Raw genomic sequence first — 55,901 nt, forward strand, 5'->3', positions numbered from 1 at the left:
ACGGCGACACGATCGCTCATGGTGAGCGCTTCGCGCTGGTCGTGCGTCACGTTGACGATGGTCGCGCCCAGTTGCCGATGCAGCCTGCGCAGCTCGATCTGCATGGTCTCGCGCAGCTGCTTGTCGAGCGCGGAGAGCGGCTCGTCCATCAGAATGAGTTGCGGCTGGAACACAATGGCGCGCGCCAGTGCGACGCGCTGCTTCTGCCCGCCCGAAAGCTGATGCACGCTGCGGCCTTCATAGCCCTTGAGCTCGACCATGGCGAGCGCTTCGCCAACACGCCTCGCCCATGTCGCCTTCGGCTCGCGCCGCGCGCGCAGCGAAAACGCCACGTTTTCCCCCACCGTCATGTGCGGAAACAGCGCGTAGTTCTGAAACACGATGCCGATATTGCGCTTGTGCGGCGGCGCAAATGTAATGTCTCGCTCGCCGACCCATACGCTGCCCGAACTCGGCTGGACGAAGCCGCCCAGAATGCCGAGCAACGTCGTTTTGCCCGATCCCGACGGGCCCAGCAGCGAGACGAATTCACCCGGTGCGATATCGAGCGAGACGTCGTCGAGTGCTGTCACAGCGCCATAGCGCCTGGTAGCACCCCTGATTGACACTCCGGTTTTGGCACGCGCATCCATGGTGGGGCTCTCACGGTCAAAGCATCAGTTGAAAAAAATATAAGGCGCGTTCTTTTTGGCGGCAATTCCAAAATTGTTGGATGAGGCATAACATCAGGTCATGCCAAACCTTCGCAGGAAATTGCCGAGCGCCAACGCGCTGTTCGTGTTCGAAGCGGCCGCACGATGCGGAAACTTCACGCGCGCGGCGCAGGAGCTTTATGTGAGTCAGCCTGCCGTGAGCCGCATGCTGGCGCGCATGGAAGACCACATTGGTGTGAAGTTATTCGAACGTGTGCGCGGCGGCATCGAGCTGACCGAAAACGGCAAGATTCTCTACTCCAGGATTTCCGAAGGCTTCAGCGGCATCGAGAGCGCGATACGCGAAATCGAAGTGCGTGCGACCGGTGTGGAAACCGTCACGCTGTCGGTTTCGACCGGCTTCACCACGCACTGGCTGATGCCGCGCATGAGCCGCCTGCATCAGGCGTTTCCTTCGGTTGACCTGCGGTTTCAATTGATACCGGGGCGCATTGGCGGCCCGCTCGTCGACGTCGATCTCGGCATGCGCTTCGTGCATGACGAAGAGATCGACGAAAACGCCGTGCTGCTGATGCCGGAAACGCTGCTGCCGGTATGCGACGCGCGGTATCACGAGCACGCGCTGAGCGATGCGGGCCGCGAGCATGGCGACACGGTCATCATCATGGACGACGAGGAGCGCGGCTGGCACGAGCGCTTTCAGGCCTTCGCCTCGAAGCGGCGGCATGCGCAGAGCATGTTGAGCTTCAACGACTACGCGATCGTGGTGCAGGCCGCGCTGCTCGGCCAGGGGATCGCGCTCGGCTGGCTCACTGTGACGTCGCACTGGCTCGCGCAAGGCGCGCTCGTGCCGGCCGAACAGGAGCTGCTCGTGACGAGCCGGCGCTGCTGCCTGCTCACGCCGCCCAACCGGCCGCTCAGGCCCATCGTCGCCCATGTGCGCGACTGGCTCGTCGAGGAAACGCGCAGCGACATGCGTGTGGTCGAGAGCAAGTACCCAGGGCTCGGCTTGCGCGATGCCCTCAGGCAAACGGGCGTCGTGCTGGATTAGTCGCTGTGCCGCAGCGCAGCGCCCCTCGCAGGACCTTTGCGGGAGGGAGCAGCCCATCCGGACCGAGCGCCCGCTTGATGCGGCGCATCAGTTCGATCCCGGCTTCGCTGCGCGTGCAGGGCAACGCCAGTTTATTCGTGAGGCCGATGCGGTGCTTGGCGGAGATCGTTCCGCCGAGGCGGCGGGTGCTACCTGATCCCGATTCCGGCCAGGAGAATCCGGGCACAGCGAGCGCGCAGCGGTATCGGGTGCGCCTGCGAGATTCATTCAGCTCGCGCCCGCCTCGCTCTCATCCTGCGCGAGCAACTGGCTGTCGGGCAACCGGAAAGGCACGGCACTGTCCGGATTGTTGGCCTCCACCAGCCGGATCAACTGCAACATGAACACATCGCGCTCGGCGGGTGACAGGTGCTCGATCGTGCGATCGTGCGCGCGCTGCACGGCGCTCGCCATCTTCCTGACCAGACGCTTGCCCGCAGGTGTCAGCCTGACGAGCCGCAGTCGTTTGTCGTGTTCGACCTGTGTGCGGCTCACGAGCCCCCGCGCGTTCAAACGCGGAATGACTTCAGCGACGCTCGAACGCTCCAGCCCGACTTCGATGGCGAGCGAATTCTGATCCATCTCCCCGAGCGATTCGAGCGCGGTAAGCAGGCTGTACTGCACCGGCGTGATATTGAACTCGCTCGTTTCCTGCGCGAACAGGAATGTATGAATCTGATGCATGCGGCGTATCAGAAAACCCGGCCGCGAAAACAGCGGAGAACGTGCCTGCCGCTCGGCTAGCTCTGCGCGGACGCTTTGAATGTCAATGGAATCGATGACGGTGGTTCGCATGAAGTCGGCTCAAAAGAAAATGGTTGAATTTCGAACGCCCTGATGTGCATTCTAGGCCGTAACCACCGCACCCCGCAAATACGCGGTACACCAACGAATCACCATAAAAAGGCATCGCGCCTGCGCTTGGTGCACGCGCGCGCCGGCACTCGCCGAATCGGTGCGAACCGGGCGATCGAAGCTCCGCAGCATGGCGCACATCGGCCCATGTCTGCGACCATAAGTCACTGATCCGAAGAAGAAAATACGACGGCGGAAAGCCGCGCGGAAAAACCGGCACACTATTTGCGGTACACCACGCATCTTCCCACTCGGCTATCGAACCGTCCATGTCCCAAGTTCTGCTCAAAGGGGGCCGCGTCATCGACCCCGCCCGGAAAATCGACGCCCCGCTCGACGTTCTGGTGGAAGACGGCTTGATCGCCGCCATCGGCCCCGACCTCGCGAACGAGGTGCCTCAGGCGCAACGGATCGATTGCAGCGGCAAGCTGGTGCTGCCCGGGCTCATCGACACGCACGGCCACATCTATCAGTACGTGACCGGCCGCTTTGGCCTGAACGCGGATCAGTGCGGCGTGCAGTCGGGCGTGACGACGATCATCGATCAGGGCGGACCGAGCTGCATCACGATTCCGGGCTTTCGGCACTACATAGCGGAGCGGTCGGCCACGCGCGTGCTCGCCTTCATCTCCGCGTATCTTGTCGGCGGCCTCGAAGGGCACTACTACCCCGACCTGTATCGCCCCGATTGTCTCGATGCCGAAGCGACCATCAAGTCCATCCAGGCAAATGCCGATCTCGTGAAAGGCATCAAGGCGCATGCCGAAATCGGCGGCTTCGCGCGCTGGGGGCTCGACGTGATGAAGATCGCCGCGCAGATCGGCCGTGGCGCGCAGTTGCCCCTGTACATTCACTTCGGGCAGTTGTGGCCGAAACCCCACAGCGGCGGCCTGCCGGTCGCACCCGACTCGATCTTCGATCAGGTGGTTCAGACGCTCAAGCCGGGCGACATCCTCGCGCATCCGTTCAGCCGCCATCCGGGCGGTTTCGTTGAGGAGAACGGACAGCTGCATCCGCTCGTACACGAAGCGATCGCGCGAGGGCTGAAGATCGACGTAGGCCACGGCTCGCATTTCAGTTTCAGGACGGCGCGCATCGTGCTCGATGCCGGCGTGATGCCCGACACGCTCGGCGCCGATATGCACGGCTACAACACCCATGTCCCCGCCCCTGCCGGCACGCCGGAGAGCCATCCCGACGAGGAACACGCGTTCCTCGGCCGCACGCAGTTCAGTCTCGTCAGCGCGATGACCAGCATGCTCGCGCTCGGAGTGCCTCTGCAACACGTCGTCGCGATGGCGACCTGCAATGCGGCGAAGATGGTCGGTATGGAAGACCGGATCGGCTCGCTGGAAGTGGGACGCGGCGCGGACATCAGCGTGCTGGAAGACCGCCGCGGCCGCTGGGTGCTGGAAGACAACGAGGGCACCCAGATCATCACCGACCGCATGCTGTCGCCGCTGTTCTGCCTGAGAGACGGCGAGCGGCACGACGCCGTCTCGCCCACACTGCCGCTCGCACGCGCGGCCTGACCACGCGAGGCGAAAACGATGATCAAACGGCCTCACACCCACGGCGGCGACAAGGGTCCGCAAGGTATCGGCGCATCGCTCAGGCGCAAGGAAGACGAGCGCTTCATGCACGGGCGCGGCGGGTACGTTCCCAACATCCGCATGGTCGGCATGCTCGACGTGGCGTTCGTGCGCAGCCCGGTCGCGCATGGTCATATCGTCGGCATCGAGAAGCCGGAGCCTTTCGCGCATGCGGTGTATACGCTGGCCGATCTGGAGGGCGTGAAGCCCATCGTCGCCAGTTCGGGCCTGCCCGGCTTCAAGCGCTCCGAGCAGCCCGTGCTCGCGAGCGGCAAGGTGCGCCAGGTCGGCGAGCCCGTCGCAATGTGCGTGGCCGCCACGCGCGCGCAAGCCGAAGATATCGCCGCGCAAGTGTTCCTCGACTTCGAGGAACTGCCCGCTGTCGTCGACATGCTCGCTGCGCGCCGCGAAGACTCCGCCCTCGTGCACGAGCATTGGGGCGACAACGTGTTTCTCGAAACCTTCGTCGATGCGAACCCCGACGTCGATCTCGACGCCATTCGGCGCGATGCGCCCATTCGCGTGCATCGCAGGCTGCGCACGGCGCGCCAAAGCATGGCGCCGATGGAGGGGCGCGGCGTCGTCGCCCATTGGGACCGCCGCCTGTCACAGCTCATCGTCCATACATCCGCGCAAATGCCGCACATCACGCGCACCGGTCTCGCGGAATGTCTCGGTCTCGACGAGGGACAAGTGCGCGTGATCGCGCCCGATGTCGGCGGCGGCTTCGGCTACAAGGGCATTCTGCTGCCCGAGGAAGTATGTTGCGGCTGGCTCGCGATGCATCTGGAAAAGCCGGTGCGCTGGATCGAAGACCGCCGCGAACAGCTCACCGCCAACGCGAACTGCCGCGAGCACGACTACGACATCACCGGCTACGCGGATCGCGACGGCCGCCTGCTTGCGGTGGAGTGCGAAGCCCATGTGGATTCGGGGGCGTACTCGTCGTATCCGTTCTCCGCGTGCCTGGAGGCGGCGCAGGTCGGCAGCATTCTGCCGGGGCCGTACAAGATGGACCGTTTCCGCTGCCGGACCTGGTCGGTCGCGACCAACAAGCCGCCGATCCTCCCGTATCGCGGCGTGGCGAGAACGGGCGTGTGCTATGCGATCGAAACCGTCATGGATGCGATTGCGCTCGAGGCCGGCATCGAGCCTTACGAGGTGCGGCTGCGCAATCTCGTCCAGCCGCACGAGATGCCCTACGACAACATCACCAAGAAGCACTTCGACAGCGGCGATTATCCCGAGGCGGTGCGCCGCGCGATGGCCGCGATCGATCTGCCCGCAGTGCGCGCGCGTCAGCAGCGCGGCGAGCCGGACGGCCGGCGCATCGGCTTCGGCATGTCGGTCTTCTGCGAACAGGGCGCGCATGGCACGTCGGTGTACCACGGCTGGGGCATCCCGATGGTGCCGGGCTATGAGCCCGCAGTGATCCGCCTCACACCCGACGGCGTGCTCGAAGTGCGCGCGGGCGTGCATTCACACGGCCAAAGCATGGAGACCACCCTCGCGCAGATTGCCCACGAAGTGCTTGGCATCGACACGGACCGCGTACGCGTCGTGCTCGGCGATACGGGCGTCACGCCGTACTCGACCGGCACATGGGGCTCGCGCTCGATCGTGATGGCAGGCGGCGCGGTGGGCCGCGCCTCGAAGGAGCTCAGGGAGCGCCTCCTGAAGATCGGCGCTCACCTGCTCCAGGAACCGTTGGACGATGTACGCTGGGAAAGCGGCGCGGTCGTCGGCAAGCAGGATTCGCGCACGCTGGCGCAGCTCGCGCGCACCTGGTATCTCGCGCCGCAATTGCTGCCGCCCGACGTCGATCCGCGCGGCCTCGAAGTCTCGACGTCGTATCAGGCGAAGCGCGATTCGGGTACGTTCAGCTACGCATGTCATGCGGTGATCGTCGCCGTCGATCCGGTGCTCGGCCAAACCGAAATTCTGGACTACGTCATTGTCGAAGACGGCGGCGTGCTCATCAATCCCATGGTCGTCGACGGCCAGGTCTATGGGGGCGCGGCCCAAGGCATCGGCACCGCGCTTTACGAAGCGATGCCCTATAGCGAAGACGGCCAGCCGCTCGCCTCGACGCTCGCCGACTATCTCTTGCCTGGCGCGACCGAGGTGCCCTCCATCCGCATCGAGCACATGGAAACGCCGGCGCCCTATACCGAGTTCGGGCAAAAAGGCATTGGCGAAAGCGGTGCAATCGGGCCGCCTGCGGCGCTGGCCAACGCCGTCAACGATGCGCTGCGCGGGCTGGGCGTGCGCATCGATCAATTGCCGGTCACGCCGCGCCTGATCGTCGAAGCGCTCGCCAGGCAGCGCGAGCAGCAGGCCAACTCACTCAAGGAACGCCCCGCATGAAAGCCGCGCCCTACGACTACGCGAAGCCGCTCGCCTGCGACGAGGCGATTGCGCTTATCGGCCCGGCCGACGGCAATGGGAAATTCGTGGCCGGAAGCCAGTCACTCGGCCCGATGATGAACCTGCGCCTCGCGCAGCCGGAAAAGCTCGTCGATCTGCGCGGCATCGAGGCGCTGCGTGCGTGCCGCATCGAAAACGAGGTCGTCACACTCGGCGCGTGCATTACGCATGCGCAAATCGAGGACGGCAAGATCGACACCGGCACGCGCGGGTTCATGGAGCATGTCGCGCGCGGCATCGCCTATCGCGCAGTGCGCAATCGCGGCACGCTCGGCGGCAGTCTCGTGCACGCCGACCCGGCAGCCGACTGGATCAACTCGATGTGCGCGCTCGACGCGCAATGCCTGGTGAGCGGTCCGGGCGGCGCACGCACGATCGGCAACGGCGAGTGGATGTCGGGCGCATTCACGACCGCGCTCGAAGCCGACGAGATCTTGACCGCCGTGCGCTTCACGCGCTTTTCATCAACGGCACGCTGGAGCTACTACAAGGTCAACCGCAAGCCGGGTGAGTTCGCGCAAGCCATCGCCGTGTTCATCGACGACGCGGTGCGCGGCGTGTGCCGCGCCGTGATCGGCGCGCTCGACACGCCGCCTTATGCGATCGCCGACGCGCGCGAATTGCTCGCCGCCGATCCGTCCGCAGCGTGCTTCGATGCTCATCTGGAAGCGGCGGGCGTCGAAGCGGGCAGCTACGAACATGAGGTCCATCGCGCTGCGCTCGTACGAGCGGCGGCGGGCATCCGCAATCAGAAAGGGAGCGCGTCATGAGCGACGCCTACATCAAGACGATCGAACTCGTCGTCAATCAGGCGGCGGTCGCGGACAGCGTCGAGCCGCGCACGAGCCTCGCTGACTTCCTGCGCGAGCAGCGCATGCTGTGCGGCACCAACATCGGCTGCGAACAAGGCGTTTGCGGCGCATGCACGATCGACGTGGACGGCGTGCCGACTCGCTCCTGCATCACCCCCGCGATCAGTTGCGCAGGCAGCGCGGTGCGCACCATCGAAGGCTTCGACGACGACGCCACCATGAACGAGCTGCGCGCCGCCTTTAGCGCCGAACACGCGCTGCAATGCGGCTACTGCACGCCGGGCATGCTGATGAGCGCGCGCGACATCGTCACCCGCCTGCCCGACGCCGACGACGCCCGCGTGCGCCTCGAACTCTCCGGCAACCTGTGCCGCTGCACCGGCTATGTGGGTATCGTGCGCGCCATTCGCCGCGTGCTCGACGCGCGCCGCGCGAGCGCGGCGGCCCCGCTTGCGGCGGTCGCCGCTACGGCTTGAAGCATCGAATACGGAATCTTTCGCCATGGAAATCGAACAAGGCTTCACCGTGCCCTACCCGTGCGACGCCGTCTGGGCGCGCTTTCACGATACGCCCGGCATCGTCGAGTGCCTGCCTGGCGCATCGCTCACCGCGCCGGTCGAGAACGGCCTGCTCAAGCTGGCGATGACCGTCAAGCTCGGGCCGATCGTCGCCTCGTTCGCGGGCGACGGCGAGATGACGCTCGACGACGCCGGGCATCGCGGCAGCATTACCGGCACGGGCCTGGACCGCAAGAGTTCCTCGCGCGTGAAGGGCGTGGCGTCGTTCGCGCTCGCTCAGGCGAGCGCGGGTGAAACGCGCGTCGATGTGAAGGTGGACTACGCGATCAGCGGCAGTCTCGCGCAGTTCTCGCGCGGCGGCATCGTGAAGGAACTGGCCACGCGTATGACCGAAGCGTTCGCGGCGAACCTCAAGGCGAAACTCGACGAGGCAGGCGCAGCGCAGATCGGCGTGGATGCGCCTGCCGAGGCGGTGCCCGTCGAGCTCGAAGGCGTTGCAGCGCAGCCGGTTGCGCGCACAACCGAAGTTCCCGCACAACCCACACAAGCCGCGCAGGATGCCCCCGCCGCACCGCGCGCCGCTGCCACGCGCGCCCGGCCGGCAAACGCGCCGCTCGATGTCGGCCAGTTGTTCTGGAAGCTGCTTTGGTCGCGCTTGCGCGGACTCTTCAGTTTCGCGAGCCGCTGACGATGCGCGCCGGCGACGCCAACGTGCGCGCGCTGCGCCACGTGCATGCGGTGCGCCCGCAATGGCGCGGCGTCGTTGCCGCGCGCGACGCGGTGCGTTTGCCGGAATTCACGCTGCTGCACGCCGGGCCGCCTTTCGAAGACGCACACAGGCCTTCCGCAGTGGTGCGTTCATCTGCAGTCCTGTGCTGCCTCTACGAAGGCTGGGCGAAAGACGAAGCGCACGCCGAACGTCTCATCGCGCAAGGCGAGGTGCGCCTTGAAAGCGCCCAGTCGTATGGCGTGGTCACGCCGCTCGCCGCCGTGATCTCGCCGCGCACGAGCCTCGTCGAAGTGGCCGATGCGCGGGTCTGCGCGGCACGCTCGTGGTCGTTGCTCGGCAGCGGCGCGGGCCCGCAGATTCGCTTCGGCAGCCGCGACCCGCGAATCCTCGAACGCATGACGTGGCGCGACGACGTGCTCGCGCCGGTGCTGGATCAAGGCCTCGCGCACGGTCCGCTCGACCTGTTCCCACTCGCGCAAGCCGGTCTCGACAGCGGCGACGACCTGCATGCGCGCACAACCGGTGCGACCGCCGCGCTGCGCGCGTTGCTGGCATCGCGTTTGAATCACGCCGAGGTCGATGCGATGCTCGCGCAAACGCCCCTCTTCTTCCTGACGCCCTGGATGGCCGCTTGCGCGCTGATGCTATCGGCGGCGGCGCAGGCGGGCGAGCCGGCATCGACGCTGGTGGTGGCGCTCGCGGGCAACGGCGAGCGCGTGGGCATCCGGCTCGCGGGCGCGCCCTCGCGCTGGATCACCGCCGATGCGCGCGCGCCGGAAGGCCCGCGCATCGATCCCGACCAGGCGGCAGCGGCAGCGCCGCTCACGGGCGACAGCGGCGTGATCGACGCGGCCGGGTTCGGTGCGCAGGCGCTCGGCCATGCCCCCGAGCCTGCCCTGGCCTTCGAAACCTGGTTTCCAGCGGCCGCGCACGATCGCCAATCGCGCATCCACACGGCGCCTCACCCCGTGTTCAGCCGGTTGCCCGGCGTGCTCGACGCCGCGCGCGTCGTTCGCGAAGACATCGCGGCGCGCGCGGCGATTGCGATGATCGCCGCGGACGGACGCTCGGGCTTGCTGGGCCGAGGCATCTACACCGCGCCCCCCGAACTCTTCGCGCGCGCCTTGAACAGCCTCCACGGTGAAACCGCATGAGCACGGAGCCAGTCAACGATCCCGCAACGCGCGCCGCCGTCGAAGCCGCATTCGACGCCTACGAGCGGGCGCTCACGACCAACGACATTCCCGTTCTCGACACGCTGTTCTGGAACAGTCCGCATACGCTGCGCTACGGCGCGACGGAAAACCTGCAGGGCTACGAAGCGATCCGCGCCTTTCGCGCGCAGCGGCCGGGCAAGGGCTTGACGCGCACGATCATCGATCGGTCGGTGACGACCTTCGGCACGCAATTCGCCGTGGCGAACATCACGTTTGCGCGCGCCGGCGAATCGCGTATCGGCCGACAGTCGCAGACGTGGGCGTGCATCGACGGCCAGTGGCGTGTCGTCGCCGCGCATGTCAGCTGGATGGATCCGTCATGACCCGCAACGATCTTCTCCAGCCAGGCCTGCACGGCGCATTCGTTGCCGATGGCTTCGACGCCCTGCCCGCCGGCGCATTGCCCGCGCGCACGGGCGACAAGCTCGCGGGGAAGCGCCTCGCAGTGAAAGACGTGTTCGATATCGCGGGGCTGCGCACGGGCAGCGGCAATCCCGCGTGGCGCGAAGCCCAGCCGGTCGCGGCGCGCACCGCGCTCGCCGTGTGCGCGTTGCTCGAAGAAGGCGCGCAGTGGATCGGCAAGACGGTGACCGACGAACTCACCTACAGCCTGGCAGGCGTAAACGCCCACTACGGCACGCCCGTCAATCCCGCCGATCCCACGCGCATTCCGGGTGGATCGTCGTCGGGTTCGGTCGTGGCCGTGGCGGCGGGTCACGCGGACATCGCGCTCGGCACCGATTGCGGCGGCTCGGTGCGCCTGCCCGCGAGCTATTGCGGCGTGTGGGGCATGCGGCCCACGCACGGCCGCATCGCGGCGGACGGCTGTCTCACGCTCGCGCACAGCTTCGACACGATCGGCTGGTTCGCGCGCGATGCACGCACGCTAACGGACCTGTTCGAGGTGCTGGCGCGCAGCGTCGTTGCGCCTGGCGGCGAATCATTCGCACTGCACGTGCCGCGCAATATGCTCGCGTGCCTCGATGCGCAAGTGGCGGCGCGCTTCGAGTCGGCGCTGCGCGCGCCTGGGGGCGCGGTAAAGCAGGTCGCGCCCGGCGAATCGCTTGCCGATTGGGCGCAGGCGTTTCGCGTGCTGCAGGCGGCGGAGATCGCACAACGTTACGGAGCGTGGGCGCGCGAGCATGCCGGGAGCTTCGGCCCCGACGTGGGCGCGCGCTTCGCGACGAGCCTCACGGTGACCTGCGAACAGATCGCCGAAGCACAGCGCGTGCGCGTCGAAGCGATCCGAACGATGGCCGATGCGCTTGCGCACGCAACGTTCTGGCTCGTGCCGACGGTGCCGGGCGTCGCGCCGCGCGCGGACGCTTCGGCGCAAACGGTCGATCACGCGCGAGCGCGCGCGCAGCAGATGCTTTGTGTCGCGGGCCTCGCGGGCCTGCCACAAGTCAGCATGCCGTGGATGCGCTTCGAAGGCGCGCCCGTCGGCCTCTCGATCATCGGTGCGCGTGGCGAGGACGAAGGCGTGTTGCGCGTCGCGCACGCCGTGCACGAAGCCATACGCATGGCCGATCGGTGAATTTCCGGCCAGGTCGATCCTGGCGTCCACATGACGCATGTGTTGTCCCGCTCGAACCCACACCAGAGGAACGTTATGACGAAGCACTTGACGGATGCGCAGGTGGCGCATTTCAAACAGAATGGCTATGTCTTTCCGATGCGGGCGATCAGCGCGCAAGAGGCAACGGCGTATCGCCGCGTTATCGAGCAATACGAGGCCGCCTCCGGCGAGGACGTCAACAAGACCTTGAAGATCAAGGGCCACCTGGCCTTGCCGGCAATCGTCGAACTCGCGCGCCATCCTGCCATTCTCGACGCGGTCGAGGATCTCATCGGGCCGGACATCATGCTGTTCGGCGCGTCGATATTCGCGAAGAACGGCCGCGATCCTCGCTACGTGTCGTGGCATCAGGATTCGACCTACTTCGGGCTCACGCCGCACGAGGAAGTGACCGTCTGGGTCGCGCTCACGCCCGCGAATTCCGTCAACGGCGTGCTGCGCGTGTTACCGGCCTCGCATCGCGGCCCGGATCTGAAGCACGTCGAGACCTATGCGAAGGACAACATGCTGGCGAAGGGCCAAACGCTTGTCGGTATCGACGAGGCGCTCGCCATGGAGATGCCGCTGCAACCCGGCGAGTTTTCGATGCATCACGAGCGGACCGCGCACAGTTCGCTGCCCAACCGCTCGGACGACAGGCGCATCGGCTTTGCATTCTTCTATGTGCCCGCGCATGTGCGCTCGGCTACGGGCCGCCGGCGCGCGACACTCGTACGCGGCACCGACCGCTTCGGTCACTGGGACCCCGACACGCTGCCCGAATACGACTGCGATCCGCGCTCGATGAACGAACTCGCGCAAACGTGGGGCAAATACAAGGACGGTGAAGTGAAGCAGGCCGCCGACATGGCCGCGCCGCAATGATCCAGGCAACGCTCGTCGCCGCGCCCCGGACGCGGCGACGAGCGTGCGCTTCAGGCAGGCATGGGCGCCCCGCTCCAATCGCCGAGGGCCTCGCGCGGCGAACGAAAACGCGCCAGAAACTGCCGCGCGCGAGGCGTCTGCGGCGCACTGAAGAAGCGCTCGGGCGGCGCACTCTCGATCACCTCGCCCGCATCCATGAAGACGACGCGGCTCGCCACCTGTCGCGCGAACTCCATCTCGTGCGTGACGATCACCATGGTCGCGCCTTCCTGCGCGAGCGAGCGCATCACATTCAGCACTTCGCCGACGAGCATCGGGTCGAGCGCGCTGGTCGGCTCGTCGAACAGCAGGATGTCGGGCTTCATCGCCAGCGCCCGCGCAATGCCCACGCGCTGTTTTTGACCGCCCGACAGACGCGAGGGAAACGCATCCATCTTCCCCGCGAGCCCGACGCGCTCCAGCAGACGGCGGGCTTCCTCGCGCACCTCTTCACGCGGACGTCCGAGCACGTGCAGCGGCGCTTCCATGACGTTCTGCAAGACCGTCAAATGCGGCCACAGCGCGAAATGCTGAAACACCATGCCGATGCGCGCGCGCGAGCGCGCAAGCTCGGCGTCGCTCATCTTGATCGACGAGCCTTCGCGCACGCCCATGCGCTGGCTGGACACGTGGACCGTGCCCGCGTCGGGCACTTCGAGCCAGTTCACGCAGCGCAGCAGCGTGGACTTTCCGCAACCCGAAGGCCCGAGCAGACAGACGGTCTCGCCCTTGTGCACGGTGAGCGACACGTCGCGCAGCACGTGGTTCTCGCCGAACGACTTCGAAATGCCGTTGAGCCGCAGCACCGGTTGCGCGTCGGCATGTTCCATAACGGCGGCGCGAATGATGGCGGACGGGACATCGTTCGAAATATTCATGCTCTGCGTTCCTCGGCGAATCTCGACAGCAAGCCGCTGCCGCCTTCGATCACGAGGCAGATGGCCCAGTACAGCAGCACAGCCGTGATGAACGCGGCGAACGGGATGAAATAAGTGGCCTGAATACCGTTCATCTGGTGCGTGAGCTCGTCAACCGCGATTACCGTGAGGAACGCGCTGTCCTTGACGATCTGCACGAGTTGATTGCCGATCATCGGCAAGGCGACTGTAAAGACCTGCGGCAGGATGATGCGCCGGACCAGCCCGAACCCGTGAAAGCCATAGGCCCGCGCGGCTTCGATCATCGGCGTGGGCAAGCCGGCCCAGGCGCCGCGCAACAACTCCGCCATGTAGGCCGTGTTGTAGAGGACCAACGCGACGGCGCCCGCCCACCAGTTCGACATGCGAATGCCTGCCGTCGGGAGGCCGAAATAGATCAGATAGACAAACAACAGGAAAGGCGCGCAGCGCATGGCGTCCACATAGAGCATGGCAAGCCGCGCAATCGCCGGGCGTCTCGACATCAGCGCGGGCGTGAGCAGCGCGCCCAGAACCAGCGACGCGACGGCCGCCACCGCGAGCAGGCCGAGCGTGTCGAACAGGCCCGACAACACGTCCGCGCGCTGTTGCCAGATGATCAGAAAGTTCTCCGTCACGCGCGGGCCTCCAGGGGTTGGCGGCGCTCGATCATACGCTGAGCCTTGATGAGCACGAACACGATCAGCCCGTAAATGACCAGCGCAAAAGCGAAAGGCGGCAGCGGATCATACGTGCGCGCGCCGACACGCAGGGCCGCGCGCGTGATCTCGACGATGCCGATGACCGCCACCGCGGGCGTCGACTTGATCTGCAAGGTCATCTCGTTGACGAGGCCGGGCAGGCTCGCCCGCCAGATCTGCGGCATCACGATGCGGCGAAAGCGCAGGCTGCGCGGCATGGCAAAAGCCAGAGCGGCATCGTATTGATCGCGGGGAAAGTTCATGAGCGCCGCGCGCCAGATTTCGCAGTTGAATGCGGCGGTGCTGATGGTGAGCGCGAGAATCGCGGCGGGTGTGGGGTCGAGCGAGATGCCGAACTGCGGCAGCGCGAAGAAGATCAGCAGCGTGAGCGTCACGGCGGGGCACGAGCGGATGAGACTCACGTAAGCGACCACGAGGCGGTGGAGAAACGGCACGCGCGCCCAGCGGACAAGCGCGAGCGCGAGGCCCAGCGGCACGCCGGCCACGATGCTGGCGACCGAAAGAACCACGGTCGCCAGCGCGCCCTGAGCGATGCTCCAGTAATCGAAGGCGTTCATCGATGCACAATCGCAAAGGCGTTCAGATGTCAGTTGACGGACTGCGGCATGTCTTTGTAGCTCGCGCCGAGCCACTTCTGCTGAAGCTGATACATCTCGCCGCTCTTGCGCAACTCGAGCAGCGCGGAGTCGACCATCTTCAGCACGTCGGTGTTGCCCTTTTTCACGGCCCACGCAATGTAGGTCGGCTTGCCGATTGCCTGCCCGACCGTGAACGCGTCGGGGTGCGTCTTCACGAGCGAGTTCAGGCTGATCTGCGTGTTGGCGACGGCGTCGACGCGGCCGAGGCCGAGGTCCTGATAGGCCTCCGGATACGACTGATATTCGACGATCTGCTTGAGGCCGTTGCCGCCGTGCCTCTTCTTCAGCTGCTCGTCGAAGAGTTTGAGGTCCGCGAGCATGGCGCTGCCCGTTTCCGCGCCGACGACCTTGCCGACGAGGTCGTCCGGCGTCTTGATCGGCGAGCCCTTGCGCGTGGCATAGAACGTGACGGCCTCGCAGGTTGGCGAAGCGAAGTCGAAGGTCTTCTTGCGCTCGTCGGTGACGAGCACGGCCGTGAGCGCCATGTCGTACTTGCCGGTCGTCACGCCCGGGAGGATGCCGGACCACGGCATGACCTGCTGCTTCACGTCGACCCCGATTTTCTTTCGCACCAGCGCGAGCAGTTCGTTGTCGTAGCCGGTGTTCTTGCCGTTATCGACGAACTCGAACGGATTGTAGTCATCCTCGGTCGCGACGCTCAGATAGCCGCGCGCCTTGATTTCCTCGATGCTGGCCCCGTAGCTCGCATGGCTGATGCTGAAGGTGGCGACAAGTGCGAGCGCGCCGGCGCGCAGGAGCATGACCGTGGTGCGCTGTTTCGACTGACCGGGAACGCGGCGGGTGAGACGGACTGGCATGAAGAACCCCTTAGGTGTTGGATGATGACCGTCGAATCGATAATTCGTCCTGGTACTCACGATTCACCCTGGATCATGCAAGTGGTATGCCAACGATCTTGTTTTGTCGCCGGAGCCCCGATGCCATGGCCGCGCAGGCCGATCATCCGAACATGCCGCAAATATGTGGTGCACCACATATGTTTGCCAGGCTTGCTATTCGTGCATTCTCGCACCGATATACGACATGCCCGCCGCCTTCTGAAGGAAGCGCGCGCGCATCGGCTTGAGCACGAACATCGCCAGCACCGCGGTGAGGATGTCCAGCGCGATCGCCACGCTGAACACCGGGACCCAGCTTCCCGCATGCAGATGCAGCAGCGCGGCAAGCGGTCCGCCGAAGATCGAGCCGATGCCCTGCGAAATGTACAGCCAGCCGTAGTTCTCCGTGGCATGGCGCGTGCCGAACGTGTCCGTCAGCGTGGAAGGAAAGAGCGAGAAGATCTCGCCCCAGCCGAAGAAGACCACGCCCGAGAGCAGCACGAACAATACGGCGTTCTCGCGCGTCAGGAGCCACAGCGCCATGGCGACGCCTTCGAGCGCGAAGGCGAAGAACATGGTGTTTTCGCGCCCGAAGCGGTCCGACACCCAGCCGAACAGCGGACGCGTAAGGCCATTGGTGAAGCGGTCGATGGTGAGCGCGAGCGGCAGTGCCGCCATGCCGAACACGACGACCTTCGTGATGCCGAAGTCGGCGGCAAAGGTCGCCATCTGCGAGGTGACCATGAGGCCCGACGTGGACATCATCGTCATCATCGCGAACATGAGCCAGAAAAGCGGCGAGCGCATCATCTGCGAGGGACGCAGGTTCGGCACGCCCGATGCCGCCGGCGCGGGCGCAGACGTCTGCGCCGGCGGGACATCACGCGGCACGCGCAAGCCCTGCGAGGCAAGAAAGCCCACGACGGCGAAGGCGATGCCAAAGATCCACAGGGTGGCGTCGAGGCCGCGCGACGCGAGCGAAGCCGAGATCGGAAAGGTCGTGACGATGGCGCCCATGCCGTAACCCGCCGCCACCGCGCCCGCCGCAAAGCCGCGGCGATCGGGGAACCAGCGCACCATGAGGCCGACCACGCCAACGTAGACGATGCCCGTGCCCAGCCCGCCGACGAGACCGTACGTGAGATACAGCATCGACGTGCTCGTGACCATTGATGCCAGCACCCAGCTCAGGCCCGACATCACCGTGCCGAGCGAGATCAGCAGGCGCGGTCCGAAGCGGTCGATCAGCTTGCCCTGAAACGGCGAAAAGAACGTCTGCAGGATGATGAGCAACGAGAACGTCACCTGCAATTCGGGCAGCGGTACGCCGAGCTTCGCCGACAACGGTTTGGTCAGGAGCGTCCACACATATTGCGGGCTGGAAATCGCCATCATGCAGAGCAGGCCCAGACCAAGCTGAAGCCAGCGATTGTGCGCGGCCACGGCGGGCGCATTGGCGGCCGCATGGTCTTGCAGCGTCTGGATGCGTGTGTTCATATGCATTCCCCGTTTTGATACGGAATTAAAAGGACGAAAATCTCCCTCCAGTCCGGCGCAATGCCGGACCGGATGGTGAGACAGCTTCAGTTGCGTGCTGCGGGTGCTGCTGCGCCCGTGTGCGCTACCAGCCTGCGGCGGCGCCGTCGCTGCGCGGATCGTGGCCGGCTTCGAACAATCCGTCTGGATAACGAACGATTGCCCCGGCGTGGCCCATCGCTTCGTCGTAGGCGGCGAGCACTTCCACGTCGTGGCCGAGCGCGCGCAATGCGTCGACGGTCTGCGCGGGGAAGCGCGCTTCGAGCTTCAACGAATCGGTGGACTGGCCCCAGGTGCGGCCGAGCAGCCAGCGCGGCGCGTCGATCGCGGCCTGCGGATTCCAGCCGAAGTTCGCGATGCGCGAGAACACCGCGCTTTGCGACTGGGGCTGGCCGTCGCCGCCCATGTTGCCGTAGACCATCGTGCGCCCGTCGGCGAACTGGGCGAGCGCCGGATTGAGCGTGTGGAAAGGACGGCGGCCCGGCATGAGCGGATTGAGCGACGACGCGTCGAGCGAAAAACTACAGCCGCGGTTCTGCCAGTTGATGCCCGAGTTCGGCAGCACGATGCCGCTGCCGAACTCGTGATAGATGCTCTGGATGAAGCTGACGGCCACGCCGTCGCGATCGATCACGCCCATCCAGACCGTGTCGCCGGGGCCGCGGCCCTGCCCCCACGGCGCGGCGCGCGACATCGACACCTGCCGTGCCAGCGCGTCGAGCGCGGCAGGTTCGAGTTGTGCGACCGCGTCGATGCGCATGTGGTCGGGATCGGTCACATGCGCGTCGCGCACCTTGAAGGCGAGCTTGGTCGCTTCAACGCACGCGTGCACGAACTCGGGGCCGAGCGGATCCATGCCGTCTGCCAGCACGCGATCCAGCACGCCGAGAATCAGCAGCGACACGAGACCCTGCGTGGGCGGCGGCATGTTGTACACGGTGCCGAGCGTGTGCTTGAGCGCAAGCGGCGTGCGTTCGCGGGCGCGGTGGCGCTCGAGGTCTTCCAGCGTGACGAGCGTTTCCAGCGACGCCAGGTCGCTTGCGATGCTGCGTGCGAGATCGCCGCGATAGAAGTCGTCGAGTCCGGCGTCGGCGAGTTGTTGCAGCGTCGCGGCAAGACGCGCGTTGCAGAAGCGCTCGCCGGTTTGCGGCGCGCGCGAGTCGGGCATGAAGGTCTGCGCGAAGCCGGGCACGCCTTGCAGTTCGCCGCCTTTGCCCGCGACGCAGTCGGCGTGGCTGCGTGTGACCGGAACGCCGTGCCTCGCGTAGTGAATGGCGTCTTCGAGCAGGCGTGCGACGGGCATCCGCCCGCCGAGCGCGTCTTGCGAGAAGCGCTGCGCGAAGTCCCACCCGGAGACCGTGCCCGCGACCGTGTTGGCCGCGAGCGGGCCGCGCGCCGGAACCGCGGCGAGACCGAGCGAGCGATACGTGTCGATGTCCGCACGCATCGCCGCCGCGCCGCACGCCTCGATGCCGATGGGTGCGTGGCCCGGGCGCGAGATCAGCCAGAAGCCGTCCCCGCCGATGCTGTTCATGTGCGGATAGACCACCGCGATGGTCGCAGCGGCGGCGATCATCGCTTCGACCGCGTTGCCGCCTTCGCGCAGGACGGCGAGCGCGCTTTGCGACGCAAGCGCATGCGGCGCGACCGCCATGCCGCGCGAACCGCGTGTGGGGTTGAGTGTGCTGGCCGCGCCGTGCGCGTTTGCTGCGGAGACTTCCAGAGGCATTGACGTTTCCTTGTATACAACGAAATTCGTCAAAGCCAGATCCGTGCCAGTACCTCGTAAAAACCCTGGTAAGGCTTGCTGGGCAAGGTTTTCAGCGCCACGGCACGCGACGTGCTGCGGCGGCGTGCCATGCCGTCAGATGGTGCGCCGAGGCCGCGCCGGTGCCGCAACCGTGGCTTTGCGCCCCGGCTCGGTGCGTGCCGCGATCAACCGCTGCATGGTGAGACCGTTCACGCTGGCCTGGCTGCCGCCGATGTGACGCGAGACGAGTTCGACGCTCAACGCGCTGTCGCCACGGCGAATGGCGTCGAGAATGGCCGCATGCTCCTCGTAGGTTTCGGCAATGCCGTCGCCGTGCACGAGATCGAGGCGGCGCACGACGCGGATGCGGTCGGTCACGCGCCGCATCGTCGAGGTCAGTTCGTCGTTGCCCGCGGCCTCGACCAGCGCGTGATGCAGCGCTTCGTCGAGTTCGACGAGCTTGCGGCCATCGGTAATGCGCTGCGTGCGGCCGACCTTCCAGACGCGATCGAGCGCATCGAGCAGAAGATGGAGCCCCGCTTGCGGCGCTTCGCCGTTGCAGAGCTTGCGCACCGCGAAGGTTTCGATCATCTGGCGCATTTCGTAAAGGTCGTCGAAGCGCTTGTTGTCGATCGGCACGACTTCCCAGCCGCCGCGCACGTAGCCCTGCATCAGGCCATCGCTTTGCAGGCGCTGCAATGCTTCGCGCGCGGGCGTGCGGGAAACCGCGAAGCGCTCCGCGATGGCGCCTTCCGTGAGCCGGTCGCCCGGCAGGAGGTGCATGTCGAAGATTTCGTCGCGCAGCGTGTAGTAGACGCGATCCGCCCGCGAAAGCGCGGCGTCCGGCGCAATCGCGAGGCTTTGTTCCAGCGTCATGTTCGGCTTGATGTCGGGCATGGTCGGAAAGCTTATCAAAGGAGCCCGCGCGACGGAAAAGAATCGCGATCGCGAATTCGCCCCACAATCCGGCCACATTTGGTGCACCCGGGCACCACGCCGAAGCAAGCGCGCATCAACGCAGTGAATTGATTTTGGCACGTTAAAGTTGCCGTAACCTGTTGCCGTTACGCAAGAGTCAAGTGCGCTCCGGCGTGAGCCGCTTGCTCTCAGTCGCGCCGTTTGTTCGGTCATGAAGATGGCGCAATTTCCGGTGTCGTTTTGGCGCGTCCGATGAAACACAATCCGTTTCTTCGCTTGCTCGGGCGCTTGCGTGTCGGGCGCAAGCTGCTGCTGATCTATCTGCTCGATCTGAGTGCGGTGGTGTATATCAGCGGCATCCTGATTCACGAAAAATATATTTCAATCGACTTCTCACAGAAAGAGATCATCGGCAATGCGTATCTCGGCACGTTGCGAGACGTGTTGATCGACGTCGCCCAAAGCGGCGCCGACGGTCATGTCGACACACAGCAGGTCGCCCGCCTGACGTCCGCGCTCGCGAGCGCCGAAGCGCAATATGGCGCGAACCTGGAGAGCAGCGAGCTGAACGCACGCGCGCGTGGAGCACTCGGCGCGCTCGCGGCCGCCGCACACGCGGCCTATCCGCCTGCGCCCGAGGTCGTGCGCGCGGCGCTCGACGCTTGCCGCGAGCTCATCACGCGTGTGGGCAATCAGTCCAACCTGATCCTCGACCCCGATCTGGACAGCTACTACTCGATGTCGCTGTCGATCCTGCGCTATCCGGCACTGCTCGACGCCGCGAACGGCATCGGCCAAGGTTTGCGCGAAGGCGGCGTGGGCGCGGACAGTGCGCCCGCGCGCCGCGATCTGAGCACGCGCTATCTCGTGCTCGAAGGCCAGCTCGACGCCGTCGCGCAAGGCTTGCGTTCCGATTTCGCCGAAGCGGCCGCCGCCAACAAGGACGTGAAGCGGGCGCTCGCCGCGCCGGTCGCGAATCTGCTCGACGCGCTAGAGGCATATCGCGAGGCGGCGCGCACGGTGGTCGCGCAGTCCGGCGGCAACGCCACGAGCCGCGCGGCCGCACAGGCCGCGCACGAGGCGCTCGTCGCGCGCGTGGGCGAGGCCTGGCGCGCCACGGGGGCCGAACTCGACACGCTGCTGCATGCGCGCGTACGCGGCCTCTTCTCGCGCATGTGGCTCCATCTGGGCACCGCGCTCTTTCTGTTGTGCGGAATTCTGTCGATGGTCTATCTCGTGGCCCAACAGATCTCGCGGCCGCTGCGCGAGCTTGCGCGCGTGATGGACACCGTGCGCCGCACGGGCGACCACGGCGTGCGCGCCACATGGCGCAGCCAGGACGAGATCGGCCAGCTCGTGCTGGGGTTCAACGACATGCTCGTGCAGCTCGATCGCGAGCGCGACGTGCAGAAGGAACTCGCGGCCACGGCGCGCGCCTCGCAGGCGCAGCATGCGCTCGTCGAAGCGACGCCTGTGCCGATGATGGTCACGGCCGTGCCGGGCCATGAGGTGCTGCACGCGAATCGCCCTGCCCTTTACTGGCTCAATGGCTGCACGTCCGACCCGTGGGCGTTGGGCCTCGATTCCGCGGTGCGCGCGCGTTTTTTCCAGCAGCTTTCCGATCGTGACGCCGTGGACGAGTTCGAAGTGCGCTGGATGGGTAGCGAAGAACCCACATGGGCCATGCTCTCGGCGCGCCACCTCACGTTTCAGGGCCGCGACGCCGTGTTGACCGCCTTTACGCCGATCAACCAGATCAAGCTCATGGAGCAGCGGCTCGAACTATGGGCGAAGGTGTTCGAGGCTTCGTCGGAGGCGATTCTGATTCTCGACGGGAACCGGCGTCTGCTCGCTGCGAACGCCTCGTTCTATCGCGCCACGGGCTATCGCGCCGAAGACGTGTGCGGCACGCTACCCGATTTCGTGCTGGCGTCGCCGAACGGCGAGCCGTTGATGCCGCAACTGACCGCGCTCGTCGACATTTCGAGCGTCTGGAACGGCGAAGCCGTCGTGCGCCGGCGGGCGGGCGGCGACTATCCCGCGTGGCTCATGATCAGCGCCGTGCGCGACAAACGCGCAAGCGTCTCGCACTATATCTGCACGCTCATCGACATCACCGACCGCAAGAAGAGCGAGGCGCGCATCCAGTTTCTCGCCGAACACGACGTGCTCACGGAGTTGCCCAATCGCGCGCTCTTCACGAGGCGCGTCGGTGCGGCCATCGAGGACGTGCGCCAGACAAATGGCCGTGTAGCCGTGCTTTTCATCGACCTCGACCGCTTCAAGGACATCAACGATACGCTCGGCCACCACGCGGGCGACGGACTCTTGCGCTCGGTGTCGCGGCGTCTGCTGCAATCCGTGCGAGCGGGCGACACCGTGAGCCGGCTCGGCGGCGACGAATTCACGGTGCTGCTCTCGGGCGTAGGCGGCAGCGCCGACGTGGCACGGCTCATCGACGAACGGCTGCTGCCGCTCATGCGCGAGCCCCACTCGATCGGCGGCATGACCCTGCAGGTCGCGTGCAGCATCGGCATCGCCATGTATCCCGACGACGGCGCGACGATCGAAGCGCTGATGCAAAACGCCGACGCCGCCATGTATCGTGCGAAGTCGAGCGGCCGCAATCTCGTGAAGTTCTTCTCGCCCGACATGGCCGAAAACACGCGGCATCGCCTCGAACTGGAAGCGCGCTTGCGCACGGCGGTCGAGCGCAATGAACTGTGGCTTGCGTACCAGCCTTGCGTGGATGCATCGACGGGAGAACTGATGAGCGTCGAGGCTTTGTTGCGTTGGCAACATCCCGATCTTGGCCTCGTCCAGCCGTCGGAGTTCATTCCCATCGCCGAGGAAACGCGGCTAATCCTGCCGATCGGCGCGTGGGTGATCGAGGAGGCGTGCCGCCAGATCGCGCGCTGGCGCGAAGCCGGTTTGCCCGACATGCGCGTATCGATCAATCTCTCGGCCATCCAGTTGCGCGACGACGAACGGCTCGTCACTCATCTGCGCGATACGCTCGAGGCGCATGGCGTGGAACCGGGCCGGCTCGAGCTCGAAATCACGGAGACCGTGCTGATGGAAAGCGTCGGTCATTATCTCGACGCTATCAAGAAGATCCGCGCGCTGGGCGTCAAGCTGTCGCTCGACGATTTCGGCACGGGATATTCGAGTCTCAGCTATCTGCACCGCTACCCGCTCGACCGGCTCAAGATCGATCGCGCGTTCGTGCACGGCCGGCTCAACGAGCCTTCCGATCTCGCCGTGATTCGCGCGATCGTCGAACTCGGCCACGAACTCGGCCTGCGGGTGGTGGCGGAAGGCGTCGAGCACGAACACGAAGCCAACGCGTTGCGCCGCATCGGCTGCGATGAATTGCAGGGTTTTCTCTACGCAAAACCAATGCCGCACGAAGCGCTCACGCTGTGGCTGCGTTCGTGCGATGCGGCATTGGCGTGAATGCCGCGCAATAGTCAGAACATTTGCCGCATGCCGACCGCCACACCGACATTGTTAGTGCGGCCGATCCTGTCGACAGCGCCTGTCGCCGCGTTGGTCACGCCGCGGTAGTCGGCAGCGAAGGCGCCGTTGCCGCGCGCGAAGTCCGCGGCCAGGACGGCCAAAGCAGGCTCGACGCGACGGCTTTCAGCCAAAAACTGCAAGAGACTCTTCCAGAGCGCTGAGGAATCGAATTTCGGCGACCGGCTGCGATGCGTCGGCAAGCCGGATTGTCGGCATGATTTCCTCGCTCCTATAGCGATCTACTGGCGCGCCAAAAGCACCGTACGACAAGGCTTTCTCGTCTCCCCTCATCCTCGCTTCATTTTATTTCGCATTGCCAGGTCAATAGCCAGTCTCTCCCCTTCTTCAATCCCCAAAGCAGCGGCATCGATTTCGATATGACAAGAGATCGTTTCGCCTGAAATCCACCCGCTCCTATGATCGCCCTTGCATTTCGCACACCTCGCGGTGCTCTCATTTTTCCCGGAGTCAGCCTTGTCAAAGAAGTTTCTCCTGGGCGCGGCGGTCACAAGCAGCCTGCTCGCGCCACTCGCCCACGCACAGAATTCCGTCACGCTGTACGGTCTGATTGACGCCGGTCTCATGTACACGAACAACGTGAAAAAAGGAACGAGCACGGGCTCGCTCGTCCAGGCCACGAGCGGCAACATCAACGGCAGCCAGTTCGGCGTGCGCGGCAGCGAAGATCTTGGCGGCGGCCTGCATGCGGTCTTCGTGCTGGAAAGCGGCTTCAACGTCCAGAACGGCAAGATGGGGCAAAACAACCGCTTTTTCGGGCGTCAGTCTTATGTGGGCCTCGATAGCGCCAGCTACGGGACATTCACGCTCGGCCGCCAGTACGACTCTGGCGTCGATTTCGTCGCGCCCTTGTCCGAAGTGGCGTCGACGTTCGGCAAGACCGGCTTTTCCCATCCGTTCGACAACGACAATCTCGACTACTCGGTCCGCATCAACAACGCCGTCAAATTCAATAGTCCGAATATCGGCGGCTTCAAGTTCGGCGGACTATATGCCTTCTCGAACAGCACCGACTTCAGTGCGAACCGTGCATACAGCGTGGGCGCGAGCTATGGGAATGGACCGCTGAAAGTGGCGGCCAGCTATCTCCAGATTAACGGCTCGAACAGCACGAACACGACCGGCGCGATCGACACGGCGGAGTCCACGGCCAACGGCACGGCCGGTTTCCTGCTCGGCGCCGACGTGCAGCGCGTCGTCGCCGCCGGCATCAACTACACGGTGGGTCCGGCCGTGCTCGGCTTCGTGTATTCCCACAGCCAGTACCAGGGCACGAAGTCGTTCGGCTCGGCAAACGGCACGGTCCGCTTCGACAACTTCGAACTGAACGGCCGCTACGCGCTAACCCCGGCGCTGAAGCTCGGCATCGCCTACGCCTACACGGACGGCCATGTGACCGACAGCGCGACCTATGGAGCCGACCCGAAGTGGAATCAGGTCAACGCACAGGTGATCTACTCGCTTTCGAAGCAAACCGATGTCTACGCCGAAACCATGTACCAGCATGTGAGCGGCAAGCAGTACGTCGCGTTCATCAACACGGCGGGCGGTGCGTCCTCCACTGCGAATCAGGTGGTGGCGACGGCCGGGTTGCGCACCCGTTTCTAACCGCATCGGTAACGCTTCGGCACCGGGTATCTACGACAACACAATCAGAAGTTGTACTGAAAATATACCTGGCTGAAGTTGATGCCTGGGTTGGGGTGCTTCAAACCCGCGTTCGACAAATGCTGAAAGCGGAAACCGGCCTGGTAGTTCTGATGCGCCCCGAACTGCGCGCCCACGCCCACCATGTCGGCGAACTGAAACGAAGACGAGAAGCTACGGTCCGGCGTTTCATCCACGTGAGAAAGCAGTCGCACGCCCACGCCGGCTTCGACGAATGGCCGGACATAGCCGGAACTCTTGATGAAGCGAAACACCGGCGTGAGCCCGAATTCCCAGATGTCCGGATGCGAGCCCGGTTTTTCCTGAATATCCCAGTAGGCGGCATGCGCTTCCCCCACCACAGTGAAATGATAACCGCCAATTTCCCACCAACTCAGCCCCGGGTCCCAAACAATACCGAGATCGGCTTTGCGAACATCGTGATCCGCCACGCCGCCGGCGAATTGAACACCCCATTGCCCAGCATATGCAGACGTCGCGCTCGCGCACAGCACGGCAAACAGCACCCCAAGCCGAAGCCTTCCTTCTTTCAATTTCTTCCTCTTTCTTTTTTGCTTTTGCATCCGGTCCCCGGTTGATCATCGGCATTTCGAAAGCCGGACCGACGCTTCTTTCGCTACCACGCCAACGGCCGCAACGCGGCAAAGGCAGCAAGCGGTGCGAAAAAAAACCTCCATGCGAGGTTGCAGGAGGTTAAGCGGGGGAAAACATCATCGTTTCGCCTGATAACGATGCGTAATCATGCTAACAATAGAGATGGAGAGAATAAATACGAATTATCGCATTGCATCTTTTCAATATTCGCCATAATTCGAATATCGCATTTGGCGAAATAATTCGCGGCGAATGCCGATCCATCATTTCTATTTATAAAGATAAATAGGCTTCTTTTTCCAAAGAGGAAAATAATTATTTCGCGATTAATCTCAATCGACTGTCCGATACCGTATCGACCTTTCATTGCGTAAGCGCAGGCCGAGGCGGCCGCTCACGTCTCGGGGCCCAGTTGCGGCATTTCGACCGTGAACACCGCGCCCTCAGCGGATGCATTGCGCGCCGTCAACCGGCCTTCGTGGCGCTCGACGGTGCCATAGCTGATCGAACCCGGGTCCGGTGCCGCGGCCCCGTTCAGCGCCCGCTCTCGTCCTCGTTTGCAGGCGCCGCGATGCCGATGCGCGCGAACGTTTCCTCCAGATGATTCACGCACACGCGCACCTTCGCTGACTGCGCGAGACGCGCCGGGTACACGGCCCAGACGTTGGCCGGTTGCGTCACGCCGGGCAGCACGCGCTGCAGGCGTCCGCTCTCCAGCAATGGTGCGACATCCCACATCGAGCGCAGCACGATGCCGCGGCCCGCCAGCGCCCACTGCACCGCCACCTCGCCGTGATTGGTCGAAAGCGGCCCCGCCACCTTCACCGAAACCGTTTCGCCGTGCGCGTTCAGGCGCCAGACGCCGAACGGATGATCGCGTTCCTTGATCGCGAGACACGCGTGTCCGGCGAGATCGGCGACCTCTTGAGGCGCGCCGCGCCGCGCGAGATACGCGGGCGCGGCGCAGAGCACGCGATAGTTCGTGGCGAGACGCCGCGCGATCAGATGGCCGGCGATCTCGTCGCCGATACGCACGTCGAGGTCGAAGCCCTCGCCCGCGACATCGACAAGCCGGTCGAACAGTTCGAGCCGCACGCTCAGTTGCGGATACCGCTCGGAAAGTCCCGCGAGCGCGGGCGCCACGAAATTGCGGCCAAAGCCGAAGCTGCTCGATACGCGCAACGTGCCGCGCGGAATGCGCCGTGTCGTGGAGACGTCATCGATGAGCCGCTCGACGTCGTCGAGAATCTTGCCCGCCGACGCGTAGACGCGCTCGCCCGCCTCCGTCATCGCGACGCGCCGCGTCGAGCGGTGCAGCAGGCGCGTGCCGAGGCGCGCCTCGAGCACGCCCACGCGCTTGCTCACATAGGCCGGCGACGCCGCAAGCGCTTCGGCTGCCGCACTGAAGCTCGCCTTGCGCGCGACCATGCAAAACACGCGCAAGTCGTCGAGCTCCGGCGACGCGACGGATTTCGGCGCTTTCGGTGCGTCGGGCATGTGCGTCACAGCGCGGCGGCTACCGCTGCGCCCAGCTCAGTCGTGTTGGCCGTGCCGCCCATGTCGGGCGTGCGCGGGCCTTCCACCAGCACCTTCTCGACGGCCTGCATGATCGCGTCGTGCGCGGCCTTGTACTGCGCGTCGCCGTTGCCGAGGAAGTCGAGCATCATCGCGCCCGACCAGATCATCGCGATGGGGTTGGCGATCTGCTTGCCAAAGATGTCGGGCGCAGAGCCGTGCACCGGCTCGAACAACGAGGGAAACTTGCGCTCGGGATTCAGGTTCGCCGAAGCCGCCAGACCGATCGTGCCCGTGCACGCAGGGCCGAGGTCCGAAAGAATGTCGCCGAAGAGGTTAGACGCGACGACCACGTCGAAGCGGTCCGGCTGCAGCACGAAACGCGCGCACAGAATATCGATGTGCTGCTTGTCCCACTTCACGCCGGGATACGCCTCGCCCATCGCGGCCACGCGCTCGTCCCAGTACGGCATGCTGATCGAGATGCCGTTGGACTTCGTGGCCGCCGTGAGTTTCTTCCGGCCGCGCTGGTTCGCGAGTTCGAATGCGTACTTGAGAATGCGGTCCACGCCGTGGCGCGTGAACACCGACTCCTGCAGCACGAACTCGCGCTCGGTGCCTTCGAACATCTTGCCGCCCACCGAGCTGTACTCGCCCTCGGTGTTCTCGCGCACCACGAGAAAGTCGATGTCGCCGGGCTTGCGGTTGGCGAGCGGACACGGCACGCCGGGCAACAGACGCACCGGGCGCAGGTTCACGTACTGGTCGAACTCGCGGCGGAACTTCAGCAGCGAGCCCCACAGCGAAATGTGATCGGGCACCTTGTCGGGCCAGCCGACTGCGCCGAAGTAGATCGCGTCGAAACCCTTGAGCGTGGCGAACCAGTCGTCGGGCATCATCTTGCCGTGCTGCAGGTAGTAGTCGCAGCTTGCCCAGTCGAAATGGGTAAATTCGAGCTTCAGGCCGAACTTCGCGGCCGCAGCCTCGACGACGCGCACGCCCTCGGGCATCACTTCCTGACCAATGCCGTCGCCAGCAATGGCGGCGATTCTGAATGTCCTGCTCATGTTGCGTTCTCCGTTTCTGTGCCTGAATCTGTCCTGATGCGCCAGCATGCCCGAAAACCCGCCGGCGACCAGCCCTGCAGGCGTGGATCGATTCAACACGAAACGTGAATAATCGCACGAGGGCGCGTTCCGGTCCATGGATGCGCCACATCCAGCGCCCGGCGATTTCCTGCCGATGCCCGATCTCGCCTAAACTCCCGGTTGGCTCCACCGCGCCCTTCACTGGAACGGCGCATATCCTGATCGACCGACTTATGTTCTCGCTTTCCGACACCCTTCCCTCCGACAAATCCGCCCTCTACGAATCGCTGGCGGCGCAGGCGCGCTCGCTGATCGAAGGCGAAACCGACGTCATCGCGAACGCGGCGAACTTCACTTCGCTCGTGTTTCATTCGCTCGAAGGCCTGAACTGGGCGGGCTTTTATTCGTTCGACGGCACCGAACTCGTAGTCGGTCCGTTCCAGGGCAAACCGGCCTGCGTGCGCATTCCCCTGGGCAAGGGCGTATGCGGCACGGCGGCGGCCACGCACCAAACGCAGGTGGTGCCCGACGTGCACGCATTCGCGGGACACATTGCGTGCGATTCGGCTTCGCAGTCGGAAATCGTCGTGCCCCTCGTCACGCCGGACGGCGAGCTGATCGGCGTATGGGACGTGGACAGCCCGCATCTCGCGCGCTTCGACGAAGAAGACGCGAAAGGCATGGAATTGCTGTGCCGCACGTTCATCGAGTACGGCATGAAGCGCCGCTAGGCGTCATCAAGCGCGTCCAGGACGGCGTTCAGGCGCGACGCCCTAACCACTCCTGCGTAGCACCGAATCGTCTTGCGCATTCGCCTTGACGAAGTCGACGAACGCGCGCAGCGGCGCCGGCAGGTGCCGCCGCCCAGGGTAGTAGAGAAACGGCCCCGGAAACGACACGTCCCAGTCCTCGAGCAGGCGCACGAGCGCGCCGCTGCGGATATGCGGCAGCAACATCTCTTCGAACAGGTACACGATGCCGACGCCGTCGAGCGCCATGTTGATCAGCAGATCGAGTGCCGCACCGGGACGCACGACGAGCGGCGTGGGCGGGTCGAGGCGCAGCACTTCGCCGTCGCGCTCGAAATGCCAGAGCGGCATCGCGCCGCCCGCGAACTGCACCCGCAGACAAGCGTGGTCGAGCAGCTCGCGCGGGTGTGCAGGCCGCCCGCGCGCCGCAAGATACGCGGGCGAGGCGACCGCCGCGAAGCGCTCGACGCGCGGACCGATGGGAAGCGCGATCATGTCCTGCTCGAGCCGCTCGTCGTAGCGGATCCCGGCATCGCAGCCGATCTGCAGCACGTCGACGAAACCGTCCTCCACCACCACCTCGACGCGAATCTCGGGATACGCGCGATGAAACGGCGCGAGCACGCCCGGCAGGATGGTGCGCGCCGCGCTCGCGGGCACATTGAGCTTGAGCGTGCCCGCCGGCTTTTCGCGGTAGCCGTTGAGCACGTCGAGCGCCGCTTCCATCTCGCTGAAAAGCGGCGTGATCGATTCGAGCAGACGCTGCCCCGCCTCGGTCGGCGCGACGCTGCGCGTGGTGCGGTTCAACAGGCGCAGCCCGAGCTTCGCCTCCAGCCTGCGCACCGCGGCACTCAGGCTCGACGCCGAAACGCCGCCCACGCGCGCCGCATCGCGAAAGCCGCCCGCGCGCGCCACCGAAACGAAAGCGGCCAGATCGTTCATTTCCATCAGCATGGTTCACCCCGCACTGTTCGATTTCCCGCACAGCCTGTTCTGATCAGACGGGATTATCGAACAATTCGAAGCCGCCCATACTGCGGACATTCATCAACCGAGGAGTACGTCATGCCGAACCGCCAACCCGCAACCACCTATGAACTGGCCGGCCGCCACGTGAACCGCATGGGCTACGGCGCCATGCAACTGGCAGGCCCCGGCGTGTTCGGCCCCCCGAAAGACCGCGCGCAAGCCGTCGCGGTGCTGCGCGAGGCGATCGCGCTGGGCGTCGACCATATCGATACGAGCGACTTCTACGGCCCGCACGTGACGAACCAGATCATCCGCGAGGCGCTGCATCCGTATGCGCCGAACCTCACGATCGTCACGAAGGTGGGCGCCGTGCGCGACGACAAGGGCGCCTGGCTGCCGGCACTGGAGCCCGCCGACATCGAGCGCGCCGTGCTCGATAACCTGCGCAACCTGGGTCTCGAAGCGCTCGACGTGGTCAACCTGCGCATCATGGGCGACGTCCACAAGCCGTCCGAAGGCCCCGTCGAAAAGCAGGTCGAGGCGCTTGCCCGGCTGCGCGAACGCGGCCTCGTGCGCCACGTCGGCATGTCCAACGCGACCGCCGCGCAAATCGCGGCGGCGCAGCGCCTCGTGCCGATCGTGTGCGTGCAGAACCACTACAACCTCGTGCACCGCGACGACGACGCGCTGATCGACGCCCTGGCCGCGCAAGGCATTGCCTACGTGCCGTTCTTTCCGCTCGGCGGCTTTACGCCGATTCAGTCGTCGGCGCTTTCGTCCGTTGCCGCGCGCCTCGAAGTCACGCCGATGGCGCTCGCGCTGGCGTGGCTCCTGCGGCGCTCGCCCAACATCCTGCTGATTCCGGGCACCTCCACGCTTGCGCACCTGCGCGAGAACGTGGCGGCCGCGCAGTTCGAACTGGGCGACGCAGTGCTCGCCGAACTCGACGCCATCGGCAGCGGCGCCCACGCCTGAACGCGTGACGCTACGCCGTCATGCCGCTTCAGCCGTCGCCAGCCTGTTGGCCAGCGCATCGCGGATCAGCGCGACCGGCCGCACGAGACGCCCCGGCAGCGCCCCGTGCACGAGCCACACATTCAGGCCCGAGCGGAAGTCGGTCGCGTCGATGATCTGCAACTGGTCGCGCAGCGGGCTGCGCGCGAGGGCCTGCGGCGCGGCGAGCCCGATGCCCATGCCGCGCGCGACCAGCGAAAGCTGCAGTTCCGAGCCGAAGGCCTCGACCGCGACGTTGAACGGCAGACCCGCCATGCCCATGGCGCGGCTGAGCGCCGAGCGCATCCCGCAGCCGTCCTGGTTCAGCACCCACGGATGGTGTGCAAGCGCGGCAAGCGTGGTGGGCGCGTCGGGCAAACCAAACGAGCGCGCCGCGACAACGAGGGTCGGCGTGTAACCGAGCTGGGTCGCGACCACGCCCTCCGGCGGCATCACCGCGGCGGGCAGCAGGATCACCGCCGCATCGAGTCGCGCGCGCTCGACCTCGTCGAGAAGCCCAGGCGACCAGCCCGCCTTTACGCGCAGCGTCAGTTTGGGAAACTCGCTTCGCAGTCGATCGACGGGCTGTTCGAGCGCCAGCTCCGAGAGAAACGGCGGTACGCCGAGCTTGAGTTCGCCGGCCGGCTCGCTCTGCGGCGAGGCGACCGACATCAGGTCATCGACCGCGCGCAGGACCGAGCGCGCGAGGCCGTACACCTCGTTGCCCGCGGCCGTGGGCTTGAGGGGCTTGCTCTGGCGGTCCAGAAGCTCGATGCCGAGCGTCGTCTCCAGGCTCTGCACGCGGCGCGTGAGGCCCGGCTGCGTGAGGAACAGCCGCTCCGACGCCCGCACGAGCGAGCCGCTTTCGACCACCGCCACGAAGGCTTCCAGATCCCGGGTGTTCACAATAACTCCGCATAAAGATTATCGCGATAATTCAATTGTCGCATAACGCAACGCTCCCTACGATACCGGGACTTGCCACGTTGCGGAGCCCGTCGATGGAGCACCCTGCTGAAACCTGTAAGCATGTGATGGCGCGCGAAGCCGCCCGCACGAGCCGCGCCAGTCACACCGATCACGCCGATCACGCCACACTCACGCTGCCGATGACACTGTTCTTCGCCGCTGCCGTCGGCGTGATCGTCGTCAATCTGTCTGCGGCCCAGCCGCTTGCCGGGCTCGTGAGCCATTCGCTGCAGTTGCGCCCGCAATTCGTCGGCGCGGTCGCCATGCTGCCGCAGCTCGGCTACGCGGCCGGTCTGCTGCTGCTCGTTCCGCTGTGCGATCTGCTCGAGAACCGGCGGCTGATTTTCCGCACGCTGCTTGCGTGCTCCGTCTTTCTGGCCCTCGCGGCGCTGGCGCGCTCGGGCCCGCTCTTTCTCGCCGCGGCGTTCCTCGCGGGTGCAACCTCGAGCGTCATCCAGATGCTCGTGCCGATGGCCGCCTCGATGGCGCCCGCAAGCCAGCGCGGGCGGGCCGTCGGCAACGTGATGAGCGGCCTGATGCTGGGGATTCTGCTGTCACGGCCGCTCGCGAGCCTGATTGCGGGAACGCTGGGCTGGCGCGCGTTCTACGGCATCGAAGCGGTGGCGGATGCCCTGCTCGCGGTGGTCCTCTTTCTGCATACGCCGCGCCGCATGCCGAGCGTGACTGCGCGCTATGCCGATCTGCTTTATTCACTCTGGACGTTGCTGCGCACCGAGCGCGTGCTACGGCGCAGCGCCTTCCTTGCAGCGCTTGCCCTGGGAGCCTTCTCTGCATTCTGGACCGCGGTCGCCTTGCTGCTTTCCCAGCCGCCGTTTTCGCTCGGCATGAACGGCATTGCCGCGTTTGCGCTGGCGGGCGCGAGCGGCGCGATCGTCACGCCGCTCGCGGGCCGGCTGGGCGATCATGGCGCGGGGCGCGCGGTGCAATACGCCGCGCACGCGACGATGCTCGGCGCGGTCGCGCTGCTGGGCGTGGCGGGCGCGGGCTGGGGCGGCTTCTCGCCCGCCGCGCATCCCGCGCTGGCGCTCGGCCTGCTCGTCGTGGGCGCAGCGGCGCTCGATGCCGGCGTCATCGCCGACCAGACGCTCGGACGGCGCGCGATCAACCTGCTCAACCCCGCCGCGCGCGGCCGGCTCAACGCAATTTTCGTGGGGATGTTCTTCATCGGCGGCGCGGCCGGCGCGCTCATGGCCGGCGCGGCGTGGGCCTCGGCGCGCTGGGGCGGCGTGTGCCTCGTTGTCCTCGGCTTCACCGTTGCGGTGATCGCGCTCGGCTTCGTTTATCGCGCGCCGCCGGCCTCTGGCCGCTAGCGCCCCGCCCCGCGAACCCATGAAAAAGCCGCGGCTGATCCAGCCGCGGCTTTCCTGTATCTGTACTGCCTGTATTGCCTGCCCGTGCCAATCGCGCATCGAACGATACAAAACTACGCGAAACTACGCACAGCCAAACGAAGCGATGCGCGCCCGACTTCCCGGTTAAACCGTCATGCGCGCCGCAATGCGCTCACGTCTGCTGATCCGATCCATCCGCGGGCTGCGCGGTATTGTCGTCGGCGGGCTTTTCGTCTTCCTTCTTCTCGACTAGCTGCTCGACTTCCTTGGCGCCCTCGAAACCGGCAACCGCGGCGGCTGCCTTGGTCAGAAAGCCTGCGTTCGGATCGAGCTTCTCAGCGCCTTCCACAGCGGCAACCGCACCGGCAATTTCACCCACCTTGTCCAGAATGCCCATTTCACCCCTCCAGTTGAAACCCGCTCCGGGCTGACGAGGCGATGTCTCGCCTCCCGTGCGCCGCATCTTCCATCCAGTGAGCGCGCCGCCTCATTGTGTGCCTGCTCGATGGCCGCATCAATCACTAACTCATTAATCTGACAATGATTAACGATGCCATATACAAAGACATATTGCGATGCGTCAATTGTTTGACTATAGTGAAGACGTCTCCTCCATGTCTCCATTGGCATGGTTCAAGCCCGCATTCGCTGCGGGCTTTTCTTTTTCCAGCCGCGCATTCTCACCGGGCACCAGATCGCCCTGGCCTGCGGGCCGCGGCCAGGCTCGCGTCGTCCGCTGGCATAATCGCCCTTTCGCCGTTTTCCAGCCCTATTTGATCTCGCCGCTGCAATGAATCTGCATACCTGGTGGCTGTTCCTCGTCACCGTCTTCGTCGTCTGCGCCATCCCCGGTCCCAACATGCTGCTCATCATGTCGCACGGCGCGCAGTACGGATTGCGCCGCACGAGCGCGACCATGGCCGGCTGCCTTTGCGCACTGGTTCTGATGCTGGCCGTTTCGGCGGCCGGGCTCGGCGTGTTCCTGCAAGCGTGGCCGACCATGTTTAACGCGCTGCGCTTCATCGGCGCTGCGTACCTCGTGTACCTGGGCATCAAGGCGTGGCGCGCGCCCGTGCCCGAGGCAGCCGCCGGCGTCGCCGAGCGTGCGGCCGCGCGCCCCGTGCGCTCGCCGCTCGCGCTCTATCGCAACGGCTTTTTCGTCGGCGGCAGCAACCCGAAGGCGATCCTTTTTGCGGCAGCGCTCCTGCCGCAGTTCATCGACGCGACCCGACCGGTGCTGCCGCAGTTCGGCGTGCTCGTTGCAACCTTCGCCGTGTGCGAAGTGAGCTGGTATCTCGTCTACGCAGGTTTCGGCACGCGTATCGGCGCCACGCTCAAGAGCCGCCGCGTGGCAAAGGCGTTTAACCGCGTGACGGGCGGGGTGTTCGTTGGTTTCGGCGCGATGATGGCCTTGCTGCGACAATAAGGCTGGCGGGGCGGCGCGATGGCTGGTCGGGGAACCATAAAACTTTAACTCTGGAGTTAACTGCTTCCCTTTTGCGATCCGACCGCAGTATCCCTGAATGGCGGCACGGCCTATTACCTTCCCGTGGTCTCCTTAATTGCGCGGGCGGCAGCACAGCAACGGTCGGGGCTGTCCGAACGACAAGCGCCCTGCACGGAACTCGCTTGGTCTGCCTGGCATGCGTGAACGCGCAGCGGCGCTCGGCGGCGAACTGTGGATACAGACAGCACCCGGGCAGGGATTGGTGCTCTCCGTTTCGTTGCCGGTTGCAGGCGACTCGTCCACGGGATGAGCAGCGCGGGGGCACGACATCGCCTGTCCGTGGAGACAATCGGCGCCGGTTCGATGGTCGGTTCCCAGCCGCTTTGTAGCGGCCTCGCGCCGCAGGGCCCATCATGCCTGCCGCGCCATTTTCATTTCCGCGGCACAGGGGGCGGCCCGCGACGACTCCACCAGGCCGGCAGGAAGCGCCAGACGAGCAGCAGCAATGCCAGCAACGCCGGGAAACCGCGCAAATCCGTCGGCACCGGCTCACGGTGCGCCAGCCGTGCATCGAGCATCGCATCGCGCAAGGAGCCCGCGCCCGTGAGACGGCGGTAGCGCAAGCCGATCTGCCCGGCGACCGACTCCAGGTAATGCGCCTGCAACGCCGATAGCTCCTCGTGGCTCGGCGCGGCGTTCGCTGCGCGATCCTGCTCCGGTATCTGGATCACGTCCTCGGCACGCCAGTAGCCCATGCGATGGCCGGCCTCATCGGTGCGGGGAATCGGCACGGCCTGGTCGCCGCCGATGCCGATCAGCCAGCCTTGCACGCGCCCCGGATTGATGTCGCGTGTGAGCGCGTCGGCCCTCAGCACGGGGGGCGCTTCTTGCCCGTCGGTCACGAATATCACGGCCGTGCCATGGCCGAGGTCCTGCGCCGCGCGCACCGCCGAATAAACGCCGCCTTCCGCAATGCGGCTCCAGTTGGCCCAGCGCATGCGTCCGTCGATGCGCTCGAGCGACGCGAGCAGCGCATCGTAGTTGGCGCAAACCTCCACAGGGGGCAGCAGCAGCATCGTACGCTGCCCCGTGAACGCGCCCCAGCCCACTTTCGACCCGCATGGCAATTGCCACAGCGCATCGCGCGTCGCGCCGCGCGCAAACGCCAGCCGGCTCATCGGCACACCGTCGAGCGACACGTCCTCGGTGTCCATGCTTTGCGTGATGTCGAACGTCACGAGCCAGCTCGACGTGTGGCGCGGCACCGCCACGCGCGGCAGGCTCACCGCCGCGACCAGCAGCACGCACGCCGCCGGAATCTTCCAGTGGGGGTTCGCGATGAAGGCCCCGATGCTCACGGAAGGTCCTTGCTCTGTGGGTCATGCACCTTCACGTCGTGCTGCTCCGTGATGTCGGGCTTGTCGGAGCCGGTGCGCGTCTCAGGCGCGAGCCACAGCGCGCGTTCGAGGTTGTAACGCGCATCCCAGTCATCGGGATCGTCGCGCAGCAAGACGCGATAACGCGACTTGGCCTCTTCGATCATCGCGGCCGAGGCGATCATGCCCGGCGCGCCGTGGCCGATGCCTTCGCGCAGATACAGATTGCCAAGATCGAACAGCGCCGCGCGGCGAAGCGCATCGGGTGCGCCATCGCGCATCAGTGCTTCGAACAGCGGGGCCGCCGCGTCGTCAGCGCCCTGCTTCGAGAGCGCGACCGCACGCGCGAGCCGCACCTCCCTCGCCTCGTGGCCATGGTCTTCGCCTTTCGGTTGCGGTTGATGCGCCAAGGCGGCTGCCACCGCCTCGTTGATCCGCTGTGCCCGCTGCAGGCGCACGGCGCTATAAGCCGCCACGCCGGCGCACGCCAGCGCGACGGCTGCGAAGACGAGATGGACCGTGGCGCGCTTCATGCCCAGTCCCGCACCTGCAAGACTCTCAGCGCCACGAGCAGCACGCAGGCGGCAAGCGCCAAGGCAAAGCAATACGGGCTAAGATCCTGGCGCGGCACATGTTCGACAAACGTGGTGCGCGCGCTTTGCTGCCGGTTGATCTCGGCCATGGCGTCCTTCATCGCCTTGGCGTTGCCCGCCTGGAACAGACGATAGGGCGTGCTCAGCGAGGAAAAATAGCGATGCAGCTCGGCCTCCGCCGAAGCCCCGCTGGCCGGAACCGCCGCATTCAGATCGGGACTGTAGACGCCGCTGCGCAAATAGATGAAGTAGAGCGCGATCTGGTCGCGCAGCAGGCCATCGCGCACGAGTCGGCGGATTCGCTCATCGAGCCGCGCGCCGCCGTCGGAAACGAGGACGATCGCCCTGCGCCCCGACGACAGGCCCGCGTCGAACTCGTCGATAGCCGCAAGCAGCCCGCGGTCGAGCTGCGTATCCGGCATGCCGCGCCCCACCGCCGTGCCCGCGATCGCCGCATCGATCACGCGATGGTCATAGGTGAATGGCATGACCAGCAGCGCGCTCGTACCGAACATCATGAAGGCGAGCTGGTCGTTCGGCCGCTGCGCGACGAACTGCCTGAGCGAAGCGCGCGCAACCTGGCTCTTCGACTCGCCGGCCGGCATTTCCGCGCCCTTGCTGTTCATCGTTTCGTCCATGCTCGCGCTGCGATCCATCAGAATCAGAATTTGGGCGCCGCTGCCGGTGCGCTGCACGTCGTGGTGCGGGCGGCCCGGACCGGCGAGACCGACGACGATAGCCAGCATCGCCAGTACGGCGCTGCCCTTTCTGATCCAGCCGGTCCAGCGTCCCAGGCGGTCGGCGGGCAGCCACGCCAGCGAGGGAAACGTGAGCGCATCGCGACTTGCCGGTAACAGCGGCAATGCCGCGAGCGGCAGCAAGGCGAGCAGCCAGGGCGCCGAAAAATCGGGTGACAGGTTCATCGCTGCTCACGCCGTTCGGCGCGGTACAACGCCTGACTCAACGTCCGCACGGCATCGAGATCAGCCGACGTGGCAGGCGCGCCCGCCGTTCCCTGCACAGGCGTGAAGAATCGCGCAGTCGACTGGCAATAGAACTGTTCCAGTTGCACGCGCAACGGTTGCAAATACGGCGCCCGATCGAACAAGCCCGAAAGCGACCCCGCGTGTACGACGTGCCCCGCCGTTTCGTTCACCGCACGGTGCAGGCAGACCCACGCGTCGGAAGCAGCCGCGCCATTCGGTCCCCCGGGCTTGCGGATCTGCCGCCACGCGCGCGCGAACGGCAGTTGCGCCGACTCCCGCCAGCCGCGCCACCGCCACCAGGCCGCCCATGCGAGCAGTGTCAACCCGAGCAGGCCAAGGGCGAGACGCATCTGGCGACGCAGCGGTTCGACCGCCATCGGGGGCGCGAGCCGGTCGGGCCGCAGCGGTTGCAGATCGCCGGTCTTGAAGGCGTCCGCGGGCGTCATCGGCCCGACGCTGATCGGCCATTGCGCGACATGGAACGTCGCGCCGGTCGAGGAGGTCAAGGTCAACGCGGGCAAGGCAATGCGGGTGAGGGTTGGCGCGACATTCACGACCTGGTAGTCGATCGCCATCCATGTGCGGCCTTGCGCGTCGTCGTCGATGCGCACGCGTCTGCGCTCGAGCCACGCCGTGGCGCGCCCGATCGAGGGCGGCGATACCGCGCCGCTGTCGCCGTCCGGCAAGAGAACGCGCTGTGTGAGCACGTCGCCGAGCAGATAGCCGAACGCGCGCGGCTCCAGCACCATGGACTCGACGACGCGGCCTTGAGGCGCAGCGGACCACGCGCCCGGCGACAACACGCACGCAGCGGCCAGTGCGATTGCCGCGCGCGGACAACGCGGAATGCTCATGCGCCCGCCTCCAGAAAGTAGCGCGACATGGCCTCGGGATCGAACACGTTCTGCACGTAGAACGGACGGATTCCGCGGGCCGTCAACGCCTGGGCAAGTTCTGCGCGCCGCCGCGAGACCGCTTCGCGCCAGCGCTCGCGTACGCTGTGGCGCAGCCAGAGCGTGCGTTGCGCCGCCGACTCCGCGTCGCGCACCGCGAGCAGCGGGCCGCCTGCGGGCGGCGTGGTCTCGGCGCTGTCCCACACCACAATCGGCACCACGCATGCATGCACGAGCAGATCGAGCACCAACGGCATGCCGGCAAGCGGCCAATGGAAATCGGAAACGAGAAAGACGAGGGCCTGTCTGCCCGCGAGTCTCGACGCGGCACGTTGCAGCCCCGCGATCGTCGCACCGCCCGCGTCATCGCCGTCGCCCACACACTCGCGCAGCATCGACGCATAGACATTGCCGACACCACGACCGGACCGCGCAGGCATGAACAGGTCTTCGCGCTCGCCCCGATCGAAAGCAAGCATGCCTAACGGATCGCCCGCGCGAAACGCGCTGTAGCCCAGCGCGTCGACAAAGTCGGCGGCCACCTGCAATTTCGTGCGGCGCGTGCCGAAGCGCATCGACGCGGAGACGTCGACCACCGCTTGCACCGGCACGGCGGAGCGTTGCAGGTGCAGCCTCACCAGCCATTCCGATCGGGCGGCGCGCACGCTCGCGCGCAAGTCCAGGCGGCGCGGGTCGGGATGATCGAACAGGCGACCGTGAGACGCAAACGCGTCGCCCGCGCCCACGCTCGTGCCCGGGTGCGCGCCGGGCCGGTGCCCCGAAGCGCGCAACGGAAAGCGGTAATGAAATTGCGCGGCGGCGCTCATGGCTCAGGGCACGGCCACGCGGTTCACGATCTGCGCGATCAGGGCTTCCGCCAGCTCCTGGCGGCGCAGCTCGTAGATCGGCGTGAAAAACACGCGGTGCCCGAGCGCGGGCAGCAGCACGCCGTGAATGTCCTCGGGCACGAGGTATGAGCGGCCGTCGAGCCACGCCACCACGCGCGCGGCGCGCAACAGTGCGCCCATGCCGCGCGGGCTCGCGCCCGCTAGCACGAGGCGCTCCATGTCGACGCCATCGAGCGCAATGCCAAAGTGCCGGGGCGTTTCCGTCGCGCGCCAGATGTCGAGCACATAGCGCTCGATCGTCCGGCTCGACTGCACGCTCTGCTGAATGATCGCCCCGACTGCGTTCAACTGTTCCCACTGCACGACCGCGGGCGAAAGCCTGGCGAGCAGCGTGTCGACGTCGTGGAACGCCGCGTCGAAGACCAGCGTGCGCCGCACCTCGGCCTCGTCCGGCGTGGGCATGCTCAATTCGAACAGAAAGCGGTCGCGCGCGGCCGAAGCAAGCTCGAAGGTTTCCTCCTGTTCGACCTTGTTGCGATCGGCGAATACCGTCATGTGCGGGAAGCGATACTCGCGGTCGAACGCCCACACGGAACGCTCGGCCATTGCGCGCAGCAGCAGCGACTGCACCTGCGGGCGGGCGCGATTGATTTCATTGAAGAAGAACGTGCTCAGCCGCTCGCCGTGGCGCAGCAGCGGGCCGGGTTCGATACGCGGCTTGCCTTCGGCGTCGACATACGTGTGATAGACGAGGTCGCCCGGCATCATGTCGATCGTGCCTTCCACACGCTCGAACGCGCCGCCCACCACGCGCGCGAACGCGCGCAACACGGTCGTCTTGCCCACGCCCACGCCGCCTTCGAGCAGCACGTGGCCGCGCGCGAACAACGCCACGGTGATGAGGCGGATGACCTGCGCCTGGCCAATCACGACGCTCGAGACTTCGTCCTCGATCTGCAAGGCATGCTGGCGCCAGTCCTGAAGCGGCTCGCCGGAGTCCATCGATGCATTCCCCTTGTTTCATCAACGCGCTTCACGCCCACACCTGCGACTTCGCCGGCGACGGCACGAATACCGCGTACTCGCGTTCCAGCCACGCGGCGGTCTGCTCGAGCAGGAATTGCCGGAACATGCGGCACGTGGGCGAAAGCTGCTTGGCCCCGAGATGCACGATCTGCCACGTGCGCTCGATCGGTGTGCCGTTCACCTTGAGCAGCGCGATCTCCTGCGTGCGCAGTTCCAGCAACAGCGTGTGCAGCGAAATCAGGCTCACGCCCATGCCCGCCATGACCGCCTGCTTGATCGTTTCGTTGCTGCCGAACGTCACGACCTTCGCCGGCGTGAACAGGTGCTGCCTGAACATTTCCTCCGCCGCCATGCGCGTGCCCGAGCCCGGTTCGCGCAACAGGAACGTGTCGCCGCGCAGCTCCTGCAGATCGAAGCGTTGCGCGTCGCGCAGCGGATGATCGAGCGGCGCGATCAGCACCTGCGGGTGCCATGCGAGCGCCTCGCTCATGGTGCTGAGTTCCGGCGGCGGGCGGCCCATGATGGCGAGATCGATGGCGTTGTCCTGCAGCAGGCGCAGCAGCGCATCGCGGTTGCCCACCGAAAGGTGTACGTCCACCTTCGGGTACAGATGCGAATACATGGCCAGCAGCTTGGGCGCGAAATATGTTGCAGAACTGACGATTCCCACCGCAATCGTTCCGCTATCGGCCTGTTTGAGCGATGTCATCGCGTCTTCGGCGTCCTTGATCTCGCCAAGAATGCGGCTTGCGTGATGCGTCAGCTTCTCGCCGGCCTCGGTCAGCGCGAGCTTGCGCGCAATGCGCTCGAAAAGCTGCAGACCCACCGCGTCTTCGAGCTGGTGAATCTGCATCGACACAGCCGGCTGCGTGAGATGCAGCTCTTCCGCCGCGCGCGCGAAGCTCGTGTAGCGGCTCGCCACGACGAAGATCTGCAACTGGCGCAAGGTCAGCGAACGGACGAAATTCACGGGGGTCCCGCCCGTTCATCGGTTCGCGCGCGGCGCATCGGGTGGCTTCGCGGGCGAAGCGGGCCCATTCGGGCCAGTGGGCGCCGGCAGCTTGCGCACCACGGTGTCGAAGCGCAGCGTGCGGGTCTGCAACGGATGCGCGAAGTCGCCGTTGGCGCCGGGCACCTCGGTGCGGATCAGCGCGACCTGGCCTGGCACGGTGTCCGCGATCAGGAACGTGTAGCGCTTGCCCGTGTACTGCGCGAAACGTTCCGCGTTGGGATCGTCTTTGTACGGCTGGATGACGATCTGTTGCGCCGTCACCGGTTTGCCGCCGACCTGGGTCGTTACCGTTTCGATCTTCGGACCCGCGGCGAGCGCGAGGCGCACGCGCTGCTGAAAATAGCGGCGTTTTCCGCCCGTCGCACGCTCCATGTCCGCAATGTCGCGTTCGAGAAAATAGATGATCACGGGGTTGCACGCGAGGCCGCCGTTGGGCAGCGGCACCGCCCCGCTGTGGTCGGAAACCTGGGCGTCGCCTTTGGCGTTGCCGGGGCTCACCACGAGCACGCGCACGGTGTCCGAGCCCTGCTCCGGCGGCTGTGCACTGAGCAATGCGTAGTCGAGCTCGGATTCTTGCCTGACTCCGTGCAGATGGTCCGTCATGAAGATGAGCCGCTCGGCGGGCGAAATATCGCCGGTGCCCGTGGCGTGCGCCGGAGCCTGCAGCGCGCATGCGCAACACGCGAGGCAAACGGCGAGCGCGTGCCGCCATGCGCGCGGCCCGGGCTCGCGCGCGCCCTTCAGGCCGCGCCTCATGGCGCCCCGTCCGCGGGCTTGGCGGAAGGCGCGTCGACAGGCTTCAGGAGCGGTACCTGGTAGCTCGCGAGAATGTTGTCGATCTTGTCGTGATTGGCGCCGATCCATTGATCGATCTTGTCCTTCCACGCCTTCTCTCCATAGCGCACGCCCATCGAAATCGTGTAGTCGAAACGGATGCCCGGCGTGCTCGGGAACGGCACGAGTTTCACCGTGTCGCCGGAACGCCTGGCAAAGTAGCCGGCAATCGGCCCCCAGAGGAAAACGACGTCGACATTGCCCGCCCGCAGATCCTTTTCGATCATCTGGCCGGGATAGTCCTGCGGGTCGCCGCTTTGCACCCTGTACGACACCGCCTGGTCGATCAGGTTGTGGCTGAGCAGCCAGTCGACCGCGGGCGTTTGCGTGAAGATGCCGAAGCGCAGCTTGTGGAGTTCGTCTGGCGGCAGCTTGAGCAGGTCGTCGGGCGTGTTGATGGACGCCAGTTCGGGCCGCTTCGTAAAGACCATGGCATAGGTCGAGCGCAGATATGGCTGCGTGGTCGAGGTCAAGTCATAGCCTTTGGGCACGCCGATGATCAGGTCGCACTTGTAGCGATCGGTGTCGGGCGCCTTCTCGCGCAGCGTATGGCGCACGAAGCCCATGCGCTGCGGAAAATACGTGTATTCGAGCTTGTAGCCGAAGTCGCTCGCCATCTGGCTCGCGATGCGGTTTTCGTAGCCCTCGCCCTTGTCGTTGGACAGGGGCATGTTGTTCGGGTCCGCGCACACGCGCAGCACGCCGTCGGCGCCGTCGTTGTTGGGCAGGGCCGCCTCGCCCTGCGCCCGCACCGCGCTGAAGGAGAGCGCCGCGTAACCCAGCGCGGCGGCCACGAGCGGGACGTACACGTGCATCCGGTTGCCATGACGCATCGATCACCTCCTCAAGTCGGCAAACGTGCCTATTTCGCATCCATGGACTGCAGGTCGCCGGGCTTGATCTGGCCGTCCGAGCGTCCTTTTAGATAGGCATACAGATTTTCCCAGTTCTTCTGCATCATCTGGCTCGAGCTGAAGTCCGGCATGCCCTTGGCGATCCGGCCGCCGAACACGGTCCGGTGAAACTCGTTCTTGTCGAGCGTCTTGAACGCGTCGACCAGCGACGGACCCACCAGCCCCTGCTGCTGCGCGCCGTGGCAGCGCTCGCAGTCGAGCGCGCGCCAGGTCTTCCAGCCTAGAAACGTGTTGCCGTCGACCTTGGTGCCGTCCACCACCTTGTACGTCACCTGGGCAATCGCAGGATTGGTCTGGGCGTACGCAACGGGCAGCACGAGGAATGCGGCGGGCAGCACCGCACGCAACAGGATGGTCGGGTATTTCATTTGCAGATGTCTCCCTGATAATAAGGCTGCGAGTGAAGCCGCGCCGCGACGCCTTGACGGCGCAGCGCACGATGCATGAAGCGGATGACGCGTGAAGCCAGCCTCGGGTGCGTCTCGTGCGTCGGGTGCGCCCGGCGCAAGCCGCGGCCGCCGCCCCCCTTCATGCGAGGGGCGGAAGGCTCGCGCGTTTTGCGCCAGGACCGGCCGCTCAACTATGGCTATCGGGAATGGCGAACACGAAGAGCGTGCCGCCCAGCGCCGTGTACTTTGCCAGTTCGCGATACCCGCCCACGGCGCCAAGGCCTTCGGTGGACTTCTGGAGTCCGGCCGCCATGCCGATGCCGGCCCAGCCGCCAATCCCCGAATAGACGCCGATGTACTGCTTGCCTTGATACTCGTAGGTGAAGACGTTGCCGATGATCCCCGAGGGGGTCTTGAAGCGCCACAGTTCCTTGCCGTCGCTGATGCGAACCGCCTTGATGTAGCCTTCGAGCGTGCCGTAGAACGCAATGCCTCCCGCCGTGGCCAGCGCACCCGACCACACCGAGAAGCGCTCGGGCTTGGACCAGACGATCTTGCCCTTTGAGGCGTCCCAGGCAATGAAGTTACCCATCGAGTTGTTGTCGTTCGGACCCGGATACATCGAGAGCGTGGCGCCCACATACGGCTGGCCCGATACGTAGTCGACATCGAATGGTTCGTAATCCATACATACGTGGTTGGTCGGCACGAGGAACAGATGCGACTTCGGATCGTACGCGGCCGGCTGCTGGTCCTTCGAGCCGAGTGCGGCCGGGCAGATTCCCTTCACGTTGTGGTCCGCGCCCGCGGCCTGGGTCGAATAGGCTGCGTTGCGAATGGGCTTGCCGGTGTGCATGTCGACGCGGTCAGCCCAGTTCACGGCCGGATCGAACTTTTGCGCCACCAGCAGTTGCCCGGTTGCGCGATTGAGCGTGTAGCCAAAGCCGTTGCGGTCGAAGTGCACGATCGCCGGCACGTTCTTGCCGTTGATCGTCAGGTCCGTGAGGATCATCTCGTTCACGCCGTCGTAGTCCCACTCGTCGTGCGGCGTCATCTGGTAGACCCACTTCGCCATGCCCGTGTCGAGATCACGCGCGATGATCGAGAGCGACCACTTGTTGTCGCCCGGCCGTTGCGTCGGGTTCCACGTGCCCGGATTGCCCGTGCCGTAGTAGACAAGGTTGAGCTTGGGGTCCCACGCGTACCAGCCCCACGTGGTGCCGCCGCCCAGCTTCCACTGATCGCCCTTCCACGAATTTAACGACGAGTTCGCGCCCACCGGCACCATCTTGCCGTCGGCGTAGGTCATCGTCTTGTCGGGGTCCATCAGCATCTCGTTGTCGGGCCCGGTGCTATAGGCCGTCCATACCGGCTTGCCGGTCTTGATGTCGTAGGCGATGAGACGTCCGCGCACGCCGAACTCGCCGCCGGAAATGCCGGTGAGCACCTTGTCGCCGAATACGTGGGGCGCGTTGGTGTTGGTCTCACCCGCTTTCGGGTTGCCGTTCTGCGCGGTCCATACCACGTCGCCCGTCCTGGCGTTGAGCGCGACCAGCTTGGTGTCGGCCTGTTGCAGGAAGATCTTGCCGTCGCCGTAAGCAAGACCGCGATTGACCGTGTCGCAGCACATCACGGAGATCACGGCGTCGTCCTGCTTCGGCTGGTACTGCCAGAGGAACGTCTGGTCCTTCAGGTTGATCGCAATGACCTTGTTGGGAAAGGGCGAGTGTATATACATGGTGTCGCCGATCACGAGCGGCGAACCTTCGTGCCCGCGCAGCACGCCGGTGGACATGGTCCATGCCACCTGAAGTTTGCCGACGTTGTTTTCGTTGATCTGCTTGAGCGGACTGTAGCGGTGATTCGCATAGTCACCGGCTTGCGACGCCCAGTTAGACGGATTTTTCATGAGTCCGTCCAGCTGTGGATCGGCTTGTGCAACGATAGCGTTCAGGGCTGCCGACGCGAGGATCGCGAGCCCAAGAACCGCGGTGCGTAAGTTCATGTCTCCTCCAGAATGGTCTTGCAGTGCAACTGACAAACAACCCACGCTACCTCGTCGCATCGAGCGCGCCTCTTCGAATGCAGGGTAACGAACCCGCGCACGTTCCCGATCGAGTGTCGGGCTTTGCTCGGCGCATGAAGCCCAATGCAGGTTTCATGCCGGAATCGAACGGCGTGCTGCGTGGTGCGCGGGTACGCCATTGGTTGTCCGCGCCTGCAGCGGCGCGAACGCGAGCGCGGCCGCGCATGGCGGGCTCTACGGAGCGGCCCCGGGCCGCCTGCCTGGATGCCGCGCGCCGCGCGTGAGCGCGCGCCCGGTGTCACGAGTGTGAACCGCCGTGCCCTTGGGGGTGGGACATACTGTGTCACCGGCCGGGACGGACCGTATCCATCGCGAAGCACGGCGAACGCGAAGCGCCTGTGCGCCCGGCGCCCCGCCCCGCGCCGCCCCGCACCACCGGGCTGGCCCGCCAATTGCAGCGCAACGCCAATGTCGCCAGGTCCTCGCCGGGCCTGGCGCCCCTATATGGGAAGCAACGGCACGGAGCAACGGTCATGTCAAACGCAGAACAGGTCTATTCCGACGATGAGGTCCGGCAGCGTCTCATCGGCCCGCTCCAGCACTGGTATCTGGAAGACGGCTGGCTGCGGCGCAAGTACCGCACGGAAGGCTGGAAGGGCACGCTGATGGTGGTGAACACCGTGGGCCACCTCGCGGAGGCGGCGTGGCATCACCCCGATCTCACGGTCTCCTATGCATTCGTGATCGTGAAGCTCAAGACGCATTCCGCGAAAGGCATCACCGACAAGGACTTCGCGTTGGCGAGCAAGATCGAATCGGTGATCCAGTGGCAGCCGGGCGCCGAAGGCGGTGCGCTCGAAGGCACCCCCAAAGACGACCCGCGCTTTCGCTATATCAAGTACGACGCATGAGGCGCGGCGCATGCCCGACGCCGTCTGGTACAGCTTTTGCGTGAGATCGGGCGTCGCACCGCTGCGCCACGGCATTCGCCGATGCGGCGCCGGCGCTTCGGCACAGCCAAGCACGAGGACTCTCGCGATGCAGCTTCACGTTCGCCGCCTACCCCCCGACGCCACCGTGACCGTCGACGCGCCCGCGCGCCTGCATCTGGGCTTCCTCGATCCGAACGCCTCGCTCGGCCGCGCGTTCGGCAGCGTCGGCCTCGTGATCGACGGCGGCGGCACCCGCATCGAAGCCCGGCTCGCCGAGCGCGACCAGATCGACGGCGCGCTGACCGAGGCGGAGCGCGAGCGCATCGCGATATGCCTCGCGCGGCTGCATGCCGCCTACGACCCGACGCCCGTGGCGATCGAGGTGATCCGCACGCCACGCGCTCACACGGGCCTCGGGTCCGGCACGCAGCTCGCGCTCGCGGTGGGCGTCGCCTTCGTGCGCCTGCTCGATCACAGCGCCACCCCCGCGGAACTCGCCGTGCTGCTCGCGCGCGGCGCCCGCTCCGGCATTGGCGTGCTCGGCTTCGAAGCCGGCGGCCTGCTGGTGGACGGGGGCCCCGCCAAAGGCCTGCACTCGAGCCTGCCGCCCCTGCTTGCGCGCCAGCCGTTTCCGGAAAGCTGGCGCGTGCTGCTCGTGAGCGACACCGCGCGCGTGGGACTGCATGGCGAGGCGGAGCGGCGCGGCCTTGCCGCGCTCGCGCCGTTTCCGCAAGCGCTCGCCGCGCATCTGTGCCACCTCGTGCTGATGCAGATCCTCCCGGGCGCAGCCGAAGCGGACATCGTGCCCTTCGCGCGCGGCCTCACGCAGTTGCAGCAAACCATCGGCGAATACTTTGCGCCGGTGCAGGGGGGCGTGTTTGCGAGCCCCGACGTCGAGCGCGCGTTGCGCGCCGTGGCGGCGCAATGCACGGCGGGGATCGGCCAGAGCTCCTGGGGACCCACGGGCTTCGCGATCGTCGCGAGCGAATACGACGCCGCCTGCGCGCTGGCGGCCGCGCGCGACGCCACGCGCGGCATGCCGCATATCGAATGCACGGTCGTCGCGGGCCGCAACCGCGGCGCCGAGGTGCGGCGCGCCGCCCTGCGCGCCCAGCGGCGCGCCCACGCCGTATGAGACTCCGCCCGCGCCACGCGCGGCACCCCGTTCGCCCGCGGCAGCCCACACCCGCGCGGCCGTGAGCCCCTCCCGTGCGCAGTCCATGAGTTCGCTACCGAAACGAGCCCCATGCCATGTCCGACACCCCTGACAAGCCCACCGAAAAGCCCGCCGAACGGCCCTACGTCCTGCACATGTTCACCGCCTCGCCGCAGATGAGTCCGTTCGACGTGAACATGGCCGCCGACGCCGGCTACCAGGTCATCGTGCCGTATTGCAACGTCGAAGCCAGGATGGTCGCGAACCTCACCCAGGACGCGATCTTTTCGCGCGGCCCCAAGGGCGTGTCGCGCACCGGCATCTTCATCGGCGGACGCGACGTCATGCTCGCCGCCGACATGCTCGACGCCGCGCGCAAGGCCATGGTGCCGCCGTTCGAAGTGTCGGTGTTCGCCGACCCGAGCGGTTCGTACACGACCGCCGCGGCGCTCGTCGCGCTGGTCGAGCGCCATCTGGCCAAGGCCTATGGCATGGAGCTGGGCGGCAAGCGCGTGTTGATTCTCGGCGGCACCGGCGCGGTCGGGCGGGTGGCGGCCGCGATGGCCGCCTCGCTCGGGGCGGACGTGTCGATAGCAAGCCATGCCGGCCATGCACGCGCGGCGAGCGTGAGCGAGGAAATCAACCAGCGCTTTGGCATCCTGACGAAGGGCGTGAGCACGGCGACGCAGGCCGAACGCCGCGCGGCGCTCGCGGAAACGGAAATCGTGTTCGCCACTGCGCTTGCCGGCGTGCAGGTGGCGAGCACGGAAGACCTCGCGCACGCCCGCCATCTGCTGATCGCCGCCGACGTCAATGCCGTGCCGCCCGAGGGCATCGCGGGCGTCAACGTGGTCAACGACGGCAAGCCGATCGCGGGCCATGCCAATGCGGCCGGCGGGTCAGGCGCGACCGACGCCATCGGTATCGGCGCGCTGGCGATCGGCAACGTCAAATACCAGGTGGAGCACCGCCTCTTCATCCGCATGCGCACCGGCGGCAAACCCGTCTACCTGGGCTTTCCGGAAGCGTTCGACGAAGCCCGCGCCGTGGCGGCGGGCCTCGATTGAGCGCGGCGTTGCGTGCCGCCATGAGCGCCCCTCCGGCACACTCGCCATCGACCGCCACACCGTGCGTGGCCGTGGCGGGACTGTCGGCGCGTATGCTCGCGCAGTCCGCCGCGCGCGCGGGCCTGCGCGTGATCGCACTCGACATCTTCGGCGATCGCGACACCCGCGCAGCCGCCATGCAGTGGATCGACATTGGCGGCGCACCGTTGTCGATCGACGGCGGGCGGCTCGTCAAGGCGCTCGCGCTCGCCGCAACACGCGAGCCAGACCTGATCGGCTGGATTGCCGGCAGCGGGCTCGAACCATTCGTCGCGACGATGTGCGGCACACCGGGCCTGCCGCGTTTCATCGGCAAGCCCGCCGCCAGCGCCGCGGTGCGCGAGCCACAGCGCTTCTTCGCGCTGCTGGACGCGCTGGCCATCCCTCACCCGCCGGTCAGCTTCACGCCGCCCGCCGCACCGCAAGGCTGGCTCGTCAAGCATGCCGATGGTTGCGGGGGCACCCATATCGAACCCGCCGAGGCCGCCCGCGATCGACTTGACGTGCCTGGCGCGCCCCTTTCGCCGCAGGCGTATTTCCAGCGGCAAATGCCCGGCCGCCCGCTCTCCGCGCTCTTCATCGCCGCGCGCGGCGCGGCGCGCGTGATTGGCTTCGCCGAGCAGTTGGTCTGCGCGATGGGCCGCCTGCCTTTCGTGCATGCGGGGGCGATCGGCCCCATCGATTTGCCGCCGGAGACCGCGGCGCGCGTGAGCGCGGCCATTGCGGCGCTCTGCATGCGCACCGGCCTCACCGGCATGCATAGCTGCGACTTCCTGCTCGATGGCGACATGTTTGCGCTGCTCGAAATCAACACGCGCCCTTCCGCGACGATGGCGCTCTACGAAACCGCCGCGCCGCGCGCCTGGCCGCACGGGCTGCTCGCGTGGCACATCGCGGCCTGCCTGCATGGACGCCTGCCGCCCGCCTCGAGCGCCTCGTGTGCAGGCGGCGCGGCTCCCGATCCGGCACTAGCGCCATGCCGGGCCGGCCAGCGCGTGCTGTTCGCGCCACACGGGCTCGACGTCTCACAGGCGTTGAGCGACGCCTGTCTACGCGACCCGCACTGCCGCGATGTGCCGATGCCCGGCACGCGCATCGAGGCCGGACAGCCCGTCTGCACGCTGCTCGTGCGCGCCGCTTCGGTGGAGGCCGTGCAGCGCGCGCTCGACGCGCAGCAACAGCGCGTTCTGCAACGCATCGAATCCTGCCAGGAACCCAACCATGATCGACTCTCCTGCAACGCCTGATACTCCGCCGCCTGTCGGCGCCGCCGCGCCGAGCGTAAACGCGTTGAGCGAACGGCTCGTCGGCCGGCTCGTCGACGATGCGCCGCGCTTCGGCGCCGTGGTGAGCCACACGGAGCACGGCACCGTGATCGTCGACGCGGGCGTGAACGCGCCGGGCAGCGTCGCGGCCGGCGTGCTGATCGCGCGCATCTGCATGGGGGGCCTCGGCCACGTCACCGTGCGCGAGAGCCTGGAAACGCAGCCGCTGTGGCCGAGCATGATCGAGGTGCGCACCTCGTGGCCCGTGCTGGCGTGCCTGGGCAGCCAGTACGCGGGCTGGAGCCTCTCCGCCACGCGCGAGCAGACCGGGGGCAAGAAGTTCTTCTCGCTCGGCTCGGGCCCGGCGCGCGCACTCGCCGTGAAAGAGCCGCTGTACAGCGAGCTGCACTACCGCGACCGGCACCCGCGCGGCGCCCTGGTGCTCGAAGTCGACCGGCTGCCGCCGCAGGTCGTGATCGACAAGGTGCTGCACGATTGCAGCCTCGCGCCCGCGCAGCTCACGCTCGTCGTTACGCCGACACACTCTGTCGCGGGAACGGTACAGGTGGTGGCGCGCGTGGTGGAAGTCGCCCTGCACAAGACACACGTGCTCGGCGTGGCGCTCGACGAAGTGGCGGAAGCCGGCGGCTCGGCGCCCTTGCCGCCGCCCGCGCCCGACGGCCTCCAGGCGATGGGCCGCACCAACGACGCCATCCTCTATGGCGGGCGCGTGCATCTCACGGTCAAGCACGACGCCGTGGCGAAACAACTCGCCGCCGAATTGCCCGCCTCGACTTCGCGCGACCATGGCCGCCCGTTCGCGGACATCTTCGCGTCGTTCAACCACGACTTCTATCAGATCGATCCGGCGCTGTTCGCACCCGCCGAGGTGTGGGTGAGCAGCCTCGAAAGCGGCGCGACGTATCACGGGGGGCATATCGACGCCGCGGTGCTGCACGGCCAATGGAGCGCGCAGCCATGAGCCTCGAGGCCGCCGCCGAGGGCAATGCGGACGCGCAGGCGTCGCTGCGCATCGCCATCATGACCGACGAGACGGGCTGGCACACCACGCGGCTCAAGAAGGCCTTTCGCGCGCGCGGCGCCCAGGCGCGCTGCGTCGATCTCGCCGACTGCCGCATCGATACGACCTGGACGCCGCACGGTCTCGCGCTGCCGGGCTTCGGCCGCACGCTGCCCGACGCCGTATTCGTGCGCGGCATCGCGGGCGGCACCTTCGAGCAGGTCACACTGCGCCTCGGCATCCTGCACGCGTTGCGCGAATCGGGCGTGCCGGTCTACAACGACGCGCGCGCGATCGAGCGCAGCGTCGACAAGTCGATGACGACCTTCCTGCTGCACCGCAGCGGCGTGCCGACGCCCGCCACATGGGTGGGTGAGTCGGCGGCCTTCGCGCAGCGCGTGCTCATGCGCGAGGCCGCGGCGGGGCGGCGCGTCGTGCTCAAGCCGCTGTTCGGCTCGCAAGGCCACGGCCTCAAACGGCTCGGCCCCGGCGCCGCGCCGCCTCGGGTTCTCGCGCCGCTGCCTTCGCTCAAGCCGTATCGGCAGGTGGCCTATTTGCAGCGTTATGTGGAGGGCGCGCGCCCGGGCTTCGACTGGCGGGTGCTCGTGATCGGCGGGCGGGCCGTGGCGGCAATGCGGCGCACCGGCGGCAAAGGCTGGATTCATAACGTCGCCCAGGGCGCGAGATGCGAAGCCGCGGCACTCGATGCGGCGCTCGCGCGCACCGCGATACGCGCGACCGAGGCGCTCGGGCTCGACTACGCGGGCGTCGACCTGATTCCCGATCCCGACGATCCAGCCCGGCCGCTGGTGCTGGAAGTGAACGGCGTGGCGGCGTGGCGCGGGCTACAGTCGGTCACGTCGGTCGATCTCGCGGCGGCGCTCGTCGACGACCTGCTGCTGCGCAAGCTGCCCGCGCAGCGCAACACGCCCGCGCAGACCAACGCCGCTCCTCACGCCACCGTCGTCGCCCTGCACGAAGGCCATGGCTGAGCCACCGGCTGGGACCGCACACGCCGGCCAGAGCGGTTTCGCACCCGCCCGGCAAGCGTTTCTCGATGCCTGCCGTCTCGACGTGGAAACCCCCAAGCCCGGCAACGTCAGCATGCGCAGCGCCGGCCATGGCATGCGCGCGGCGCAGTTTCTCGCCAGCGCCGAAGCTGCCGCCGGCGCGCTCGTCGCCCCCGGCGCAACGGTCGGGCAGCGCGTGCTCGATGCGGTCGCGCGCACGCGCGAAGCGGCCGGCTGCAACACGAACCTCGGCATCGTGCTGCTCGTCGCCCCGCTCGCCGCCGCGCTGGAAGACACTGCCCGCCCGCTGCGCGCCGCGCATTGGCGCGACGCCACGGAACGCGTGCTCGCGCGCCTCGATCTCGACGACACACGCCTCGCGTATCGCGCGATCGCGCTCGCCAATCCGGGGGGCCTGGGCGATGCGCCCGAACAGTCCGTTCATGGCACGCCCACCGTCGCGTTGCGCGACGCGATGAAGCTCGCCGCCGCGCGCGACAGCATCGCCCGCCAGTACGCGGACGGCTTTCGCGACGTATTCGAAACGGGCCTCGCCGCGTGGCGCGCCATGCCCGCGAACCAGCCGCGCCTTGCTACGCTGCACGTGTTTCTCACCTTCCTCGCGCGCTGGCCCGACTCGCACATTGTGCGTAAGCAGGGCGCGGCCGTGGCGCACAGTGTCACGCTTGCGGCACGCGAGCGGCACACACGTTGGCTCGGCAAGCTGCACGAAGCGCGGCTCGACGCCCGCGACGCCGCCCGCGCCCCCCCGCCCGACGCGCTCGATGCGCTCGATGCGCTCGATGCATTCGATGCATGGGACGCCGAACTGAAGGCCCGCGCCATCAACCCCGGCACCAGCGCCGACCTGACGGTCGCCACGCTGTTCGTCGCGGGCTGCCTCGCCCGCGCATGAGCGCGGCGCGAACTGCATCGGCCGCGCCTCGCGAAGCGCGCCGCGCGCGCTGGCACGGTTCCTGTTAGTGAATGCCACCGTGTTTCACCCCGCCGCCCGTCGATCGCGGACTGGCTCCGACCTGGACGGCACTTCATCCGGCACGTTCGCAAGCCCGTTATTCATGTCAGCAGGCCCTTATCCATCACGGAGGAACAATATGGCCAAGATCAATCGCGTCCTGATAGGAGAGTCGCTCGTCGGCGAAGGCAATGAAGTCGCGCACATCGACCTGCTGATCGGCCCGCGGGGTTCGGCTGCGGAACTCGCGTTCTGCAATGCGCTCACCAACAACAAGGACGGCTTCACATCGCTGCTCGCCGTGGTGGCGCCCAACCTGCTCGCCAAGCCGAACACGATCCTCTTCAACAAGGTGACGATCAAGGGCGCGCGCCAGGCCGTGCAGATGTTCGGGCCCGCGCAGCATGCGGTCGCGCTCGCGGTGGCCGACAGCGTGGAAGACGGCACGATCCCGAAGGACGAAGCCGACGACCTCTTCCTGTGCGTGGGCGTGTTCATTCACTGGCAGGCGGAGGACGACAAGAAGATTCAGGAATACAACTACAAGGCCACGCGCGAGGCGATCAAGCGTGCCGTGAACGGCGAGCCGAGCGCGGCCGAAGTCGTGGCGAAGAAGGGCACCGTCGCGCATCCGTTCGCGCCGAACTAGGGCAATCCGGTCGCGAAAGAACGTGGCGATGCCGGTGGCCGGCGCCCCGCATGGGGCGCCGCAAGGTACGACTCCTCTCATGAGGGTGTGAAATGACCCTACGAAGCTGTGTGTTGCTGGCCTGCGCCTCGCTTGCGTTCGCCGTGCCGCTCGCGCGGGCCGACGACGACACCGTGAAAACGCCGCCTCCGGCGGCCGGCTACAACTATCCGACTCAGGGACGTGTGGAATACGTGCTGGGCTGCATGGACGAGAACGGTCACGACTTTGCAAACGTGTACAAATGCTCATGCGTGATCGACCGGATGGCGGCCGTGCTGCCTTACGACGATTTCGTCGACCAGTCCACCTTCGCGAAGTACGCGACGCTAGGCGGCGAAGGCGGCTCGGAGTTTCGCGTCGACCGCGCGAAAGCACAGGCCAAACGATTTCGCACGTTGCAGACCGAGGCGTATCGCAGTTGCGGGCTAGGCCACGAGAAGACGGCATCGACGCCGTAGCGTGCGGCGCACAAAACCATCCAGAACCGCGGAAGAACCCTGATAAGCAGCGAGGCGGCCCGATCGTGGCGCCGCCTCGTTTGCATGCGTAGCGTTTAATTCGGAAAGAGCCCCTGGCCGAGCGACGCATAGTCGGCGAGCGCCGTCGCCGCTTTGCCCATATCGCTGCGTTGCCGTTCGATCTGCACGCCAACGGCGGAAACGTCGTCGAACTTCGCGGGTTTCGCGAGCGACACGCGCACCCAGTGCGCCCCGAACTCGACGATCACGAGACGCGCAACCGCCTCAGCCAGTGCTTCGAGCAAACGCACGCCGTGCGCCGCGAGCAAAGCATGCAGCGCCCCGCGCACGGCCGCGTAATCGATGGTGTCTTCAATGCGATCCGTGCTGCATGCGCGAATGGCGGGTACGCCGATGGCAAGGTTCATGCGAACAGGTTGAGCAACGCCCTCCTCGCTTTTGTCGATGCCGATCACCGTGTGCCCGACGAAATTCTCGATGAACACGATATCCATGCGCGTGGGCAACGCTTGCGGGGAGCTCGCATCGAGCGGCGCGGCGTCGGCGCAGGCGGTGGAGAAACCGTCGAGGCGAGCGGTATCGGTTCGGTACATGGTGTCCTCCGCCGCAGTGCGGCAATTGGCTGAATGATGCGATGCGAATCCGCGCTACGCGATACAGGCTGAACGGAAAGTGGAGCACTCTGCGCCGAACCTGCAACACGCATGCGCACGACGGTTTAATTAGCGCCAGCATTTGCATACGGCGGCGCGCTGCGGTACAGCATGGCGCGAAGAGAAGCAAAAAGCGGGCGCGCTATGTAAAGTTATTTCGACTGCTTATTGAATGGAAACGACATCGGGCGTAAAGTTTTAAGCCAACGCCGGATGTCAGGGCGGGACGCTCAGCACGCACACAACCCAAGACGTTGCGGCGTCGGGGAAAACAGGTTCGATAAAGCGACAATCGTCGTCGCGCATGTCTGGTCAAGGCACCCGCGGCGAAAGCCCCCGGGCTTTCGCCGCATTGCCAGCCCGGTGCGCACGCATTGACGCAACGGAGACAAGCCCCATGTCGTTGCTCACTGACAGCAATCTGCACGTCCGTGAAGTCATGAATGTCGTCAACCGCCAACTCGCCACGCGTCCTACCAGCGAACCGGTAGCCCAATCGTGGGCGCGTTGCGTCAACGAGTTCAATCTCGATCCTTCACGCTTTACCCCTCCACCTGTCCTGACCGACTACGAACTCAGCCAGCGCCGCGAGGCCGTGAGCGACCTGATCGCATGCGCGAAGCTGGAAATGACCACGCTCTATCAGCAACTGGCCGACCCGGAACTCGCCGTGGCGCTCGTCGATGCCGGCGGCGTGATCGTGCACCAGGTCTCCTCGATGCCATTCGCCGAAGCGGTCGCCGCGGACGGCTTCCGCGTCGGCGCAATGTGGAGCGAACGCGAGGCCGGGACGAACGGCATGGGCACGTGTCTCGCGGAACGCGAATGCATTGCCGTGTGCCAGCACGAGCATTTCTATCCGCGCTATACGTCGCTCACCTGCTCGGCCGCGCCGATTTTCGACGACCGCGGCGAGATTGCCGGCGTGCTCGACGTGACGAGCCGTTCGAGACTCCTGCAGCAGCATTCGCTCGTGCTCGTGGGCATGTCGCGGCAAATGATCGAAAACCGCTTGCTCGATGCGCGTTACCGGCACGCGAACATGATTCATTTTCATAGCCGCCCGGAGTTCGTCGGCACGCTGCACGGCGGCAAGCTGGCCGTGGCCGACGACAGCACCGTGCTCGCGGCGAACCGCAGCGCCCTCTTCCAGCTCGGC

55 protein-coding genes (2 of these 55 cut by a window edge) are annotated in these 55,901 nt (G+C 66.2%); 26 read left to right on the forward strand and 29 right to left on the reverse strand.

Going from position 1 to position 55,901, the window contains the following annotated elements; translation table 11 throughout:
• On the reverse strand, positions 1-632 hold the 5' portion of the coding sequence (locus BHE01S_RS22450) for an ABC transporter ATP-binding protein (protein ID WP_042267822.1). The gene continues 445 nt to the left of window position 1, outside the view; the window shows 632 of its 1,077 coding nt (coding positions 1-632); its start codon is at positions 630-632; its stop codon lies beyond the left edge, outside the window.
• Positions 633-732: 100 nt separating this feature from the next.
• Between BHE01S_RS22450 and BHE01S_RS22455 the strand changes: the two genes are divergently transcribed.
• Complete coding sequence (locus tag BHE01S_RS22455; protein ID WP_042267824.1) at positions 733-1,704, forward strand: LysR family transcriptional regulator; 972 nt, start codon at positions 733-735, stop codon at positions 1,702-1,704.
• Here the strand turns inward: BHE01S_RS22455 and BHE01S_RS39900 are convergent.
• Positions 1,676-1,930, reverse strand: coding sequence for an FAD-linked oxidase C-terminal domain-containing protein (locus tag BHE01S_RS39900; protein WP_218000424.1), 255 nt, complete (start codon positions 1,928-1,930; stop codon positions 1,676-1,678). The genes BHE01S_RS22455 and BHE01S_RS39900 overlap by 29 nt on opposite strands.
• A 41-nt stretch (positions 1,931-1,971) precedes the next feature.
• Positions 1,972-2,427, reverse strand: a complete 456-nt coding sequence (locus BHE01S_RS22460) for a MarR family winged helix-turn-helix transcriptional regulator (protein ID WP_245639831.1) — start codon at positions 2,425-2,427, stop codon at positions 1,972-1,974.
• A 440-nt stretch (positions 2,428-2,867) separates the two neighbouring features.
• Here BHE01S_RS22460 and BHE01S_RS22465 point away from each other — a divergent pair, with 440 nt between their 5' ends.
• The 9 genes from BHE01S_RS22465 to BHE01S_RS22505 all read left to right on the forward strand — a co-directional run bounded on the left by BHE01S_RS22465 (position 2,868) and on the right by BHE01S_RS22505 (position 12,337).
• On the forward strand, positions 2,868-4,130 hold the full coding sequence (locus tag BHE01S_RS22465; protein ID WP_042267828.1) for an amidohydrolase/deacetylase family metallohydrolase: 1,263 nt from the start codon (positions 2,868-2,870) through the stop codon (positions 4,128-4,130).
• Between the two features lie 18 nt (positions 4,131-4,148).
• On the forward strand, positions 4,149-6,557 hold the full coding sequence (locus BHE01S_RS22470; protein WP_042267829.1) for a xanthine dehydrogenase family protein molybdopterin-binding subunit: 2,409 nt from the start codon (positions 4,149-4,151) through the stop codon (positions 6,555-6,557).
• Entirely contained in the window at positions 6,554-7,387 is an 834-nt protein-coding gene (locus BHE01S_RS22475; protein WP_042267832.1) for an FAD binding domain-containing protein, read from the forward strand. The genes BHE01S_RS22470 and BHE01S_RS22475 overlap by 4 nt, the downstream gene beginning before the upstream one ends.
• Positions 7,384-7,905 (forward strand): (2Fe-2S)-binding protein, encoded by a 522-nt coding sequence (locus tag BHE01S_RS22480; RefSeq protein WP_042267834.1) that lies wholly within the window; start codon positions 7,384-7,386, stop codon positions 7,903-7,905. The genes BHE01S_RS22475 and BHE01S_RS22480 overlap by 4 nt, the downstream gene beginning before the upstream one ends.
• Before the next feature lie 25 nt (positions 7,906-7,930).
• Positions 7,931-8,635, forward strand: a complete 705-nt coding sequence (locus BHE01S_RS22485; RefSeq protein ID WP_042267836.1) for an SRPBCC family protein — start codon at positions 7,931-7,933, stop codon at positions 8,633-8,635.
• 2 nt (positions 8,636-8,637) lie between these two features.
• Positions 8,638-9,831 carry a YlbE family protein gene (locus BHE01S_RS22490; protein ID WP_042267838.1) on the forward strand — a complete coding sequence of 398 codons (1,194 nt, stop codon included), beginning with the start codon at positions 8,638-8,640 and terminating at the stop codon, positions 9,829-9,831.
• Positions 9,828-10,217 (forward strand): oxalurate catabolism protein HpxZ, encoded by a 390-nt coding sequence (gene hpxZ, locus BHE01S_RS22495; RefSeq protein WP_042267840.1) that lies wholly within the window; start codon positions 9,828-9,830, stop codon positions 10,215-10,217. Before BHE01S_RS22490 ends, hpxZ begins: the two co-directional genes overlap by 4 nt.
• The gene (locus BHE01S_RS22500) at positions 10,214-11,431 is read left to right on the forward strand and encodes an amidase (protein WP_042267841.1); all 1,218 of its coding nucleotides are present in this window, start codon (positions 10,214-10,216) and stop codon (positions 11,429-11,431) included. Before hpxZ ends, BHE01S_RS22500 begins: the two co-directional genes overlap by 4 nt.
• A 75-nt stretch (positions 11,432-11,506) precedes the next feature.
• Positions 11,507-12,337, forward strand: a complete 831-nt coding sequence (locus tag BHE01S_RS22505) for a phytanoyl-CoA dioxygenase family protein (RefSeq protein ID WP_042267843.1) — start codon at positions 11,507-11,509, stop codon at positions 12,335-12,337.
• Between the two features lie 50 nt (positions 12,338-12,387).
• Here BHE01S_RS22505 and BHE01S_RS22510 read toward each other — a convergent pair whose 3' ends face one another.
• From BHE01S_RS22510 to BHE01S_RS22540, 7 genes are all read right to left on the reverse strand, one after another.
• Positions 12,388-13,254, reverse strand: coding sequence for an amino acid ABC transporter ATP-binding protein (locus BHE01S_RS22510; RefSeq protein ID WP_084069116.1), 867 nt, complete (start codon positions 13,252-13,254; stop codon positions 12,388-12,390).
• Entirely contained in the window at positions 13,251-13,910 is a 660-nt protein-coding gene (locus tag BHE01S_RS22515) for an amino acid ABC transporter permease (RefSeq protein WP_042267845.1), read from the reverse strand. Before BHE01S_RS22515 ends, BHE01S_RS22510 begins: the two co-directional genes overlap by 4 nt.
• Positions 13,907-14,551: an amino acid ABC transporter permease gene (locus tag BHE01S_RS22520; protein WP_042267847.1), complete on the reverse strand. Its 645-nt coding sequence runs from the start codon at positions 14,549-14,551 to the stop codon at positions 13,907-13,909. Before BHE01S_RS22520 ends, BHE01S_RS22515 begins: the two co-directional genes overlap by 4 nt.
• A gap of 29 nt (positions 14,552-14,580) precedes the next feature.
• Positions 14,581-15,450 carry a transporter substrate-binding domain-containing protein gene (locus BHE01S_RS22525; RefSeq protein WP_042267849.1) on the reverse strand — a complete coding sequence of 290 codons (870 nt, stop codon included), beginning with the start codon at positions 15,448-15,450 and terminating at the stop codon, positions 14,581-14,583.
• A 195-nt stretch (positions 15,451-15,645) separates the two neighbouring features.
• A complete protein-coding gene (gene oxlT / locus BHE01S_RS22530; protein ID WP_042267991.1) occupies positions 15,646-16,968 on the reverse strand; it encodes an oxalate/formate MFS antiporter in 1,323 nt (440 codons plus the stop codon).
• A 124-nt stretch (positions 16,969-17,092) separates the two neighbouring features.
• The gene (locus BHE01S_RS22535) at positions 17,093-18,736 is read right to left on the reverse strand and encodes a gamma-glutamyltransferase family protein (protein WP_042267852.1); all 1,644 of its coding nucleotides are present in this window, start codon (positions 18,734-18,736) and stop codon (positions 17,093-17,095) included.
• Positions 18,737-18,871: 135 nt separating this feature from the next.
• Positions 18,872-19,654: a GntR family transcriptional regulator gene (locus tag BHE01S_RS22540; RefSeq protein WP_042267853.1), complete on the reverse strand. Its 783-nt coding sequence runs from the start codon at positions 19,652-19,654 to the stop codon at positions 18,872-18,874.
• Between the two features lie 273 nt (positions 19,655-19,927).
• On the opposite strand from BHE01S_RS22540, the gene BHE01S_RS22545 reads away from it, so the two are divergent.
• Positions 19,928-23,131 carry an EAL domain-containing protein gene (locus tag BHE01S_RS22545; protein WP_042267857.1) on the forward strand — a complete coding sequence of 1,068 codons (3,204 nt, stop codon included), beginning with the start codon at positions 19,928-19,930 and terminating at the stop codon, positions 23,129-23,131.
• A 14-nt stretch (positions 23,132-23,145) separates the two neighbouring features.
• Here the strand turns inward: BHE01S_RS22545 and BHE01S_RS37990 are convergent, their stop codons facing one another.
• Complete coding sequence (locus BHE01S_RS37990; RefSeq protein WP_245639832.1) at positions 23,146-23,334, reverse strand: hypothetical protein; 189 nt, start codon at positions 23,332-23,334, stop codon at positions 23,146-23,148.
• A gap of 334 nt (positions 23,335-23,668) precedes the next feature.
• On the opposite strand from BHE01S_RS37990, the gene BHE01S_RS22555 reads away from it, so the two are divergent.
• Positions 23,669-24,820, forward strand: coding sequence for a porin (locus BHE01S_RS22555; protein WP_042267993.1), 1,152 nt, complete (start codon positions 23,669-23,671; stop codon positions 24,818-24,820).
• 44 nt (positions 24,821-24,864) lie between these two features.
• Here BHE01S_RS22555 and BHE01S_RS22560 read toward each other — a convergent pair whose 3' ends face one another.
• From BHE01S_RS22560 to BHE01S_RS22570, 3 genes are all read right to left on the reverse strand, one after another.
• Positions 24,865-25,443 carry an acyloxyacyl hydrolase gene (locus BHE01S_RS22560; protein ID WP_084069118.1) on the reverse strand — a complete coding sequence of 193 codons (579 nt, stop codon included), beginning with the start codon at positions 25,441-25,443 and terminating at the stop codon, positions 24,865-24,867.
• Between the two features lie 565 nt (positions 25,444-26,008).
• The gene (locus BHE01S_RS22565; RefSeq protein ID WP_042267861.1) at positions 26,009-26,971 is read right to left on the reverse strand and encodes a LysR substrate-binding domain-containing protein; all 963 of its coding nucleotides are present in this window, start codon (positions 26,969-26,971) and stop codon (positions 26,009-26,011) included.
• 5 nt (positions 26,972-26,976) lie between these two features.
• Entirely contained in the window at positions 26,977-28,056 is a 1,080-nt protein-coding gene (locus BHE01S_RS22570) for a tartrate dehydrogenase (RefSeq protein ID WP_042267997.1), read from the reverse strand.
• Positions 28,057-28,310: 254 nt separating this feature from the next.
• Between BHE01S_RS22570 and BHE01S_RS22575 the strand changes: the two genes are divergently transcribed.
• On the forward strand, positions 28,311-28,808 hold the full coding sequence (locus tag BHE01S_RS22575) for a GAF domain-containing protein (protein WP_042267863.1): 498 nt from the start codon (positions 28,311-28,313) through the stop codon (positions 28,806-28,808).
• Between the two features lie 42 nt (positions 28,809-28,850).
• On the opposite strand, the gene BHE01S_RS22580 is transcribed toward BHE01S_RS22575, so the two are convergent.
• Positions 28,851-29,774, reverse strand: a complete 924-nt coding sequence (locus BHE01S_RS22580) for a LysR family transcriptional regulator (protein ID WP_042267999.1) — start codon at positions 29,772-29,774, stop codon at positions 28,851-28,853.
• A 117-nt stretch (positions 29,775-29,891) separates the two neighbouring features.
• On the opposite strand from BHE01S_RS22580, the gene BHE01S_RS22585 reads away from it, so the two are divergent.
• A complete protein-coding gene (locus tag BHE01S_RS22585; RefSeq protein ID WP_042267865.1) occupies positions 29,892-30,770 on the forward strand; it encodes an aldo/keto reductase family oxidoreductase in 879 nt (292 codons plus the stop codon).
• A gap of 18 nt (positions 30,771-30,788) precedes the next feature.
• Here BHE01S_RS22585 and BHE01S_RS22590 read toward each other — a convergent pair whose 3' ends face one another.
• A complete protein-coding gene (locus tag BHE01S_RS22590) occupies positions 30,789-31,694 on the reverse strand; it encodes a LysR family transcriptional regulator (protein ID WP_042267869.1) in 906 nt (301 codons plus the stop codon).
• A 95-nt stretch (positions 31,695-31,789) separates the two neighbouring features.
• On the opposite strand from BHE01S_RS22590, the gene BHE01S_RS22595 reads away from it, so the two are divergent.
• Entirely contained in the window at positions 31,790-33,088 is a 1,299-nt protein-coding gene (locus BHE01S_RS22595) for an MFS transporter (RefSeq protein WP_042267871.1), read from the forward strand.
• 193 nt (positions 33,089-33,281) lie between these two features.
• Here BHE01S_RS22595 and BHE01S_RS22600 read toward each other — a convergent pair whose 3' ends face one another.
• Positions 33,282-33,506: a hypothetical protein gene (locus tag BHE01S_RS22600; protein ID WP_028205419.1), complete on the reverse strand. Its 225-nt coding sequence runs from the start codon at positions 33,504-33,506 to the stop codon at positions 33,282-33,284.
• Between the two features lie 393 nt (positions 33,507-33,899).
• On the opposite strand from BHE01S_RS22600, the gene BHE01S_RS22605 reads away from it, so the two are divergent.
• The gene (locus tag BHE01S_RS22605) at positions 33,900-34,535 is read left to right on the forward strand and encodes a LysE family translocator (protein ID WP_042267873.1); all 636 of its coding nucleotides are present in this window, start codon (positions 33,900-33,902) and stop codon (positions 34,533-34,535) included.
• A 452-nt stretch (positions 34,536-34,987) separates the two neighbouring features.
• Here the strand turns inward: BHE01S_RS22605 and BHE01S_RS22610 are convergent, their stop codons facing one another.
• The 11 genes from BHE01S_RS22610 to BHE01S_RS22660 all read right to left on the reverse strand — a co-directional run bounded on the left by BHE01S_RS22610 (position 34,988) and on the right by BHE01S_RS22660 (position 45,432).
• Positions 34,988-35,908 carry a vWA domain-containing protein gene (locus tag BHE01S_RS22610; protein ID WP_042268002.1) on the reverse strand — a complete coding sequence of 307 codons (921 nt, stop codon included), beginning with the start codon at positions 35,906-35,908 and terminating at the stop codon, positions 34,988-34,990.
• A 2-nt stretch (positions 35,909-35,910) separates the two neighbouring features.
• On the reverse strand, positions 35,911-36,465 hold the full coding sequence (locus BHE01S_RS22615; RefSeq protein ID WP_042267875.1) for a hypothetical protein: 555 nt from the start codon (positions 36,463-36,465) through the stop codon (positions 35,911-35,913).
• Complete coding sequence (locus tag BHE01S_RS22620) at positions 36,462-37,448, reverse strand: vWA domain-containing protein (RefSeq protein WP_042267877.1); 987 nt, start codon at positions 37,446-37,448, stop codon at positions 36,462-36,464. The genes BHE01S_RS22615 and BHE01S_RS22620 overlap by 4 nt, the downstream gene beginning before the upstream one ends.
• Positions 37,445-38,365 (reverse strand): hypothetical protein, encoded by a 921-nt coding sequence (locus BHE01S_RS22625; RefSeq protein WP_052406059.1) that lies wholly within the window; start codon positions 38,363-38,365, stop codon positions 37,445-37,447. Before BHE01S_RS22625 ends, BHE01S_RS22620 begins: the two co-directional genes overlap by 4 nt.
• A complete protein-coding gene (locus tag BHE01S_RS22630) occupies positions 38,362-39,231 on the reverse strand; it encodes a DUF58 domain-containing protein (RefSeq protein WP_042267879.1) in 870 nt (289 codons plus the stop codon). The genes BHE01S_RS22625 and BHE01S_RS22630 overlap by 4 nt, the downstream gene beginning before the upstream one ends.
• A gap of 3 nt (positions 39,232-39,234) precedes the next feature.
• Complete coding sequence (locus BHE01S_RS22635; RefSeq protein ID WP_042267880.1) at positions 39,235-40,254, reverse strand: AAA family ATPase; 1,020 nt, start codon at positions 40,252-40,254, stop codon at positions 39,235-39,237.
• A 31-nt stretch (positions 40,255-40,285) separates the two neighbouring features.
• Positions 40,286-41,248 (reverse strand): LysR family transcriptional regulator, encoded by a 963-nt coding sequence (locus BHE01S_RS22640; protein WP_042267882.1) that lies wholly within the window; start codon positions 41,246-41,248, stop codon positions 40,286-40,288.
• A gap of 15 nt (positions 41,249-41,263) precedes the next feature.
• Positions 41,264-42,046, reverse strand: coding sequence for a hypothetical protein (locus BHE01S_RS22645; RefSeq protein WP_084069120.1), 783 nt, complete (start codon positions 42,044-42,046; stop codon positions 41,264-41,266).
• Complete coding sequence (locus BHE01S_RS22650) at positions 42,043-42,957, reverse strand: substrate-binding domain-containing protein (protein ID WP_042267884.1); 915 nt, start codon at positions 42,955-42,957, stop codon at positions 42,043-42,045. The genes BHE01S_RS22645 and BHE01S_RS22650 overlap by 4 nt, the downstream gene beginning before the upstream one ends.
• 29 nt (positions 42,958-42,986) lie before the next feature.
• Positions 42,987-43,406 carry a c-type cytochrome gene (locus BHE01S_RS22655; RefSeq protein WP_042267886.1) on the reverse strand — a complete coding sequence of 140 codons (420 nt, stop codon included), beginning with the start codon at positions 43,404-43,406 and terminating at the stop codon, positions 42,987-42,989.
• Between the two features lie 208 nt (positions 43,407-43,614).
• The gene (locus tag BHE01S_RS22660) at positions 43,615-45,432 is read right to left on the reverse strand and encodes a methanol/ethanol family PQQ-dependent dehydrogenase (protein WP_042267887.1); all 1,818 of its coding nucleotides are present in this window, start codon (positions 45,430-45,432) and stop codon (positions 43,615-43,617) included.
• A gap of 554 nt (positions 45,433-45,986) precedes the next feature.
• On the opposite strand from BHE01S_RS22660, the gene BHE01S_RS22665 reads away from it, so the two are divergent.
• From BHE01S_RS22665 to BHE01S_RS22705, 9 genes are all read left to right on the forward strand, one after another.
• The gene (locus tag BHE01S_RS22665) at positions 45,987-46,364 is read left to right on the forward strand and encodes a 4a-hydroxytetrahydrobiopterin dehydratase (RefSeq protein ID WP_042267889.1); all 378 of its coding nucleotides are present in this window, start codon (positions 45,987-45,989) and stop codon (positions 46,362-46,364) included.
• A 127-nt stretch (positions 46,365-46,491) separates the two neighbouring features.
• Positions 46,492-47,520: a beta-ribofuranosylaminobenzene 5'-phosphate synthase family protein gene (locus BHE01S_RS22670; RefSeq protein ID WP_042268007.1), complete on the forward strand. Its 1,029-nt coding sequence runs from the start codon at positions 46,492-46,494 to the stop codon at positions 47,518-47,520.
• A 116-nt stretch (positions 47,521-47,636) separates the two neighbouring features.
• Positions 47,637-48,608, forward strand: a complete 972-nt coding sequence (locus BHE01S_RS22675; RefSeq protein WP_042267891.1) for an NAD(P)-dependent methylenetetrahydromethanopterin dehydrogenase — start codon at positions 47,637-47,639, stop codon at positions 48,606-48,608.
• A gap of 20 nt (positions 48,609-48,628) precedes the next feature.
• Positions 48,629-49,894, forward strand: coding sequence for an ATP-grasp domain-containing protein (locus tag BHE01S_RS22680; protein WP_042268009.1), 1,266 nt, complete (start codon positions 48,629-48,631; stop codon positions 49,892-49,894).
• Positions 49,869-50,894 carry a methenyltetrahydromethanopterin cyclohydrolase gene (gene mch / locus BHE01S_RS22685; RefSeq protein ID WP_042267893.1) on the forward strand — a complete coding sequence of 342 codons (1,026 nt, stop codon included), beginning with the start codon at positions 49,869-49,871 and terminating at the stop codon, positions 50,892-50,894. The genes BHE01S_RS22680 and mch overlap by 26 nt, the downstream gene beginning before the upstream one ends.
• Positions 50,891-51,925 carry an ATP-grasp domain-containing protein gene (locus BHE01S_RS22690; RefSeq protein WP_042268011.1) on the forward strand — a complete coding sequence of 345 codons (1,035 nt, stop codon included), beginning with the start codon at positions 50,891-50,893 and terminating at the stop codon, positions 51,923-51,925. The genes mch and BHE01S_RS22690 overlap by 4 nt, the downstream gene beginning before the upstream one ends.
• Positions 51,918-52,859: a triphosphoribosyl-dephospho-CoA synthase gene (locus tag BHE01S_RS22695; RefSeq protein ID WP_042267895.1), complete on the forward strand. Its 942-nt coding sequence runs from the start codon at positions 51,918-51,920 to the stop codon at positions 52,857-52,859. Before BHE01S_RS22690 ends, BHE01S_RS22695 begins: the two co-directional genes overlap by 8 nt.
• A gap of 199 nt (positions 52,860-53,058) precedes the next feature.
• Positions 53,059-53,568 (forward strand): formaldehyde-activating enzyme, encoded by a 510-nt coding sequence (gene fae, locus BHE01S_RS22700; RefSeq protein ID WP_042267897.1) that lies wholly within the window; start codon positions 53,059-53,061, stop codon positions 53,566-53,568.
• Positions 53,569-53,660: 92 nt separating this feature from the next.
• Positions 53,661-54,068, forward strand: a complete 408-nt coding sequence (locus BHE01S_RS22705) for a hypothetical protein (protein ID WP_042267899.1) — start codon at positions 53,661-53,663, stop codon at positions 54,066-54,068.
• A 95-nt stretch (positions 54,069-54,163) separates the two neighbouring features.
• Here BHE01S_RS22705 and BHE01S_RS22710 read toward each other — a convergent pair whose 3' ends face one another.
• Entirely contained in the window at positions 54,164-54,682 is a 519-nt protein-coding gene (locus BHE01S_RS22710) for a dihydroneopterin aldolase (RefSeq protein ID WP_042267902.1), read from the reverse strand.
• A 457-nt stretch (positions 54,683-55,139) separates the two neighbouring features.
• Between BHE01S_RS22710 and BHE01S_RS22715 the strand changes: the two genes are divergently transcribed.
• Positions 55,140-55,901 carry the start of a sigma-54-dependent Fis family transcriptional regulator gene (locus BHE01S_RS22715; RefSeq protein ID WP_042267905.1) on the forward strand. The gene runs 1,269 nt beyond the window's last position, so 762 of the gene's 2,031 nt are visible here — the first part of the coding sequence; its start codon is at positions 55,140-55,142; the stop codon falls past the right edge of the window.

This window comes from Paraburkholderia heleia NBRC 101817 (assembly GCF_000739775.1).
GTDB lineage: Bacteria > Pseudomonadota > Gammaproteobacteria > Burkholderiales > Burkholderiaceae > Paraburkholderia > Paraburkholderia heleia.

Excerpts from the sequence above, each read along its gene's own strand:
- BHE01S_RS22455 (WP_042267824.1), top strand. The coding sequence starts at position 733 with ATGCCAAACCTTCGCAGGAAATTGCCGAGCGCCAACGCGCTGTTCGTG.
- BHE01S_RS22460 (WP_245639831.1), bottom strand. The coding sequence starts at position 2,427 with ATGCATCAGATTCATACATTCCTGTTCGCGCAGGAAACGAGCGAGTTC.
- BHE01S_RS22465 (WP_042267828.1), top strand. The coding sequence starts at position 2,868 with ATGTCCCAAGTTCTGCTCAAAGGGGGCCGCGTCATCGACCCCGCCCGG.
- BHE01S_RS22470 (WP_042267829.1), top strand. The coding sequence starts at position 4,149 with ATGATCAAACGGCCTCACACCCACGGCGGCGACAAGGGTCCGCAAGGT.
- BHE01S_RS22475 (WP_042267832.1), top strand. The coding sequence starts at position 6,554 with ATGAAAGCCGCGCCCTACGACTACGCGAAGCCGCTCGCCTGCGACGAG.
- BHE01S_RS22480 (WP_042267834.1), top strand. The coding sequence starts at position 7,384 with ATGAGCGACGCCTACATCAAGACGATCGAACTCGTCGTCAATCAGGCG.
- BHE01S_RS22485 (WP_042267836.1), top strand. The coding sequence starts at position 7,931 with ATGGAAATCGAACAAGGCTTCACCGTGCCCTACCCGTGCGACGCCGTC.
- BHE01S_RS22490 (WP_042267838.1), top strand. The coding sequence starts at position 8,638 with ATGCGCGCCGGCGACGCCAACGTGCGCGCGCTGCGCCACGTGCATGCG.
- hpxZ (WP_042267840.1), top strand. The coding sequence starts at position 9,828 with ATGAGCACGGAGCCAGTCAACGATCCCGCAACGCGCGCCGCCGTCGAA.
- BHE01S_RS22500 (WP_042267841.1), top strand. The coding sequence starts at position 10,214 with ATGACCCGCAACGATCTTCTCCAGCCAGGCCTGCACGGCGCATTCGTT.
- BHE01S_RS22505 (WP_042267843.1), top strand. The coding sequence starts at position 11,507 with ATGACGAAGCACTTGACGGATGCGCAGGTGGCGCATTTCAAACAGAAT.
- BHE01S_RS22510 (WP_084069116.1), bottom strand. The coding sequence starts at position 13,254 with ATGAATATTTCGAACGATGTCCCGTCCGCCATCATTCGCGCCGCCGTT.
- BHE01S_RS22520 (WP_042267847.1), bottom strand. The coding sequence starts at position 14,551 with ATGAACGCCTTCGATTACTGGAGCATCGCTCAGGGCGCGCTGGCGACC.
- BHE01S_RS22525 (WP_042267849.1), bottom strand. The coding sequence starts at position 15,450 with ATGCCAGTCCGTCTCACCCGCCGCGTTCCCGGTCAGTCGAAACAGCGC.
- oxlT (WP_042267991.1), bottom strand. The coding sequence starts at position 16,968 with ATGAACACACGCATCCAGACGCTGCAAGACCATGCGGCCGCCAATGCG.
- BHE01S_RS22535 (WP_042267852.1), bottom strand. The coding sequence starts at position 18,736 with ATGCCTCTGGAAGTCTCCGCAGCAAACGCGCACGGCGCGGCCAGCACA.
- BHE01S_RS22540 (WP_042267853.1), bottom strand. The coding sequence starts at position 19,654 with ATGCCCGACATCAAGCCGAACATGACGCTGGAACAAAGCCTCGCGATT.
- BHE01S_RS22545 (WP_042267857.1), top strand. The coding sequence starts at position 19,928 with ATGAAACACAATCCGTTTCTTCGCTTGCTCGGGCGCTTGCGTGTCGGG.
- BHE01S_RS22560 (WP_084069118.1), bottom strand. The coding sequence starts at position 25,443 with ATGCAAAAGCAAAAAAGAAAGAGGAAGAAATTGAAAGAAGGAAGGCTT.
- BHE01S_RS22565 (WP_042267861.1), bottom strand. The coding sequence starts at position 26,971 with ATGCCCGACGCACCGAAAGCGCCGAAATCCGTCGCGTCGCCGGAGCTC.
- BHE01S_RS22570 (WP_042267997.1), bottom strand. The coding sequence starts at position 28,056 with ATGAGCAGGACATTCAGAATCGCCGCCATTGCTGGCGACGGCATTGGT.
- BHE01S_RS22575 (WP_042267863.1), top strand. The coding sequence starts at position 28,311 with ATGTTCTCGCTTTCCGACACCCTTCCCTCCGACAAATCCGCCCTCTAC.
- BHE01S_RS22580 (WP_042267999.1), bottom strand. The coding sequence starts at position 29,774 with ATGGAAATGAACGATCTGGCCGCTTTCGTTTCGGTGGCGCGCGCGGGC.
- BHE01S_RS22585 (WP_042267865.1), top strand. The coding sequence starts at position 29,892 with ATGCCGAACCGCCAACCCGCAACCACCTATGAACTGGCCGGCCGCCAC.
- BHE01S_RS22595 (WP_042267871.1), top strand. The coding sequence starts at position 31,790 with ATGGAGCACCCTGCTGAAACCTGTAAGCATGTGATGGCGCGCGAAGCC.
- BHE01S_RS22600 (WP_028205419.1), bottom strand. The coding sequence starts at position 33,506 with ATGGGCATTCTGGACAAGGTGGGTGAAATTGCCGGTGCGGTTGCCGCT.
- BHE01S_RS22605 (WP_042267873.1), top strand. The coding sequence starts at position 33,900 with ATGAATCTGCATACCTGGTGGCTGTTCCTCGTCACCGTCTTCGTCGTC.
- BHE01S_RS22615 (WP_042267875.1), bottom strand. The coding sequence starts at position 36,465 with ATGAAGCGCGCCACGGTCCATCTCGTCTTCGCAGCCGTCGCGCTGGCG.
- BHE01S_RS22620 (WP_042267877.1), bottom strand. The coding sequence starts at position 37,448 with ATGAACCTGTCACCCGATTTTTCGGCGCCCTGGCTGCTCGCCTTGCTG.
- BHE01S_RS22625 (WP_052406059.1), bottom strand. The coding sequence starts at position 38,365 with ATGAGCATTCCGCGTTGTCCGCGCGCGGCAATCGCACTGGCCGCTGCG.
- BHE01S_RS22630 (WP_042267879.1), bottom strand. The coding sequence starts at position 39,231 with ATGAGCGCCGCCGCGCAATTTCATTACCGCTTTCCGTTGCGCGCTTCG.
- BHE01S_RS22635 (WP_042267880.1), bottom strand. The coding sequence starts at position 40,254 with ATGGACTCCGGCGAGCCGCTTCAGGACTGGCGCCAGCATGCCTTGCAG.
- BHE01S_RS22645 (WP_084069120.1), bottom strand. The coding sequence starts at position 42,046 with ATGAGGCGCGGCCTGAAGGGCGCGCGCGAGCCCGGGCCGCGCGCATGG.
- BHE01S_RS22650 (WP_042267884.1), bottom strand. The coding sequence starts at position 42,957 with ATGCGTCATGGCAACCGGATGCACGTGTACGTCCCGCTCGTGGCCGCC.
- BHE01S_RS22655 (WP_042267886.1), bottom strand. The coding sequence starts at position 43,406 with ATGAAATACCCGACCATCCTGTTGCGTGCGGTGCTGCCCGCCGCATTC.
- BHE01S_RS22660 (WP_042267887.1), bottom strand. The coding sequence starts at position 45,432 with ATGAACTTACGCACCGCGGTTCTTGGGCTCGCGATCCTCGCGTCGGCA.
- BHE01S_RS22665 (WP_042267889.1), top strand. The coding sequence starts at position 45,987 with ATGTCAAACGCAGAACAGGTCTATTCCGACGATGAGGTCCGGCAGCGT.
- BHE01S_RS22670 (WP_042268007.1), top strand. The coding sequence starts at position 46,492 with ATGCAGCTTCACGTTCGCCGCCTACCCCCCGACGCCACCGTGACCGTC.
- BHE01S_RS22675 (WP_042267891.1), top strand. The coding sequence starts at position 47,637 with ATGTCCGACACCCCTGACAAGCCCACCGAAAAGCCCGCCGAACGGCCC.
- BHE01S_RS22680 (WP_042268009.1), top strand. The coding sequence starts at position 48,629 with ATGAGCGCCCCTCCGGCACACTCGCCATCGACCGCCACACCGTGCGTG.
- mch (WP_042267893.1), top strand. The coding sequence starts at position 49,869 with ATGATCGACTCTCCTGCAACGCCTGATACTCCGCCGCCTGTCGGCGCC.
- BHE01S_RS22690 (WP_042268011.1), top strand. The coding sequence starts at position 50,891 with ATGAGCCTCGAGGCCGCCGCCGAGGGCAATGCGGACGCGCAGGCGTCG.
- BHE01S_RS22695 (WP_042267895.1), top strand. The coding sequence starts at position 51,918 with ATGGCTGAGCCACCGGCTGGGACCGCACACGCCGGCCAGAGCGGTTTC.
- fae (WP_042267897.1), top strand. The coding sequence starts at position 53,059 with ATGGCCAAGATCAATCGCGTCCTGATAGGAGAGTCGCTCGTCGGCGAA.
- BHE01S_RS22705 (WP_042267899.1), top strand. The coding sequence starts at position 53,661 with ATGACCCTACGAAGCTGTGTGTTGCTGGCCTGCGCCTCGCTTGCGTTC.
- BHE01S_RS22710 (WP_042267902.1), bottom strand. The coding sequence starts at position 54,682 with ATGTACCGAACCGATACCGCTCGCCTCGACGGTTTCTCCACCGCCTGC.